General features: G+C 59.7%; 47 protein-coding genes, 3 tRNA genes and 1 pseudogene (2 of these 51 cut by a window edge). 19 read left to right on the top strand and 32 right to left on the bottom strand.

The features are described 5' to 3' along the window. From ACM6IK_RS10405 to ACM6IK_RS10430, 6 genes are all read left to right on the top strand, one after another. A protein-coding gene (locus tag ACM6IK_RS10405; protein ID WP_414874226.1) for an OprD family porin crosses the window boundary here: on the top strand, positions 1-1,262 show its 3' portion. The gene continues 172 nt to the left of window position 1, outside the view; 1,262 of the gene's 1,434 nt are visible here — the last part of the coding sequence; the start codon falls outside the window, past its left edge; its stop codon occupies positions 1,260-1,262. A gap of 78 nt (positions 1,263-1,340) precedes the next feature. Then, positions 1,341-2,936 (top strand): ABC transporter substrate-binding protein, encoded by a 1,596-nt coding sequence (locus tag ACM6IK_RS10410; protein WP_414874227.1) that lies wholly within the window; start codon positions 1,341-1,343, stop codon positions 2,934-2,936. A 72-nt stretch (positions 2,937-3,008) separates the two neighbouring features. Further along, the gene (locus ACM6IK_RS10415; protein WP_414874228.1) at positions 3,009-4,019 is read left to right on the top strand and encodes an ABC transporter permease subunit; all 1,011 of its coding nucleotides are present in this window, start codon (positions 3,009-3,011) and stop codon (positions 4,017-4,019) included. A 16-nt stretch (positions 4,020-4,035) separates the two neighbouring features. Then, positions 4,036-4,947 carry an ABC transporter permease subunit gene (locus tag ACM6IK_RS10420; protein WP_108218173.1) on the top strand — a complete coding sequence of 304 codons (912 nt, stop codon included), beginning with the start codon at positions 4,036-4,038 and terminating at the stop codon, positions 4,945-4,947. A 10-nt stretch (positions 4,948-4,957) separates the two neighbouring features. Further along, positions 4,958-5,926, top strand: a complete 969-nt coding sequence (locus ACM6IK_RS10425; RefSeq protein WP_414874229.1) for an ABC transporter ATP-binding protein — start codon at positions 4,958-4,960, stop codon at positions 5,924-5,926. Next, complete coding sequence (locus ACM6IK_RS10430) at positions 5,926-6,906, top strand: peptide ABC transporter ATP-binding protein (protein WP_414874230.1); 981 nt, start codon at positions 5,926-5,928, stop codon at positions 6,904-6,906. The genes ACM6IK_RS10425 and ACM6IK_RS10430 overlap by 1 nt, the downstream gene beginning before the upstream one ends. 198 nt (positions 6,907-7,104) lie before the next feature. On the opposite strand, the gene ACM6IK_RS10435 is transcribed toward ACM6IK_RS10430, so the two are convergent. After that, positions 7,105-7,359 (bottom strand): hypothetical protein, encoded by a 255-nt coding sequence (locus ACM6IK_RS10435; RefSeq protein WP_108218170.1) that lies wholly within the window; start codon positions 7,357-7,359, stop codon positions 7,105-7,107. 267 nt (positions 7,360-7,626) lie between these two features. On the opposite strand from ACM6IK_RS10435, the gene ACM6IK_RS10440 reads away from it, so the two are divergent. Both ACM6IK_RS10440 and ACM6IK_RS10445 read left to right on the top strand, forming a co-directional pair. Further along, the gene (locus ACM6IK_RS10440; protein WP_414874231.1) at positions 7,627-8,280 is read left to right on the top strand and encodes an HD domain-containing protein; all 654 of its coding nucleotides are present in this window, start codon (positions 7,627-7,629) and stop codon (positions 8,278-8,280) included. Between the two features lie 47 nt (positions 8,281-8,327). Then, positions 8,328-8,696 (top strand): DUF4440 domain-containing protein, encoded by a 369-nt coding sequence (locus ACM6IK_RS10445; RefSeq protein ID WP_414874232.1) that lies wholly within the window; start codon positions 8,328-8,330, stop codon positions 8,694-8,696. Between the two features lie 236 nt (positions 8,697-8,932). Here the strand turns inward: ACM6IK_RS10445 and ACM6IK_RS10450 are convergent, their stop codons facing one another. Next, positions 8,933-10,516, bottom strand: a complete 1,584-nt coding sequence (locus ACM6IK_RS10450) for a peptide chain release factor 3 (protein ID WP_095942377.1) — start codon at positions 10,514-10,516, stop codon at positions 8,933-8,935. A gap of 439 nt (positions 10,517-10,955) precedes the next feature. Here ACM6IK_RS10450 and ACM6IK_RS10455 point away from each other — a divergent pair, with 439 nt between their 5' ends. The 5 genes from ACM6IK_RS10455 to ACM6IK_RS10475 all read left to right on the top strand — a co-directional run bounded on the left by ACM6IK_RS10455 (position 10,956) and on the right by ACM6IK_RS10475 (position 16,231). Then, a complete protein-coding gene (locus tag ACM6IK_RS10455) occupies positions 10,956-11,672 on the top strand; it encodes an ABC transporter permease (protein ID WP_414874233.1) in 717 nt (238 codons plus the stop codon). 20 nt (positions 11,673-11,692) lie between these two features. Next, positions 11,693-12,586, top strand: a complete 894-nt coding sequence (locus tag ACM6IK_RS10460; protein WP_414874234.1) for a glycine betaine ABC transporter substrate-binding protein — start codon at positions 11,693-11,695, stop codon at positions 12,584-12,586. A gap of 12 nt (positions 12,587-12,598) precedes the next feature. Beyond that, entirely contained in the window at positions 12,599-13,252 is a 654-nt protein-coding gene (locus ACM6IK_RS10465; protein WP_414874235.1) for an ABC transporter permease, read from the top strand. Next, positions 13,249-14,406 carry a betaine/proline/choline family ABC transporter ATP-binding protein gene (locus ACM6IK_RS10470; protein ID WP_414874236.1) on the top strand — a complete coding sequence of 386 codons (1,158 nt, stop codon included), beginning with the start codon at positions 13,249-13,251 and terminating at the stop codon, positions 14,404-14,406. Before ACM6IK_RS10465 ends, ACM6IK_RS10470 begins: the two co-directional genes overlap by 4 nt. Positions 14,407-15,067: 661 nt before the next feature. Further along, positions 15,068-16,231 carry a type III PLP-dependent enzyme gene (locus ACM6IK_RS10475; RefSeq protein WP_108218162.1) on the top strand — a complete coding sequence of 388 codons (1,164 nt, stop codon included), beginning with the start codon at positions 15,068-15,070 and terminating at the stop codon, positions 16,229-16,231. A gap of 105 nt (positions 16,232-16,336) precedes the next feature. Here the strand turns inward: ACM6IK_RS10475 and ACM6IK_RS10480 are convergent, their stop codons facing one another. Further along, positions 16,337-17,095 carry a tetratricopeptide repeat protein gene (locus tag ACM6IK_RS10480; RefSeq protein WP_414874237.1) on the bottom strand — a complete coding sequence of 253 codons (759 nt, stop codon included), beginning with the start codon at positions 17,093-17,095 and terminating at the stop codon, positions 16,337-16,339. Beyond that, positions 17,096-17,776, bottom strand: coding sequence for a Fe2+-dependent dioxygenase (locus ACM6IK_RS10485; protein ID WP_414874238.1), 681 nt, complete (start codon positions 17,774-17,776; stop codon positions 17,096-17,098). 207 nt (positions 17,777-17,983) lie between these two features. On the opposite strand from ACM6IK_RS10485, the gene ACM6IK_RS10490 reads away from it, so the two are divergent. Next, on the top strand, positions 17,984-20,308 hold the full coding sequence (locus ACM6IK_RS10490) for a TonB-dependent receptor (RefSeq protein ID WP_414874239.1): 2,325 nt from the start codon (positions 17,984-17,986) through the stop codon (positions 20,306-20,308). A 255-nt stretch (positions 20,309-20,563) separates the two neighbouring features. After that, complete coding sequence (locus ACM6IK_RS10495) at positions 20,564-23,092, top strand: PepSY domain-containing protein (RefSeq protein ID WP_414874240.1); 2,529 nt, start codon at positions 20,564-20,566, stop codon at positions 23,090-23,092. A 120-nt stretch (positions 23,093-23,212) separates the two neighbouring features. On the opposite strand, the gene ACM6IK_RS10500 is transcribed toward ACM6IK_RS10495, so the two are convergent. From ACM6IK_RS10500 to ptsP, 4 genes are all read right to left on the bottom strand, one after another. Then, positions 23,213-24,754, bottom strand: a complete 1,542-nt coding sequence (locus ACM6IK_RS10500) for an alkaline phosphatase D family protein (protein ID WP_414874241.1) — start codon at positions 24,752-24,754, stop codon at positions 23,213-23,215. 184 nt (positions 24,755-24,938) lie between these two features. Then, positions 24,939-26,678 carry a PTS fructose-like transporter subunit IIB gene (locus tag ACM6IK_RS10505; protein ID WP_414874242.1) on the bottom strand — a complete coding sequence of 580 codons (1,740 nt, stop codon included), beginning with the start codon at positions 26,676-26,678 and terminating at the stop codon, positions 24,939-24,941. 11 nt (positions 26,679-26,689) lie between these two features. Next, on the bottom strand, positions 26,690-27,631 hold the full coding sequence (pfkB, locus tag ACM6IK_RS10510; protein WP_414874243.1) for a 1-phosphofructokinase: 942 nt from the start codon (positions 27,629-27,631) through the stop codon (positions 26,690-26,692). After that, on the bottom strand, positions 27,631-30,492 hold the full coding sequence (gene ptsP / locus ACM6IK_RS10515; protein ID WP_414874244.1) for a phosphoenolpyruvate--protein phosphotransferase: 2,862 nt from the start codon (positions 30,490-30,492) through the stop codon (positions 27,631-27,633). The genes pfkB and ptsP overlap by 1 nt, the downstream gene beginning before the upstream one ends. A 290-nt stretch (positions 30,493-30,782) precedes the next feature. On the opposite strand from ptsP, the gene cra reads away from it, so the two are divergent. Then, positions 30,783-31,778, top strand: a complete 996-nt coding sequence (cra, locus tag ACM6IK_RS10520) for a catabolite repressor/activator (protein WP_414874245.1) — start codon at positions 30,783-30,785, stop codon at positions 31,776-31,778. Between the two features lie 3 nt (positions 31,779-31,781). Further along, positions 31,782-32,558: a TatD family hydrolase gene (locus ACM6IK_RS10525; RefSeq protein ID WP_414874246.1), complete on the top strand. Its 777-nt coding sequence runs from the start codon at positions 31,782-31,784 to the stop codon at positions 32,556-32,558. Here ACM6IK_RS10525 and ACM6IK_RS10530 read toward each other — a convergent pair whose 3' ends face one another. From ACM6IK_RS10530 to ampD, 4 genes are all read right to left on the bottom strand, one after another. Then, a complete protein-coding gene (locus ACM6IK_RS10530; protein WP_414874247.1) occupies positions 32,559-32,948 on the bottom strand; it encodes a hypothetical protein in 390 nt (129 codons plus the stop codon). Positions 32,949-33,238: 290 nt separating this feature from the next. After that, positions 33,239-35,269, bottom strand: a complete 2,031-nt coding sequence (locus tag ACM6IK_RS10535; RefSeq protein WP_414874248.1) for a methyl-accepting chemotaxis protein — start codon at positions 35,267-35,269, stop codon at positions 33,239-33,241. Positions 35,270-35,474: 205 nt separating this feature from the next. After that, positions 35,475-36,311: a regulatory signaling modulator protein AmpE gene (gene ampE / locus ACM6IK_RS10540; protein ID WP_414874249.1), complete on the bottom strand. Its 837-nt coding sequence runs from the start codon at positions 36,309-36,311 to the stop codon at positions 35,475-35,477. Further along, positions 36,308-36,868, bottom strand: a complete 561-nt coding sequence (ampD, locus tag ACM6IK_RS10545; RefSeq protein WP_414874250.1) for a 1,6-anhydro-N-acetylmuramyl-L-alanine amidase AmpD — start codon at positions 36,866-36,868, stop codon at positions 36,308-36,310. Before ampD ends, ampE begins: the two co-directional genes overlap by 4 nt. 252 nt (positions 36,869-37,120) lie before the next feature. Here ampD and nadC point away from each other — a divergent pair, with 252 nt between their 5' ends. Further along, the gene (gene nadC, locus ACM6IK_RS10550) at positions 37,121-37,969 is read left to right on the top strand and encodes a carboxylating nicotinate-nucleotide diphosphorylase (protein WP_414874251.1); all 849 of its coding nucleotides are present in this window, start codon (positions 37,121-37,123) and stop codon (positions 37,967-37,969) included. Positions 37,970-38,098: 129 nt separating this feature from the next. On the opposite strand, the gene ACM6IK_RS10555 is transcribed toward nadC, so the two are convergent. The 17 genes from ACM6IK_RS10555 to rlmE all read right to left on the bottom strand — a co-directional run bounded on the left by ACM6IK_RS10555 (position 38,099) and on the right by rlmE (position 54,108). Then, on the bottom strand, positions 38,099-38,404 hold the full coding sequence (locus ACM6IK_RS10555) for a DUF6388 family protein (protein ID WP_414874252.1): 306 nt from the start codon (positions 38,402-38,404) through the stop codon (positions 38,099-38,101). Positions 38,405-38,537: 133 nt separating this feature from the next. Beyond that, positions 38,538-38,613, bottom strand: a tRNA-Thr gene (locus ACM6IK_RS10560). 138 nt (positions 38,614-38,751) lie between these two features. Next, positions 38,752-40,857: a polyribonucleotide nucleotidyltransferase gene (gene pnp / locus ACM6IK_RS10565; RefSeq protein WP_007915263.1), complete on the bottom strand. Its 2,106-nt coding sequence runs from the start codon at positions 40,855-40,857 to the stop codon at positions 38,752-38,754. A 216-nt stretch (positions 40,858-41,073) separates the two neighbouring features. Continuing rightward, positions 41,074-41,343, bottom strand: a complete 270-nt coding sequence (gene rpsO, locus ACM6IK_RS10570) for a 30S ribosomal protein S15 (RefSeq protein WP_015093441.1) — start codon at positions 41,341-41,343, stop codon at positions 41,074-41,076. Between the two features lie 143 nt (positions 41,344-41,486). Further along, positions 41,487-42,404: a tRNA pseudouridine(55) synthase TruB gene (gene truB / locus ACM6IK_RS10575; protein WP_108218143.1), complete on the bottom strand. Its 918-nt coding sequence runs from the start codon at positions 42,402-42,404 to the stop codon at positions 41,487-41,489. A gap of 3 nt (positions 42,405-42,407) precedes the next feature. Continuing rightward, on the bottom strand, positions 42,408-42,809 hold the full coding sequence (rbfA, locus tag ACM6IK_RS10580) for a 30S ribosome-binding factor RbfA (RefSeq protein WP_007973108.1): 402 nt from the start codon (positions 42,807-42,809) through the stop codon (positions 42,408-42,410). 159 nt (positions 42,810-42,968) lie between these two features. Then, a complete protein-coding gene (gene infB, locus ACM6IK_RS10585) occupies positions 42,969-45,494 on the bottom strand; it encodes a translation initiation factor IF-2 (RefSeq protein ID WP_218429217.1) in 2,526 nt (841 codons plus the stop codon). Between the two features lie 27 nt (positions 45,495-45,521). Continuing rightward, the gene (gene nusA / locus ACM6IK_RS10590) at positions 45,522-47,003 is read right to left on the bottom strand and encodes a transcription termination factor NusA (RefSeq protein ID WP_008057419.1); all 1,482 of its coding nucleotides are present in this window, start codon (positions 47,001-47,003) and stop codon (positions 45,522-45,524) included. Positions 47,004-47,062: 59 nt separating this feature from the next. Next, positions 47,063-47,521, bottom strand: a complete 459-nt coding sequence (gene rimP, locus ACM6IK_RS10595) for a ribosome maturation factor RimP (protein ID WP_007973115.1) — start codon at positions 47,519-47,521, stop codon at positions 47,063-47,065. Between the two features lie 138 nt (positions 47,522-47,659). Then, positions 47,660-47,736: transfer RNA gene (locus ACM6IK_RS10600), tRNA-Met, on the bottom strand. A gap of 97 nt (positions 47,737-47,833) precedes the next feature. Beyond that, positions 47,834-47,919: transfer RNA gene (locus ACM6IK_RS10605), tRNA-Leu, on the bottom strand. 22 nt (positions 47,920-47,941) lie between these two features. Then, positions 47,942-48,325, bottom strand: coding sequence for a preprotein translocase subunit SecG (secG, locus tag ACM6IK_RS10610; RefSeq protein ID WP_017336473.1), 384 nt, complete (start codon positions 48,323-48,325; stop codon positions 47,942-47,944). Between the two features lie 4 nt (positions 48,326-48,329). Beyond that, a complete protein-coding gene (tpiA, locus tag ACM6IK_RS10615; protein WP_414874253.1) occupies positions 48,330-49,085 on the bottom strand; it encodes a triose-phosphate isomerase in 756 nt (251 codons plus the stop codon). Between the two features lie 66 nt (positions 49,086-49,151). Next, positions 49,152-50,489 (bottom strand): phosphoglucosamine mutase, encoded by a 1,338-nt coding sequence (gene glmM, locus ACM6IK_RS10620; RefSeq protein ID WP_414874254.1) that lies wholly within the window; start codon positions 50,487-50,489, stop codon positions 49,152-49,154. Positions 50,490-50,505: 16 nt separating this feature from the next. Then, on the bottom strand, positions 50,506-51,357 hold the full coding sequence (gene folP / locus ACM6IK_RS10625; RefSeq protein ID WP_414874255.1) for a dihydropteroate synthase: 852 nt from the start codon (positions 51,355-51,357) through the stop codon (positions 50,506-50,508). Positions 51,358-51,365: 8 nt separating this feature from the next. Next, positions 51,366-53,276, bottom strand: a complete 1,911-nt coding sequence (ftsH, locus tag ACM6IK_RS10630; protein ID WP_108218138.1) for an ATP-dependent zinc metalloprotease FtsH — start codon at positions 53,274-53,276, stop codon at positions 51,366-51,368. Positions 53,277-53,475: 199 nt separating this feature from the next. Continuing rightward, positions 53,476-54,108: a 23S rRNA (uridine(2552)-2'-O)-methyltransferase RlmE gene (rlmE, locus tag ACM6IK_RS10635; RefSeq protein WP_108218137.1), complete on the bottom strand. Its 633-nt coding sequence runs from the start codon at positions 54,106-54,108 to the stop codon at positions 53,476-53,478. 105 nt (positions 54,109-54,213) lie between these two features. On the opposite strand from rlmE, the gene ACM6IK_RS10640 reads away from it, so the two are divergent. After that, positions 54,214-54,522, top strand: a complete 309-nt coding sequence (locus ACM6IK_RS10640; RefSeq protein WP_007942889.1) for a YhbY family RNA-binding protein — start codon at positions 54,214-54,216, stop codon at positions 54,520-54,522. A gap of 42 nt (positions 54,523-54,564) precedes the next feature. On the opposite strand, the pseudogene ACM6IK_RS10645 reads toward ACM6IK_RS10640, so the two are convergent. From ACM6IK_RS10645 to carB, 3 genes and pseudogenes are all read right to left on the bottom strand, one after another. Continuing rightward, positions 54,565-54,792: pseudogene (locus tag ACM6IK_RS10645) on the bottom strand (MFS transporter); the annotation flags it as partial. Between the two features lie 28 nt (positions 54,793-54,820). Next, positions 54,821-55,297, bottom strand: a complete 477-nt coding sequence (greA, locus tag ACM6IK_RS10650; RefSeq protein ID WP_034148383.1) for a transcription elongation factor GreA — start codon at positions 55,295-55,297, stop codon at positions 54,821-54,823. A 2-nt stretch (positions 55,298-55,299) separates the two neighbouring features. After that, on the bottom strand, positions 55,300-57,671 hold the 3' portion of the coding sequence (carB, locus tag ACM6IK_RS10655) for a carbamoyl-phosphate synthase large subunit (protein WP_414874256.1). It continues 850 nt past the right edge of the window; 2,372 of the gene's 3,222 nt are visible here — the last part of the coding sequence; its start codon lies off the right edge, out of view; it ends in the stop codon at positions 55,300-55,302.

Genomic DNA, 57,671 nt, shown 5'->3' on the forward strand with positions numbered 1-57,671 from the left:
ACTGGTACGCCAATGAGCAACTGCATCGCGGTGGCAAGTTCTCCTACAAGAAGAATGGCGTTTCGACCCCGACCGATCGCCGGATCAACTGGGTCCAGGGCACCATCCTCAAGTACAACTCGGGCTTCACCGACGGCACCGTAGGCTTCAGCACTGAAGTCGCCGCCTACAACGCCGTTGCCCTGGACCGGGACCGCAAAGACCTGGCGTCCAACAACGGTGGCGCACCGGGCTCTCGTCCAGGCGCGGGCAACAACCGCACCCTGACCAAGGAAGGCGGCGATGCTCAAGGCCAGTGGAGCAAGCTGGGCCTGGCCAACGTCAAGGCTCGAGTCTCCAACAGCACCCTGACCGCCGGCCGCATGAACTTCAGCAGCCCGATGGTCGACGTGATCGGTAACCGTGCACTGCCTTCGAGCTTCCAGGGCGTGGCCCTGCACAGCGAAGAGCTGAACAACCTGGCCTTCGACCTGGCCACCTTCGACCGCAACTCACCGCGTACCGAAGAAAGCCTGCGCAAATTCCGCACCGAATACGCCAACGGCATCGTCGAAACCGACCACGTCCACACCGCCGGCATCACCTACACCCCACTGGCCAGCCTGACCACCAGCCTCTGGGCGACCCAGGCTGAAGACATCTGGAACCAGTACTACTTCGGCGCCTCTCACGTTCTGGGCGACAGCCAGGTACTGAGCCTGACCACCGGCCTGAACTACTACAAAACCAAAGAGACCGGTAAAGCCCTGATCGGCGCTATCGACAACGACACCTACTCGCTCTCGTTCGGCCTGACCCACCAGGCCCATACCCTGACCCTCTCGTACCAGGAGGTGAACGGTAACGAGTACTTCGACTACCTGCACGAAACCAACGGCATCTACCTGGCCAACTCCCTGCTGTCGGACTTCAACGGCCCGAACGAAAAATCGTTCCAGGTTGCCTACGGTCTGAACATGGCTGAATACGGCGTGCCAGGCCTGAAGTTCAACATCTACCAGGCTCGCGGCTGGGGTATCGACGGTACTCACTACACCGGCAACGGCGGCGTGCCCGGCAAGGGTTACGACGGCATCCAGTCCCAGGATGGCGAGCACCACTATGAATACGGCATCGGCGCAACCTACGCCGTGCAGAGCGGCCCGCTCAAGGCCACCACGATCCGCGGCACCTACACCGCTCACCGTGCCAGCGAAAACCAGGCTGACGGCAGCATCAACGAGTTCCGTCTCGTGACCACCGTTCCGTTCAACATCCTGTAATACCGCTGCCGAACGGCTGATTCATTGACGAATTGGCCGTTCGGCTTTTGTCCTTTAACCGATTGCAGAGGGTTCTTGATGAAAATGCTTCCCCTACGTGCGGCCATCGCGGCTGCGTTGCTCAGTGTCGCTGTCGGTGTCTCGGCCAAACCCCTGGTGGTTTGTACCGAGAACAGCCCCGAAGGCTTCGACATGGTCCAGTACACGACTGCAGTCACAGCCGATGCGGTGGCCGAAACCATCTTCAATCGCCTGGCAGACTTCAAGCCCGGCACCACCGACGTGATTCCGGCACTGGCTGAGTCCTGGGACATCAGCGAAGACGGCCTGAGCTACACGTTCCATCTGCGCAAAGGCGTCAAGTTCCACACCACCGAATACTTCAAGCCGACCCGCGACATGAATGCCGACGACGTGGTCTGGAGCTTCCAGCGCCAGCTGGACCCGAATCATCCGTGGCACAAACTGTCGAGCGTGGGCTTCCCGTACTTTGAAAGCATGGGCTTCAAGGAGCTGCTCAAGAGCGTCGAGAAAGTCGACGACAACACGGTCAAGTTCACTCTGACCCGTCCTGAAGCACCGTTCCTGGCCGACCTCGCCATGGCGTTCTCCTCGATCTATTCCGCCGAGTATGCCGACCAGTTGCTCAAGGCGAACAAGACCGGTGAACTGAACAACAAGCCGGTCGGCACCGGCCCGTTCGTCTTCCAGCGTTACAACAAGGACGCCCAGGTTCGCTTCAAGGCCAACCCGGACTACTTCCGCGGCAAGCCTCCGGCTGATGCGCTGATCCTGGCCATCGCCACCGATAACAACGTGCGCCTGCAGAAGCTCAAGGCAAACGAGTGCCAGGTCGCGCTGTATCCGAAACCGGATGACATTCCGAGCATCAAGAAAGACGACAAGCTGAAAGTCGATGAGCTGAATGCGATGACCGTCGCCTACATCGCCATCAACACCACGCACAAGTACCTGAGCGATGTACGGGTGCGTAAAGCCATCGACATCGCCTTCGACAAGGAAGCGGCTGTCAACGCGCTGTTCGGCAAGGGCAATGCAACAGCCGCCGTCAACCCGTTCCCGGACACCCTGCTGGGCTACAACCACACACTGAAGAACCCGGCCCGCGATCTGGAGAAGGCCCGTGCCCTGCTCAAGGAAGCCGGCGTACCGCAAGGCACCACCTTCACCCTGTTCACCCGCAACGGAGGCGGTGCAACCAACCCGAACCCGATGCTCGGTGCGCAGATGATGCAGGCCGACCTGGCCAAGGTCGGGATCAATATCGATATTCGCGTGATGGAATGGGGCGAAATGCTCAAGCGCGCGAAAAACGGCGAGCACGACATGGTTTCCGCCGGATGGGCGGGCGATAACGGCGATCCGGATAACTTCCTGACGCCTATGCTCAGTTGTGAGGCGGCCAAGAACGGCGAAAACTACGCACGCTGGTGCAATGACAAGTTCCAGGCCCTGATCGATCAGGCCCGGGAAAAAACCGACCCGGCCGAGCGTGCAGCCCTGTACGAGCAGGCCCAGGTTATTTTCAACCAGGACCAGCCATGGATCAGTTTGGCGCACACTAGAATGTTTACCGCAATGCGCAACAACGTAGAGGGCTATCACATTAGCCCCCTCACCACGAATAACTTCGCCACCACCCAGGTGAAGTAATAAGAAAACTCCCGGCATGCCTGACCCAGGCATGCCGGGCACGCCTAACCGGCTGATGAGGTACAACACACGATGTTTAGTTTTATTGCCCGCCGACTGGGGTTACTGATCCCCACGTTCTTCGGTATCACCTTGCTGACTTTCGCGTTGATTCGCATGATCCCGGGCGACCCCGTGGAAGTCATGATGGGAGAACGTAGGGTCGATCCCGAAATGCACGCTCAGGCAATGGAACGCCTAGGTCTGAACAAACCCCTGTATGCCCAATACCTGGATTACATCGGCAAACTGGCCCACGGCGATCTCGGTGAATCCCTGCGTACCCGTGAAAGCGTCTGGAGCGAATTCACCTCTCTGTTCCCCGCGACCCTGGAACTGTCCTCGGCCGCGCTGTTGTTCGCCGGTGTCCTGGGCCTCTTGGCCGGAGTGATCGCGGCACTCAAGCGAGGATCCCTGTTCGACCATGGGGTGATGGGCATATCCCTGGCGGGATATTCGATGCCGATCTTCTGGTGGGGCCTGATCCTGATCATGTTCTTCTCGGTGTCGCTGGGCTGGACCCCGGTGTCCGGGCGGATCGACCTGCTCTACGACATCGAGCCACGCACCGGCTTCATGCTGATCGATACGCTGCTGGCCGATGAGCCGGAGGCCTTCTTCGACGCCCTGCACCACCTGATCCTGCCGGCCATCGTGCTCGGCACCATTCCGCTGGCGGTGATCGCGCGGATGACCCGCTCCTCGATGCTCGAAGTACTGCGTGAAGACTACATTCGCACCGCCAAGGCCAAAGGCCTGTCGCCGTCGCGCGTGGTGTTCGTGCACGGTCTGCGTAACGCGCTGATTCCGGTACTGACGGTGGTCGGCCTGCAAGTCGGCACCCTGCTGGCCGGTGCGGTCCTGACCGAAACCATCTTCTCGTGGCCCGGCATCGGCAAATGGCTGATCGAAGCCATTGGCGCCCGGGACTACCCCGTCGTACAAAACGGCATCCTGTTAATCGCCTGCCTGGTGATTCTGGTCAACTTCGTAGTGGACATCCTCTACGGCTTTGTCAACCCACGCATCCGTCATCAGCGCTGAGATCATGACCATGACCATGACCACTCCAATTCCATCGGTAGCAGTCGATCAAAGCCTGCTGTACCCGTCTCCGTACAAAGAATTCTGGCAAGCGTTCTCCAAGAACAAAGGTGCCGTCGCCGGCCTGATGTTCATGCTGCTGGTGATTTTCTGCGCGATCTTCGCCCCGTGGGTTGCCCCCCATGACCCGAGCGAGCAATTCCGCGACTTCCTGCTGACCCCGCCGGCCTGGCTGGAAGGTGGACAGTTGCAGTTCCTGCTCGGCACCGATGAGCTGGGCCGCGACCTGCTGTCGCGTCTGATCACTGGCTCGCGCCTGTCCTTGATGATCGGCTTGTCCTCGGTGGTGATGTCGCTGATTCCGGGGATCCTGCTGGGTCTGTTCGCCGGGTTCTTCCCGCGCGTGGTCGGCCCGACCATCATGCGCCTGATGGACATCATGCTGGCCCTGCCGTCCCTGCTGCTGGCCGTGGCGATCGTCGCCATCCTCGGCCCTGGCCTGATCAACACCGTGATCGCCATCGCCGTGGTGTCCCTGCCGTCCTACGTTCGTCTGACCCGCGCTGCGGTGATGGGCGAGCTGAACCGCGACTACGTGACCGCCGCGCGCCTGGCCGGTGCCGGCCTGCCACGCCTGATGTTCGTCACCGTGCTGCCTAACTGCATGGCGCCGCTGATCGTTCAGGCCACCCTGAGCTTCTCTTCGGCGATCCTCGATGCCGCCGCACTGGGCTTCCTCGGCCTTGGCGTACAACCGCCAACCCCTGAGTGGGGCACGATGCTGGCTTCGGCTCGCGACTACATCGAACGCGCCTGGTGGGTGGTGAGTCTGCCTGGTTTGACCATTTTGCTCAGCGTGCTGGCAATCAACCTGATGGGCGACGGCCTGCGCGATGCGCTGGACCCGAAACTCAAGAACGCCGCCTGAGGAGATTCCCATGTCACTGTTAGAAATCAAGAATCTCAACGTTCGCTTCGGCGACAAAAACGCCACGCCAGTGGTCGATGGCCTCGACCTGCAAGTGGACAAGGGCGAAGTGCTGGCCATCGTTGGCGAATCGGGTTCCGGCAAGTCCGTGACCATGATGGCGCTGATGGGCCTGATCGAGCATCCGGGGATCGTCACCGCCGACGCCCTGAATTTCGACGGCAAGAACATGCTCAAGCTCAACAACCGCCAGCGTCGGCAGATCGTCGGTAAAGACCTGTCCATGGTCTTTCAGGATCCGATGACCGCGCTGAACCCGAGCTACACCGTGGGTTTCCAGATCGAAGAAGTGCTGCGCCTGCACCTGAAAATGTCCGGCAAAGCCGCGCGCAAACGCGCCATCGAACTGCTGGAAAAAGTTGAAATCCCGGGTGCCGCCAGCCGTATGGACGCCTACCCGCATCAACTCTCCGGTGGCATGAGCCAGCGTGTCGCGATTGCCATGGCGATTGCCGGCGAACCGAAACTGCTGATCGCCGACGAACCGACCACGGCGCTGGACGTGACCATTCAGGCGCAGATCATGGACCTGCTGCTGGCGTTGCAGAAAGAGCGGAACATGGGCCTGGTGTTGATCACCCACGACCTCGCCGTCGTGGCCGAAACCGCCCAGCGCGTGTGCGTGATGTACGCCGGACAAGCGGTCGAAGTCGGCCAGGTGCCGCAACTGTTCGACATTCCGGCACACCCGTACAGCGAAGCGCTGCTCAAGGCAATTCCGGAACACAGCCTGGGCGCCGCGCGCCTGTCGACCCTGCCAGGCATCGTTCCCGGTCGCTACGACCGTCCGCAGGGTTGCCTGCTGTCGCCGCGCTGCCCGTACGTGAAAGACAACTGCCGTCAACAACGTCCGGCACTAGACCAGAAAAGCAACAGCCTCGCTCGCTGCTTCTATCCGCTGAACCAGGAGGTGGCGTAATGGCCGTCGTTCTTACCGCCCGCGACCTGACCCGTCACTACGAGGTCTCCCGAGGCCTGTTCAAGGGTCACGCCACTGTACGCGCCCTCAACGGCGTGTCATTCGAACTGGAAGCCGGCAAGACCCTTGCCGTCGTCGGCGAGTCGGGTTGCGGCAAGTCCACCCTGGCCCGTGCCCTGACCCTGATCGAAGAGCCGTCCTCCGGTTCCCTGAAAATCGCCGGGCAGGAAGTCGCCGGGGCCGACAAGGCCCAGCGCAAACAACTGCGCAAAGACGTGCAGATGGTGTTCCAGAGCCCGTACGCCTCGTTGAACCCACGGCAAAAAGTCGGTGATCAACTGGGTGAGCCGCTGCTGATCAACACCAACCTGAGCGCCGCGGAACGTCGCGAGAAAGTCCAGGCGATGATGAAGCAGGTGGGCTTGCGTCCCGAGCACTACCAGCGTTATCCGCACATGTTCTCCGGCGGTCAGCGCCAGCGGATCGCCCTGGCCCGCGCGATGATGCTGCAACCGAAAGTGCTGGTAGCGGACGAACCGACCTCGGCGCTGGACGTGTCGATTCAGGCGCAGGTGCTCAACCTGTTCATGGATTTGCAGCAGGAGTTCAACACCGCCTACGTGTTCATCTCCCACAACCTGGCGGTGGTACGCCACGTTGCCGACCACGTGATGGTGATGTACCTCGGTCGTCCGGTGGAAATGGGCCCGAAAGAGGACATTTACGCCCGTCCTCTGCACCCCTACACCCAGGCACTGTTGTCGGCGACCCCGGCCATCCACCCGGATCCGAACAAGCCGAAAATCAAGATCGTCGGCGAGCTGCCCAACCCGTTGAACCCGCCGTCCGGCTGCGCCTTCCACAAGCGCTGCCCGTACGCCACCGAGCGTTGCAGCACTGAAGAGCCGGCCCTGCGCTTGCTCGACACTCGCCAGGTGGCTTGCCACTACGCCGAGCAATTCCTCGACGGCGCGGCATAAAAAACTGTAGGAGCCAGCCTGCTGGCGATTGCGGCAGACCAGTCAACATTTCTGTTTACTGGCACACCGCAATCGTTAGCAGGCTAGCTCCCACAGGGATTGAGTTGCTCAAATTCTTGATGCGTTGACCAAACCCCTTCCGCCTCGATTGCGCATCAGTCAGGCAGAGGGGGTTTTCTTTTACCTGCCATCGAACGACTACGTCTGGCTGTCACCTTCTTCTTCATCGGAATCCGGCTCGTCGGTGGTCGAGTCATCGTCGTTGTCAGCGCCACCCTGCCCCTGATCTCCCGGTTCCGATTCGGACTTGGCAAGCATCAACCCCGCATAACCCGCCTGCCCGCTCGAGGCCTGCTCTCCATGATCAATACACTCGGCCCACGCCATCGAAGTTCCGAGCGAGAGCATCACCAACACCTTCAACAGCAGTAAAGCGCGTAACAATCTGTTCATAGCCGATTCCTTCCTTTCGTGGAGTGCCTGTCTGGCGCTGAGTCAAATCTAGTTCCGATCAGTCCGGTTCTCCAGATTGGACGTTGTCGAACCCGCGGAAATGCCCTTGGATTGGAGACTGGTTTGGAATAAAGGTTATGCCGAAAAGATCAATGCGTGTTCCGCCTTCCAGAACGCTTGTACACCCGCAGAATTCCTCTCAGGATTCGCGGGACATACGCAGGACAGAACTTCCCGCGATCGGCACGTTTAATCAAAGGACACAGCATGATCAGCAGCGCCTTCGCACCGATGCAATCACTCGCCACCACCCTGCTGCCCCACGCCCTGGAACCCTCGGAGGACGGCGCTCACGACCTTTCGCACCTGCAACGGGTCTGGCACAACGCCCACTTGATTCAGGCACAGGAAGGTGGCGATCTTGAGGTGCTGCTGGCGGCGGTGCTGTTGCATGATTGTGTAGCAGTGGAAAAGAACTCGCCGTTGCGCTCGCAGGCATCGCAATTGGCAGCGCGCAAAGCGTCAGGGGTATTGGCTAAGATGGATTGGCGCGAGACAAAAATCGCCGCCGTCGCCCACGCCATCGAAGCCCATAGCTTTTCCGCCAACATCTCGCCTACCTCGCTGGAAGCGAAAATCGTGCAGGACGCCGACCGCCTCGACTCCCTGGGTATGCTCGGCGTCGCCCGCACCTTTTACGTTGCCGGGCGCATGGGCAGCGCCCTCTACGACCCACAGGACCCACAGGCCAATGACCGCGACTATGACGACACTCGCTTCTGTATCGACCATTTCCAGACCAAGCTGCTGCACTTGGCAGACGGTTTCCAGACTGCGACGGGGCAACGTCTGGCACAGGTTCGTCATAAGCGTTTGAAGGGGTTTCTGGAGCAGTTCAAGGAAGAGATCGGGATTGGCTGATACGCCAGGAGCACTGAACCTGCACAACTCAGGAAAGGACAAGCGCCATGGATCTGTCGCAAACACTGCTGCAACTTGAACGACGCCTCCTGTCACACACGACTCGGCGAAATGCTGAAGAAGTCTCACGCCTGCTCGCGGATGACTTTATCGAGTTCAGCGCCAGTGGCGGCATCTGGAGCAAGGCCGAAGTGGTCGAGCAGTTGCCCCATGAGTCGTTTACCCAACGGAGCATCAGCCATTTTGCCATCAAGCCATTGTCAGAAGAGACCGCCTTGGTGACTTATCATTGTTACGTCGACAGCCACGGCCATGCCGGCGCAGTCCACAGTCTGCGCAGTTCCATCTGGCGTAATCGGGGCGAGCAGTGGCAAATGGTTTTCCACCAGGGGACATTGATTCCCAGTGAACAATGACGCAGGCATTCATGGCGAATCCGGATCCCTCGCGAGTCAGAGAGTGTTGTGAACGCCCCGGATTACTGTAGGAGCGAGCCTGCTCGCGATGGACGTCAACGATGACATGCGCAGCCTGAATAAACGCGGCGGGTCTGAGTTCTTCGCGAGCAGGCTCGCTCCTACAGGGGATTGCGTCAGGTAACAAAAAACCCCGCAGCTTTCGCGACGGGGTTTCTGGCCTTTCAGCTCAGTGCTTAATGGTGTTCACGGGTCGCACGGAATTTCACGTCCGGCCAGCGCTCTTCCATCAGGGCCAGGTTGACCCGCGTAGGCGCGAGGTAGGTCAGGTGACCGCCGCCGTCCAGTGCCAGGTTTTCCACAGCCTTGTTGGAGAATTCCTCGAGCTTCTTCTTGTCGCTGCATTCGATCCAGCGCGCGGAATAAACAGTGATCGGCTCGTAGGAGCATTCGACCTTGTATTCCTCTTTCAAACGGCTGGCGACCACATCGAACTGCAGCACACCGACGGCGCCGAGGATGATGTCGTTGCTGCGCTCCGGGAAGAACACCTGGGTCGCGCCTTCTTCGGCCAACTGCTGCAGGCCCTGGCGCAGTTGCTTGGATTTCAGCGGATCCTTCAGGCGTACACGGCGGAACAGTTCCGGGGCGAAGTGCGGGATGCCGGTGAAACCCAGGACTTCGCCTTCGCTGAAGGTGTCGCCGATCTGGATGGTGCCGTGGTTGTGCAGGCCGATGATGTCGCCGGCGAACGCTTCTTCCAGTTGCTCACGCTCGGAAGAGAAGAAGGTCAGCGCGTCGCCGATCCGCACGTCCTTGCCGGTGCGCACGTGGCGCATCTTCATGCCTTTTTCGTACTTGCCCGAGCAGATCCGCATGAAGGCGATGCGGTCGCGGTGTTTCGGGTCCATGTTCGCCTGGATCTTGAAGATGAAGCCCGAGAACTTCTCTTCCACCGGCTCTACGGTGCGCTCGTTGGCCACGCGTGCCAGTGGGCGCGGCGCCCAATCAACGACGGCGTCGAGTACGTGGTCGACACCGAAATTGCCCAGTGCCGTACCGAAAAACACCGGGGTCAGCTGACCGTCGAGGAACTCCTGCTGGTTGAATTCGTGGCAGGCGCCCTGCACCAGCTCCAGCTGTTCGATGAACCGCTCGTACTCGTCACCCAGATGGGCGCGGGCTTCATCGGAGTCGAGCTTCTCGATGATTTTCACATCGGTGCGCTCATGACCGTGACCCGCGGTGTACACGATGATGTAGTCATCGGCGAGGTGATACACGCCTTTGAAGTCACGGTAGCAACCAATCGGCCAGGTGATCGGAGCCGCTTTGATCTTGAGGACGGCTTCGATTTCGTCGAGCAGTTCGATCGGGTCGCGGATGTCACGGTCGAGTTTGTTGATGAAGCTGACGATCGGCGTGTCACGCAGACGGCAGACATCCATCAGGGCGATGGTCCGTGGCTCTACACCTTTACCGCCGTCGAGGACCATCAAGGCCGAGTCCACCGCGGTCAGGGTGCGGTAGGTATCTTCGGAGAAGTCTTCGTGGCCCGGGGTGTCGAGCAGGTTGATCATGTGTTCGCGATACGGGAACTGCATGACCGACGTGGTAATGGAAATACCACGCTGCTTTTCCATTTCCATCCAGTCGGAGGTGGCATGGCGATCGGATTTACGCGATTTCACCGTACCGGCTACCGCAATCGCCTTGCCCATCAGCAAGAGCTTCTCGGTGATGGTGGTCTTACCGGCATCGGGGTGGGAAATAATGGCGAAAGTGCGGCGTTTCGCGACTTCGGCGGCCTGTTTGGTCATGGGAAATCGCCTGGCAGGTGATTCAAAAAAGGGCGCAGATTATAGCCCAAGTTGATCGAAGAACCGAACCGTTGAGCACATTAGGGGTGGCCAAATGCTGCTTCAGATGGGAACCTTTTAAGGCACGGAGACGTCCACTCCCCCGTAACGACCACTCGTCGGGGGCCTGAAACACCTGCAATTCAGCCTGACGAGGCTGTGCTCATGGCTCTATAGCCGTGCGCCTACCTTCTGTAGGAGCGAGCTTGCTCGCGAAAAACGTCCAGACAACGCGTACATACAGGTACCCAGCGTTATCGTTGACGTCCATCGCGAGCAAGCTCGCTCCTACAGCGGAACGCGCTTGGCATGAGCTGCTTCTCGCGAACGTCTTTTCCGGCAGCCAGGCATGGCATGCCACACGGGACTGCGTTCGCCGACTGAAAAAAGGAGTCCGCCTGTGGCTATCCACTATGGCAAAGGGCTGATAGGAGGCGCGCTGGTAATCGCCCTTCTGGCCCTGCTGATCCAATGGATCGGCATCAACACGATCGAACTTTACCGCGACGATTTGTTGTTTTACCTGCAAGCCCATCTGGTTCTCGTCCTCGCTTCCATGCTGGCCGCCCTTGTCGTGGGCATTCCTGCCGGTATCCTCCTCAGCCGCCCGTCCATGGTCGGCCGTGCCGAACGCTTCATGCAGCTCTTCAACATCGGTAACACCGTTCCACCCCTGGCCGTCCTGGCCATTGCCCTCGGTATCCTCGGCATCGGCAGCGGCCCCGCCATTTTCGCCCTGTTCCTCGCCTCCTTGCTGCCCATCGTGCGCAACACCTACGAAGGCCTGAAAAACGTTCAGGGTTCGCTCAAGGAAGCCGCCGTCGGCATCGGCATGACCCCGTTCCAGGTGCTGTGGAAAGTCGAATTGCCCAACGCCGTGCCGATCATCATCGGCGGTGTGCGCGTGGCCCTGGCGATCAATGTCGGGACGGCGCCGCTGGCGTTCCTGATCGGTGCCAACAGTCTTGGCAGCCTGATCTTCCCCGGCATTGCCCTGAACAATCAGCCGCAGTTGCTGCTCGGTGCCGCGTGCACCGCGTTACTGGCCCTGCTGCTGGACGGCGTGGTCACTCTCGGCAGTCGCCTCTGGCTCGAACGCGGCTTGCGCCTGTCTTAAGCCCCGGCAAAGGAATCGTCATGAAAACATCAAGCTTATTACTAGGCTGCGTCCTGCTGTGCGCAGGATTTGCTCAAGCAGCTGACAAACCCTCGATCCGCATCGGCGCCCGGGTGTTCACCGAACAGACCCTGCTGGCGGAGATCACCTCACAGTACCTGCGTACCAAGGGTTACGAGGTGCAAGTGACCGGCGGCCTGGGCAGCAATCTGGCCCGCAGCGCCCACGAAAGTGGCCAGCTGGACATGCTCTGGGAATACACCGGCGTTTCGTTGGTGGCCTACAACCATGTCACTGAAAAACTCGACAGCGAACAGTCCTATACCCGGGTAAAAGAACTCGACGCAAAAAAAGGCCTGGTCTGGCTCACCCCGTCGAAATTCAGCAATACCTACGCCCTCGCCCTGCCGAAGAACGTCGCCGACCAATACCCGCAGATCAACACCATCAGTGAGCTGAACACAGTGCTGCGCAAGGAATCCGGGACCAACAATCTGGTGGCACTGGATACCGAGTTCGCCAACCGTTCGGACGGCCTTGATGGCATGGTCCAGCTCTACGACATGAACCTGAACCGCAAGAACATCCGGCAGATGGACGCCGGCCTGGTCTACACCGCGCTACGCAACGGCCAGGTGTTTGCCGGTCTGGTCTACACCACCGACGGTCGCCTCAACGCCTTCAAGCTGAAGCTGCTGGAAGACGACAAGCATTACTTCCCGGACTACACCGCCGCACCGGTGGTACGTCAGGCCTACCTCGATGCGCACCCGCAATTGGCCGCACAGCTCAAGCCGCTGGCGGAACTGTTCGACGACAACACCATGCGCGAACTCAACGCGCGGGTCGACGTCGAGCATCAGAGCCCTTCAGCCGTTGCCGCCGATTTCCTGCGCCAACACCCGATCAATTAAGGAGGAAAAGTCATGGAATTCCTGAACGCCTTTTCCCATCTCGACTGGCAGCAGGTGATCCACCTGACCTGGCAGCACATCACGCTGGTCGGTATCGCCGTCACCCTGGCGATTCTGGTCGGCGTGCCGCTGGGCATTCTGATGACACGTTTCCCGAGCCTCGCCGGGCCTTTGCAAGCCAGCGCCACGGTGCTGCTGACCGTGCCGTCGATTGCCCTGTTCGGCCTGCTGCTGCCGTTCTACTCAAAGTTCGGCCAGGGCCTGGGACCGATGCCGGCGATTACCGCGGTCTTCCTGTACTCGCTGCTGCCGATCATGCGTAACACCTACCTGGCGCTGACCAATATCGAGCCGGGCATCCGCGAAGCAGCGCGCGGCATCGGCATGACGTTCGGCCAGCGCCTGCGCATGGTCGAACTGCCCATCGCCGTACCGGTGATCCTCGCCGGTGTGCGCACCGCCGTGGTCATGAACATCGGTGTCATGACCATCGCCGCCACCATCGGCGCCGGCGGCCTGGGCGTACTCATCCTCGCTTCCATCAGCCGCAGCGACATGTCGATGCTGATCGTCGGTGCCGTACTGGTCAGTGTGCTGGCGATCATCGCCGACCTGATCCTGCAAGTGCTGCAACGCTCGCTGACTCCAAAAGGACTGCTCAAATGATCGAACTTCAAAACCTCAGCAAGACCTTCCAAAGCAACGGCAAAGATGTGAAAGCCGTGGACTCGGTAAGCCTGACCGTCAATGAAGGCGAAATATGCGTTTTCCTCGGGCCATCGGGTTGCGGCAAAAGCACCACGCTGAAAATGATCAACCGCCTGATCACTCCGACCTCGGGCAAGATCCTGATCAACGGCGAAGACACCACCGGCCTCGACGAAGTAACACTGCGCCGCAACATCGGCTACGTGATCCAGCAGATCGGTCTGTTCCCGAACATGACCATCGAAGAGAACATCGTGGTCGTGCCGAAACTGCTCGGCTGGGACAAACAGAAATGCCACGACCGCGCCCGTGAGTTGATGAGCATGATCAAGCTTGAACCCAAGCAATATTTGCATCGTTATCCACGAGAATTGTCCGGTGGCCAACAACAGCGGATCGGCGTGATTCGTGCGTTGGCGGCGGATGCGCCATTACTGTTGATGGACGAACCGTTTGGCGCGGTCGACCCGATCAACCGCGAGATGATCCAGAACGAGTTCTTCGAAATGCAGCGGGCGCTGAACAAGACCGTGATCATGGTCAGCCATGACATCGACGAGGCGATCAAGCTCGGCGACAAGATCGCAATCTTCCGCGCCGGCAAGCTGTTGCAGATCGATCACCCGGACACGTTGCTCGCGCACCCGGCGGACGAGTTTGTCAGCAACTTCGTCGGCCAGGACAGCACACTCAAGCGCCTGCTGCTGGTGAAAGCCGAAGACGCAGCCGACAACGCGCCATCCGTCAGCCCGCATACCCCGGTGGCTGAAGCGCTGGAGTTGATGGACGAGCATGACCGACGCTATGTGGTGGTCACTTGTGCCGAGAATAAAGCCCTGGGTTACGTGCGCCGTCGCGACCTGCACCGTCAGACCGGCACTTGCGCGCAGTACCAACGCGAGTTCAACGCCACGGCGGCGTACGACGAACATTTGCGCATCCTGCTGTCGCGCATGTACGAGTTCAATCGGGCCTGGTTGCCGGTGATGGATGCCGAGCGGGTGTTTTTGGGTGAGGTGACACAGGAGTCGATTGCGGCGTATCTGAGTTCAGGACGTTCGCGGGGGATGAAGACCAATATCGTCTCGCCAGCTGAGGCGGTGATCGCCTGATCACTCATATCGCCCGGTAAAAAACGCAAAACCTGTAGGAGTGAGCCTGCTCGCGATGGCGTTATTTCAGGCAACTACGATGCCGGCAGTGAAAATGTCATCGCGAGCAAGCTCGCTCCCACAGGTTCTGTGCGATTTTCCAGTGATTTGCAGGCCGGAAAAAAATATCAACAGTCACGTCTGTAAAAGCTATCCGGAAACACGCTCTGAAATAGTCAAATCCCCTCTCAGCCTAGCTTTTCGCAGCCAACGTCGGCGATGTTGACGCCATCGTAGTTACTAGCGACTTGGCGCACAAAAGCGTCGAACGTGCAGGTATTTTTAACACCTCACCATTCTGCGGGAACATCCGACTGTCATCTGTGTCGGTTACAAAGAGTAATGCTCGCAACGCACGTCAGAAGAGTGCAAAAACGCGACATTTTTTGTTGATCTCAAGCCCCTCACGCCCTAAAGTTCGCGCCGAACGTCCATGCTGGAAACGATCCATCCGGCTCAAGTACTGACGACGAGACAGCAAGGCCAAGGGAAAGCTGCACTTCCCATGGCCTTTTTGCTTTCGGCGACATGCCTTGGGAAGTAGGCGAACCAAAGTGGGGATACGGAGGACGTTCATTTGCACCCATTGATTAACAACGTTTGCCTTTAGGAGCTCCCCAGCATGCCGATCCAGGTCGAAGATTATTTCGCGCGCGCCACTTTTGACAAAATGAAGGCGTTCGCCGACAAGCAGGAAACCCCGTTCGTGGTGATCGACACCGCGATGATCAGCCAGGCCTATGACGACCTGCGCGCCGGTTTCGAATTCGCCAAGGTCTACTACGCGGTCAAGGCCAACCCGGCCGTCGAGATCATCGACCTGCTCAAGGAGAAAGGCTCGAGCTTCGACATCGCCTCGATCTATGAACTGGACAAAGTGATGGATCGCGGCGTCAGCGCCGACCGTATCAGCTACGGCAACACCATCAAGAAATCCAAGGACATCCGCTACTTCTACGAGAAGGGCGTGCGCCTGTTTTCCACCGACTCCGAAGCCGACCTGCGCAACATCGCCAAGGCCGCACCGGGTTCGAAAGTCTACGTGCGCATCCTGACCGAAGGCTCGACCACCGCCGACTGGCCACTGTCGCGCAAATTCGGCTGCCAGACCGACATGGCCATGGACCTGCTGATCCTCGCCCGCGACCTGGGCCTGGTGCCTTACGGCATCTCGTTCCACGTCGGTTCGCAGCAGCGCGACATCAGCGTCTGGGACGCGGCGATCGCCAAGGTCAAAGTGATCTTTGAACGCCTGAAGGAAGAAGACGGCATTCACCTGAAGCTGATCAATATGGGCGGCGGCTTCCCGGCCAACTACATCACCCGCACCAACAGCCTGGAAACCTACGCCGAGGAAATCATCCGCTTCCTCAAGGAAGACTTCGGTGACGACCTGCCGGAAATCATTCTGGAACCGGGCCGTTCGCTGATCGCCAACGCCGGTATCCTGGTCAGTGAAGTGGTGCTGGTCGCGCGTAAATCCCGTACCGCAGTAGAGCGCTGGGTGTACACGGATGTGGGCAAGTTCTCCGGCCTGATCGAAACCATGGACGAAGCCATCAAGTTCCCGATCTGGACCGAGAAAAAGGGCGAGATGGAAGAAGTGGTCATCGCCGGTCCTACCTGCGACAGCGCCGACATCATGTACGAAAACTACAAGTACGGCCTGCCGCTGAACCTGGCCATCGGTGATCGCCTGTACTGGCTGTCGACCGGTGCGTACACCACCAGCTACAGCGCCGTCGAGTTCAATGGCTTCCCGCCGCTGAAGTCGTTCTACGTGTAACACCCCCCTCTGTAGGAGCGAGCTTGCTCGCGATGGTCGTTAACGATGACGCGTTCATACAGGATGAGCGCGTTATCCTCAGGTTCATCGCGAGCAAGCTCGCTCCTACAAGGTTTCCAACTGGTCGGAACGACGTTTGTAATCCGCAGCCATCGCCTGAATCTGCGGATGACCGGCGGCTGACAATGCCTTGTATGCCACCCGCAGAAACTTCAGATTGCCATTGGCCAGCGCCTTGCGCAGCCAGCCCAGCGCTTCATCGACACGACCGTCATCGGTCAGCACCGCCGCATAACTGAACTGCCCTCGAAAATCCCCACCCTCCGCCGAACGCCGATACCAGTCGCGAGCCGCTGCCGGATCCGCCGGACAGACCCGCCCCTCCTCCATATACCGACCCAACAGATTCATCGATTTCGCGTGGCCCATCTCAGCAGCACGGCGATAAAGACTCAACGCCTGCAACTGATCCTCAACCACCCCGCGACCGGTCGCCAGCAGATTGGCGTAGTTGTACATCGCCCAATCCAGCCCTGCCGCAGCGGCAAGTCGGTAATGCCTGGCCGCCAGCGATGCATCGGCAGCACAACCCCAACCATGCTCATGACAACGGCCGAGCATGTTGCGCGCCATCACATGCCCCCGTCGCGCGGCAATGTCGAACCAACGCAACGCCAGCGGCCGATCCTGAGCGATGCCCTGCCCGTCCAGTAGAATCTGCCCGAGCAACGCTTGCGCATCGAGGACATCTTCGCGGGCCGCGATCAGGATGGCCTGGGCCGCCCGGGCCGGGCTCTCGTCGAGCATGGCGCGCAGGCGTTCACCGTCGAGCGTTTCCTCGCGGCGTAAACGAAAATCTGCCACTTACACCTCCACCCAGCGACGCAGCAGATTGTGATAAGTGCCGGTGAGGCGGATCAGCGACGGATGATCGGGCACGTCGCGGGTCAGTTGCTGGATGGCCCCATCCATCTCGAACAACAGGGCGCGCTGGCTGTCTTCACGCACCAGGCTTTGCGTCCAGAAAAACGAGGCGAGTCGCATTCCGCGCGTCACCGCATTGACCTTGTGCAGGCTGGTGCCGGGGTACAGCACCATGTCACCGGCAGGCAGCTTCACCCGTTGGGTGCCAAAGGTGTCCTGGATTTCCAGCTCGCCGCCGTCGTAATCCTCGGGCTCACTGAAGAACAGCGTGGCGGACAAGTCCGTGCGTACCCGTTCGATACTGCCTTTGGGCTGGCGCACCGCATTGTCGATATGGAAGTCGAAACTGCCACCGGCGGTGTAACAGTTCACTAACGGAGGAAAGACTTTGTGCGGCAGTGCAGCCGACATGAACAGCGGGTTTTTCCACAGCCGCTCCAGCATCGCCGCGCCGATTTCCTTGGTCAGCGGATGCCCTTCAGGCAGCTGCAAATTGTGCTTGGCCTTGGCCGACTGGTAGCCGGCGGTGATCTTGCCATCAGCCCAATCGGCGTGTTCCAGAGCCTCGCGAATGCGCTGCACCTCGTCTTTTTCGAACAGGCCGGGAATGTGCAGCAGCATGACAAAGGCACCTGAAACCAAAGGGATGTCAATGGTATTGATTCTTATTGCCTGTGTAAAACACATCTGACGAGTCAGTCAGCAAAAACCGTAAGGGTAAATTGTAAAGAATGTAAATTAAGTGCGAATAGTAATATTTCGCAATTGTTACAAATACGTATTTACCCTATATTCCGCCGCCTCAAATCCTTGGGGAGGGGAATTCAAATGTCGCGTCAACAACCACAAGTACCGGTCAGTTCACCACGTCTGCTCGCATCGGCCATCGGCATGGCGATTACTGCCGGCTCTGCGGGCCATATGGTTTTCGCGGCGGAAAAAACCGACGAAAAAGCACCGGACAAAGTGATTTCGCTGGGCGCCACCGCCATCACCGGCGAAGCCCAGGACGAGACAACCTACAACGTCGAGAAAGCCTCCTCGCCCAAGTACACTGCACCGCTGATCGACACGCCACGCTCGGTGACCGTTGTTCCGCAACAAGTCCTGAAAGACACCGGCTCGCTCAACTTGCAGGACGCGTTGCGCACCGTTCCGGGCATCACCTTCGGTGCCGGTGAAGGCGGTAACCCGCAGGGCGACCGCCCGTTCATCCGCGGCTTCGACGCCCAGGGCGACACCTATCTGGACGGCGTGCGCGATACCGGTTCCCAGAGCCGCGAGATCTTCGCCGTTGAATCGATCGAAGTCAGCAAAGGCCCGAACTCCGCGTTCGGCGGCCGTGGCGCAGCCGGCGGCAGCATCAACCTGGTCAGCAAAAAGGCTCACCTGGGCGACTCCCTCGACGGTGGTTTCACCTGGGGCTCCGACCAGACCCAGCGTTACACCTTCGACGGCAACTACCAGTTCACCGACACTGCCGCTGGCCGTCTGAACCTGCTGAGCCACGAGAGCAACGTCGCCGGACGTGACAGCGTCGACTACGACCGCTGGGGTGTTGCACCGTCTCTGGCCTTCGGCCTGGGCACTGATACTCGCGTCAACCTCGACTACTACCACCTCGAAAGTAACGACACGCCGGATTCGGGCATTCCGTACTCCATCCCGGCCGCAGGTTCGGCTGCCCGTACCAAGGCCAACCCGGACAAGCCGAATGACGGCGGCGACAGCAGCAATTTCTATGGCCTGACCGACCGCGACTTCCGCAAGACCCGCACCGACACCGCGACCTTCGCCATCGAGCACGACCTGAGCGACGCACTGACCATCAAGAACACCCTGCGTCACGGCTCCAGCATGCAGGATTACATCCTGACCCAGCCGGACGACAGTAAAGGCAACGTCAACAACGGCAGTGTCTGGCGCCGCGCGAACACCCGCGTGAGCAACACCGAGACCACCACCAACCAGACCGACCTGTTTGGCGATGTCTACATCGCCGGGTTCAAGAACAGCTTCTCCACCGGCGTTGAATACACGCACGAGGAAGCTGAAAAGTCCTCGTACAACGTCAACACGGACACTACTCCGGGAACGGCAGCGGTGACTACCAACTGCTCGCCGGCACTGATCGGCGCGCCAAGCGGCTTCAACTGCACCTCGCTGTCCAACCCCACCCCGAATGATCCATGGAACGGCGCCATCTCGCGCAACTATGCCGGCACCGACACCAAGGCCAATACCTATGCGCTGTATGTGTTCGACACCCTGACGTTGTCCGAGCAGTGGCTGGTGAACATGGGCCTGCGCTACGACCATTTCGACACCGAATACAAGACCTTCAACGGTTCCAGCGTGACCACGTCCAAGGGCGATGACACCAGCGAATTCGTCACCGGTCAGTTCGGTGTGGTGTACAAACCAGCGGAAAACGGCAGCATCTATGCCTCCTACGCGACGTCTGCCACTCCGCCGGGCAACACCCTTGGCGAAGGTTCGGAAGGCAACCCGTTGGGTGGCACGCCGGATCGCAACGGCAACCTGCTCAAAAGCGACATGGAGCCGGAAACCACCAAGAACTACGAAATCGGCACCAAGTGGGATCTGTTGAACAATCGCCTGTCCCTGACCGCCGATATCTTCCGCACCGAGAAAGACAACGCTCGTGTGCAGACCAACACCACCACTTTCGAAAACGTCGGCAAAACCCGCGTTCAAGGTATCGAACTGTCGGCCAGCGGCAAGCTCACCGACAAATGGCAAGTCTTCGCCGGCTATGCCTACATGGACAGCGAGCAAATCGATGGCGGTGACCTGCCGGCCAACAAAGCCAACAACGGCAACGAACTGCCTAACACGCCGAAAAACAGCGCCAGCCTGTGGACGACCTATCAGGTCACGCCAAGGCTGACCATCGGTGGCGGTGCGTTCTATGTCGACGACGTGTTCGGCAACGTAGCCAACACCACCATGGTTGATTCCTACGTTCGTTACGACGCGATGGCCGCCTACAAGCTGAGCAAAAACGTCGACCTGCAACTGAACGTGCAGAACCTGACCGACGAAACCTACTACGACAAGGCGTTCTCGACTCACTTCGCCAACCAGGCGGCCGGTCGTACCGCTTTGCTGAGCACCAACTTCCACTTCTGATTGCCACTCACACTGCAATCCCTGTGGGAGCGAGCTTGCTCGCGATGACGTCGCCACATTCAACATTTATGTTGGCAGACACACCGCTATCGCGAGCAAGCTCGCTCCCACAGAAGAGGGTGAAGGCTGAAATCGGACCTGGCCCCGTTCATCCATATGAACGGGGCCTTTGTGCGTAAAAAAGAATGCTTCTCGACAACCCCACGGCATAATACGCGCCGTGATGAATCAATTTGAACGAACAAGGCGAGCGACGTGTTGAAGAAAACCCTGTTCCAGTTGCACTGGTTTTTCGGCATCAGCGCCGGGCTGGTCCTGGCCCTGATGGGCATCACCGGGGCAACGGTGTCGTTTCAGGATGAAATCCTGAGCACACTCAACCCTTCCGTGTTGCAGGTCGAAAAACAGGTCGCCGGTGTCCTGCCGCCCGCCGAACTGGTGGAGCACATCGAAACCGCGTCGGGCAAAAAAGTCTCGATGCTCACGGTGGAAACCGACAGCGGCAACGCCGCCAAAGTGTGGTTCACCCCACCACCGGGTGAACGCCGTGGCGAGATGCGCTACTTCGATCCGTACACCGCCGAGTTCCTGGGCGACGCTACCGGCCAGGGCTTCTTCGGCCTGATGCTGCAACTGCACCGCTTCCTCGCCATGGGCGACACGGGTCGGCAAATCACCGGTGCGTGCACGCTGATCCTGGTGTTCTTCTGCCTGTCCGGTCTGTACCTGCGCTGGCCTCGCCAGTGGAAAAGCTGGCGTGCCTGGCTGACCCTGGACTGGAAGAAAAAGGGTCGCAGTTTCAATTGGGACCTGCACTCGGTGGCTGGCACCTGGTGCCTGGTGTTTTACCTCCTGGCGGCGTTGACCGGGTTGTCCTGGTCCTACGAGTGGTACAACAAGGGCCTGACCCGGTTGCTCTCCGACTCACCGCAGAACGAGCGCGTTCGCGGCGGACGTGGCCCGGCGCCGGAAGGTCCTGCACCGACTGCCGATTACGCGTCGATGTGGAGCAGCATCTACAGCGCGGCCGGTCCGCAGCTCAGTTCCTATAACTTGCGCATGCCACCGGTGGCGGGACAACCGGCGACCGTGAACTACCTACTGAAGACTTCACCGCACGATCGCGCGCTGAACCAGATCACCCTCGACCCGGCCACCGGCGTGGTCAAGCGGGTTGACCGCTACAGCGACAAGCGCCTCAAGGCGCAACTGCTGACCAGCATTTATGCGCTGCACGTCGGCAGTTACTTCGGCATCGTCGGGCGGATCATCCTGACCCTCACCGCGCTGAGCATGCCGCTGTTCTTCGTCACCGGCTGGTTGCTGTACCTGGATCGTCGCCGCAAAAAACGCCAGATCAAAGATGCACGCCAAGGCCTTGTACAACCGGGCAGCGATGCACCGGCATGGCTGATCGGTTTCGCTAGCCAGAGCGGGTTCGCCGAGCAACTGGCCTGGCAGACCGCCGGGCAATTGCAGGCCGCAGGGTTACCGGTGAAGGTGCAGCCGCTGGCGGACGTCAGCGAGCAGGACTTGCAGGATTCGAACAACGCACTGTTCGTCGTCAGTACCTTCGGTGACGGCGAAGCGCCGGACAGCGCCAGGGGTTTCGAACGCAAGGTACTGGGCCGCACGCCAAGTCTGGAGCACCTGAACTACGCGGTCCTCGGCCTCGGCGACCGGCAATATCAACACTTCTGCGGATTCGCCAAACGCCTGCACGCCTGGCTCGGCGAGCACGGCAGCAAGACCTTGTTCGCCCCGGTGGAAGTCGACAGCGGCGATCCTTACGCGTTGCGCCACTGGCAACAGCAACTGGGCCAACTGACCGGTCACGCGCCCGTCGACACCTGGCAAGCGCCCGGCTACGACAACTGGACCCTGGCCCGTCGTGAACGGCTGAACCCGGACAGCAGCGGATCCCCGGTGTACTTGCTGGGCCTCAGCGCACCAACCACCAGCAGTTGGCTGGCAGGCGACCTGGTGGAAGTGTTGCCGCGCAATTGCCCGTGGGCCATCGAGCATTTCCTCGACGGCCTGGGAATTCACGGTGAGACCAAGGTGCACCTCAACGGCCTGGAGGAAACTCTCGAACAGGCCCTGGCCAGCCGCCAATTGCCGGAGAACCGCACCCATCTGGTTGGTCTGCACGCGCAGGCGCTGGCAGAGGCCCTCGTGCCGTTGGCCATGCGCGAGTATTCCATTGCGTCGATCCCGGCCGATGGCCTGCTCGAGCTGATCGTGCGCCAGCAAGTGCATGCCGACGGCAACCTCGGCGTCGGTTCCGGCTGGTTGACCGAACACGCGCCTGTAGGCAGCTCCATCAGCCTGCGCGTGCGGCGCAACAGTGGTTTCCATCTGCCGACGCAGCCGGTGCCGATGATCCTGCTGGGCAATGGCACGGGGCTGGCCGGATTGCGCAGCCTGCTCAAGGCGCGGATTGCCGACGGTCAGCAACGTCACTGGCTGCTGTTTGGCGAGCGCCATCGCGAGCACGACTACCTGTGCCGAAAGGAGCTGGAGGAGTGGCTGATCAATGGTGATCTGGCGCGCCTCGACCTGGCGTTTTCCCGCGATCAGGCCGAAAAGATTTACGTACAGGATCGCCTGCGTGAATCGGCAGCCGAGCTCAAGAAGTGGCTGGTGGACGGTGCGGTGATCTACATCTGCGGCAGCCTTCAAGGCATGGCTTCGGGCGTGGACCAGGTGCTCGACGAAGTGCTGGGCGCCGCCGAAGTGGAGCGCCTGATCGAACAGGGCCGCTACCGCCGCGACGTGTACTGATTCACTGAGCTACCTGTGGGAGCGAGCTTGCTCGCGATGGCGGTCTGACAGCCAACAGATTTGTTGAATGTAAAACAGTCATCGCGAGCAAGCTCGCTCCCACAGTGGCTCGGGTGTGAATCAAACCGGCTGCAGCTTCTGCTCGAATACAGACACCCCATCCAGGTCCCGCAACACCACGCTCAACTCCCCCGTTTGCCCATCGATATTCACCTCGCCAAAAAACTGAAACCCGGCAAAGGGCGAGACGTTCTGCGCCGGCGGCGCCTTCTCGAACACCGCTTCAGGACCAAAGGTTTTATCCAGCGGGTTCGGCCCGAAGCTACCCGCATTCAAAGGCCCGGCAACGAACTCCCAGAACGGTTCGAAATCCTGAAACGCCGCCCGGTCGGGGTGGTAATGATGGGCCGCGCAGTAATGCACATCCGCGGTCAGAAACAGGAAATTGCGCACCTGCTGCGCCCGCAAAAAACCGAGTAGTTCGGCGATTTCCAGTTCACGCCCCTGGGCCGGGCCGGGGTCACCGTTGGCCACCGCTTCCCATCGCGTGACACCGGGGCTGACCTCGCCGTCGGGCACGCCGAGGCCAATGGGCATGTCGGCGGCGATGACTTTCCATTGCGCGTTCGAAGCCTGCAGTTCGCGCTTGAGCCAGTCCAGTTGCTCACGACCGAGAAACGGTTTTTCAGCGCCCAGATTGTCATCGTTGGCCCCGCGATAGCTGCGCATGTCCAGCACGAACACATCGAGCAGCGGACCGTAACCGAGCTTGCGATAGATCCGCCCGTCGCCATCGGCGCCCTGCAAACGCATCGGCGCGTATTCGAGCCAGGCCTGGCGTGCGCGGCCCACCAGGTTGTGGATATCCTTGTCCTGGTAACGCGCATCCAGCTGCTTGCCCGGCGACCAGTTGTTCACCACTTCGTGGTCGTCCCACTGCCAGATCTGCGGGACCTCGGCGTTGAAGCGACGGATGTTTTCGTCCATCAGGTTGTAGCGATAGTTGCCGCGATACTCATCGAGGGTCTCGGCGACTTTGCTCTTGGCTTCGGTGGTGATGTTGCGCCACACCCGGCCACCTTCCGTGGTGAGCTGCGGCGGGATCGGGCCGTCGGCGTAAATGGTGTCGCCGCTGTGGATAAAAAAGTCCGGCAGACGCAGGCGCATTGCTTCGTAGATGCGCATGCCGCCAATGTCCGGGTTGATGCCGAAACCCTGGCCGACGGTGTCGCCACTCCAGACAAAACGGAGGTCGCGCCGGGTCTGTGGCACGCTGCGCAAGTGACCGAACCAGGGCTCGCTGGCCACGCCACTCTGGGCGTCCTCGAACTGCACGCGATAGAAAATCGCCTGGCCGGCAGGCAGCCCAGTGAGTTCGACCCTGGCAGTGAAATCGGTGCGCGCATCGGCCAGGGGCGAGACGAAGCGTCGAGGGTTGGGAAACAGGCTACGGGTGTCCCACTCCACCACCATGCGTGCAGGGCGGTCGCAGCGGCTCCAGATGATCGCCCGTTCGCCCAGCAGGTCGCCGGACTGCACGCCGTCGGTGAGTTGCGGCCGATCCTTGACCGAAGCGATCACCGCCGGCGCCAGCCCGGGCAACAACAGCCCGGCGCCGACCGCTTGCATCACACGACGACGCCCGAGGTTGAAATCGCTCATGGTGTTCTCCCTGGAAAAGGAAAAACTAAAGCATGGCCCTATGACCCTGGCATGACACAGGTCTTCCCAGCGCTGCAGATCCCTGTGGGAGCGAGCTTGCTCGCGATAGCGGTCGTTCAGCCAACAGATTTGTTGAGTGTGAATCCGTCATCGCGAGCAAGCTCGCTCCCACAGGGGACAGGTGTCAGGCGGTGACGGGCTCGACTGCCAACTCCACCACCTCCGGCCGCTTGACCAGCGCATACACCACCGCCGTCAACAGGCTCCCCGCCACAATCGCCAACAAATAAAGCAGCGCATGGTTGATCGCATTGGGGATCGCCAGCACGAACAACCCACCGTGGGGCGCCATCAGTTTGCAGCCGAAATACATCGACAGCGCACCGGTCAACGCACCGCCGGCGATGCTCGCCGGAATCACCCGCAGCGGGTCTTTCGCCGCAAACGGAATCGCCCCTTCGGAGATGAAGCACAGCCCCAGCACCAGTGCTGCCTTGCCGGCTTCGCGCTCAGTCTGCGCAAACTTGCGCCGCGCAATGAACGTGGCGATGCCCAGGCCAATCGGCGGCACCATGCCCGCGGCCATGGTCGCCGCCATCGGCGCGTAACTCTGCGACGCCAGCAACCCGACCGAGAACGCATAGGCCGCCTTGTTGATTGGCCCACCGAGGTCGACGCACATCATGCCGCCCAGCAATACACCCAGCAGAATCGCGTTGGTGGTGCCCATGCTGTCGAGGAAATGCGTGAGCCCGGCGAGCATGCCGGCGACCGGTTTGCCGACCACATAGATCATCACCAGACCGGTGAACAGACTCGCCAGCAGCGGGATGATCAGGATCGGCTTGAGCGCCTCAAGACTTTGCGGCAAACGCGCATAGCGGTTGATCGCCTTGGCCGCATAACCGGCCAGAAAACCGGCAATGATCCCGCCGATGAAGCCTGCGCCCAGGGTGCTCGCCAGCAGACCACCGATCATCCCCGGCGCGAGGCCCGGACGGTCAGCGATGGAATAGGCGATATAGCCTGCCAGCAGCGGCACCATCAGCTTGAACGCGGTGTCGCCACCGATCTGCATCAACGCCGCCGCCAGCGTGCCCTGCTCCTTGAATGCGGTGATGCCAAATACGAACGACAGGGCGATCATCAAGCCGCCGGCCACCACCATCGGCAACATGAATGACACACCGGTCAGCAGGTGTTTATAGGCGCCGGTTTTCTCTGATTTGGCTGGGCCCTTGGCGCTGCTCGAAGCGCTTTCCTGCTGGCCTTCGGCCAAGGCCTTTTTCAAGGTCGCTTCAGCTTGCTTGAGAGCGATACCGGTGCCACAGCGATAGATTTTCTTGCCGGCGAAACGCTCGGTGGCGACTTCGATATCAGCCGCCAGCAGCACCACATCGGCCTCGGCGATCGCTTGCTCGCTCAATGGATTGCGCGCGCCGACCGAGCCCTGGGTTTCCACTTGCAGGTCATAGCCCAGGCGTTTGGCCGCTTGCTGCAAGGCCTCGGCAGCCATGAACGTGTGAGCGACACCCGTCGGGCACGCGGTAACGGCCACCAGTCGCGGCGTGTTCTGGACAACCGCCACCGGCTCGACGACGGCCTCTTCGGCGACGTAAACCTGAGCGTCCTGCGCACCGCGCCGCAACACGGCTTCCACGTCTTGCAGGGCCTGGGCCGGGGTGCTCTGAAACAGCCGCTTGCCGACAAACCGCGACATGTCCACCGGCGCGCTGGTTACCAGCAGCACCCACTCGGCCGCGTCGAGGGTGGCCGCCGACAGTTGTTTTTCGGGATGGGCGGCATCGGTGATTTCGACACTGGTGCTCCAGCCCTGACGCTGAGCCGCGGCATCGAGCAGCCGGGCACACAGCACACTGGTGACCATGCCGTTCGGGCAGGCCGTAATGATGGCTAACTTCATGACAAACCCTCTTATTGTTCTGTCAGGGGACGCACGCGCACACCCTGTTCGAGCTGCGCCAGTTGCGCTGCATCGCCAATGCCGAAACCGATCTGGGTCACTGCCATCGCGGCAATCGCCGTGGCGGCGCGCAAGGTCAGCTCCGGTGTATCGGCACTGAGCAAACCGTGGAGCATCCCCGCCAGCAATGAATCGCCCGCGCCCACCGTACTGGCGACGCTGACCTTGGGCGGAGTGGCATGCAATGCCGAGCCGACGCTGAACCAGTTCACGCCCTCGGCACCATGGGAAATCACCACATGCTCGATGCCCTGGGCGTGCAAGCGCTCCGCCGCTATGGCCTGGGAACCGACCGACACGACCTCGCAGTCCAGCACCTCGGCCAGTTCTTCAGTGTTGGGCTTGATCAGCCAGGGTCCCGCTTTCAGCGCGGCACGCAACGCATCGCCGCTGGTGTCGAGGGCAACGCGCAGCCCCAGGCTTTTCAAACGCAGGATCAACGCCTGCAACCACTGCGCGCTAACGCCCAGGGGCAAACTGCCAGCAACCACCACCGCATCGTGACCCGGCGCAATCTGCTCCAGTCGCTCCATCAACGCCTGCTGCGCCGCCTCGCTGACCTGCGGCCCCGGCCCGTTGATATCGGTGACGCGCCCGTCGCTTTCCGCCAGTTTGATGTTGCTGCGGGTCTCGCCTGGAACGCGGATGAAGGCGTCGACAAAACCGCGCCTGGCGAACAGCGTTTCGAACGCTTGCAGGTTGTCTTCGCCGAGAAAGCCACTGACGGTCAATTGATGCCCGAGATCGGCCAGCACTTGCGCCACGTTCACGCCTTTGCCGGCGGCGTGGGTGTGCATCACTTCGCTACGGTTGACCTGGCCGGCTTCAAGGCGCGGCAACTGGACGGTCAGGTCCAGCGCCGGGTTGAGGGTCAGGGTGAGAATCCGGGCCATTACAGGGCCTCCACTAATGCGCGCACTTCATTGGCGCTGCCCACGGCCAGGGCCTGTCGGGCAAGGGTTTGAGTCTGAGTGAAGCCCAGTTCGCGTATTCGCGCCTTGACTTCGGCAATGCTGCGAGCGCCGACGCTAAGCTCGTCCACGCCGAGGCCGACCAGCACCGGCACCGCCAGCGGGTCAGCCGCCAGCTCGCCGCACACACCGACCCATTTGCCGTGGGCATGGGCTGCGCGCACGGTGATGTCGATCAGTTGCAGCACCGCCGGGTGCAAGCCATCGGCCTGGGCGGAAAGCGTCGGATGGCCACGGTCGATGGCCAGGGTGTATTGCGTCAGGTCGTTGGTACCGACGCTGAAAAAGTCGACCTCTTTGGCCAGCACCGGCGCCAGCAACGCCGCCGACGGCACTTCGATCATAATCCCCAGTTGCAGGTCGGCGACCGGGATTTCCTGACGCAGGCGTTCGGTCATGTCACGGGCCTGGCGCCACTCGTCCACGCTGCCCACCATCGGGAACATGATCCGCAGCGGCCGGTTGTCGGCCGCCCGCAGCAAGGCGCGCAATTGCGCCTCCATGATCTGCGGGCGCTGCAAGGTCAGGCGTATGCCACGCACGCCAAGGAAGGGGTTTTCTTCCTTCGCAATCGGCCAGTACGGCAGCGGTTTGTCGCCACCGACGTCGAGGGTGCGCACCACCAACGGTCGCCCGTCCAGGCCGTCGAGGACACGGCGGTACTCGGCTTCCTGGGTCGCTTCGTCGGGCGCTTGCGGGTGGGCCATGAAAATCAGTTCGGTGCGCAACAGGCCAATGCCTTCGGCACCCTGCTCCACCGCGCCGGTCACGCCAGCGCTTTCACCAATGTTGGCGAACACTTCTACGGCGTGGCCATCGCTGGTCAGCGCGGGTTCATGACGCCGTTCAGCAGCCGCCTTCAAGCGTTGCTCGCGGGTATCGCGTTCGGCGGTGGCGCGCTGCAAGGTCGCCGCGTCGGCGTCCACATGCAGGCGACCACGCTGGCCATCGAGCAGCAATGGCGTACCCGGCGCCAGCAGCAACACGCCGGGGCCGGCGCCGACCAGTGCCGGAATGCCCAAGGCCCGGGCAACAATCGCACTGTGCGCCGTAGCGCCACCACGGGCGGTGAGAATCCCGGCCACGCGAGCAGGGTCGAGACGCGCGACGTCGGACGGGCCAACCTCGTCCATCACCAGAATGTACGGCTGATCCGGTTCGCTCGGGGTTTCGATGCCACTGAGCTGCATCAGCACCCGACGCCCGATGTCACGCAAGTCGGCTGCGCGCTCGGCGAGCAAGGCATCCTGCAAGGCTTCCTGTTGCCGGGCCGCCGCTTCAATCACAGCCATCCACGCCGCCTCGGCGCTTTCGCCCTGCTTGAGGCGCGCATCGACCTCATCGGTCAGTTCCGGGTCGTCGAGCATCTCTTGGTGAGTGATGAAGATTTCGCGAATGGCCTTGCTTTTACTGCGCTCGATCAAGCCCTGAATGTCACGGCGTACCTGCGCCAGGGCTTGCTGGAGACGCTCACGCTCGATGCCGGCGGACTCGCCGCGCAACGGGTACTCGATGGTTTGCAGCACTTGAATATGCGCCGGGCCGATGGCGATCCCCGGGGCGGCGGCAATCGCCTGGACCACGCTGCCTGACACCGGGGCAAGGATCACTTCGACCATCTCGGCAACGACTTCGCGTGCCTGGCTTACTGGCGGCAGCGGTTCGACTTCCTCTCCGAGGCCCTCTTCGATGGCCGCCAACAAGACGGGCAATGCGTCAGCCGCGATGCCCGGTTCGGCAATGATTTCCAGAACCTGCCCCCGACGGGCGCCGAGGCTGAGCAACTTGCTCAAGCTCTTTACCGACACCGCGCTGTCGTGACCATCGACAATGCGCACGCGGATGTCACCTTCAAAACTCTTTGCCAGTTGCGCGAGGATTTTCGCCGGCCGCGCATGCAAACCGTGGGCGTTGGCCAATGCAATTCGCGCGCTGGGCCAGTCGGCGGGCACTTCACCACCGAGCACTTCGAGGACTTTGCGGCTGCTGGTGGCGCGCCCCAATTCATGGCCACGCCCTTCGATCAACAACGCGCACAGGCGTTCGAGCAGCGCTTGATGGGCCTCACCGAGGCTGGCCAGGCAGAACAGCCCATTGAGCGGCTGGCCGAGATAGCGCAGCGGTTTGTCCGGGGTGACGAAGGCCAGGCCCGGGCGCTTCACCGTCTGCTCGCTGTGCAGCCACCACAGGCCATCGCCCAGGGGCAGCGCTTCAACCTGCTGCAGCACGGCAGAAAAACCATTGCTCACGCAGTCGGCCTGCCGCAGCAAACGTGCGCCGCGCCAGACCAGCTCTTCGAAATCTTCGGCCGCCACACCCAGGCCGATCATCTGCGCGTCCAGCGCCAGTTCTTGCGGCGCGCCTTGCAACAACTTCAGCAAGGCTTCGGCGGAACTGGCGCGACGCAGGGCCTGGCCCAGGTCAGTTTCGCCGAGGGCGCGGGTGAGCAATTGCAACAGGCGCAGATGTTCATCGGATTTGGCGGCGATACCGATCGCCAGGTAAACGATATGGCCGTCGCCCCAGTCCACACCATCAGGGAACTGCATCAGGCGCACACCGGTGGTGAACACCAGCTCACGGGTTTCAGGCGTACCGTGGGGGATGGCAATACCTTGACCGAGAAAGGTCGAGCCCTGGGCTTCCCTCGCCTGCAAGCCAGCGAGGTAGCCCTCGGCAACCAGGCCGTCGGTGACCAGGTGCCCGGCCAGCAATTGCAGCGCTGCGGACTTATCCACGGCCGACTGGCCCATGGAAATCTGCTCTACAGTGAGCTCGAGCATGCTTTCTCCTTTTTGGCGCCTTGGGGCACCAGGTATTGTTTTGAATGAGTCAGCTTAGGCGCTTGGTCATCGCTTTTGGCGGTTTCACGGCAGAACCGGCCAAAGACGCCTATAACGTAGAAAATACGCCTGCTGAAACGTTTAATCTAGATTGGATGGCACGTTACTCGATATTGGCCCATCCTTGAAGCCCAACTTGTCGGATGCGTTGCGACAATGGTCGCCTGCCTTAATCGGTTAGGATTGACAAAAATGTCGAGGCAATCTCGAAAAAACAAGGAAACAGCGGGTTGAAACTCAGTGATATCGCCCAGTTGGCCGGTGTGTCCGTCACCACCGCCAGCTATGTCATCAATGGCAAGGCCGAACAACAGCGCATCAGCAGCGCCACCGTCGAACGCGTGCGCGCGGTCGTCGAACTGCATGGCTTCACGCCTAATCCACAGGCCGCCGGCTTGCGCAGCCGACACACGCGCACTTTGGGCTTCATTCTGCCGGATCTGGAAAACCCCAGTTACGCGCGAATCGCCAAATTGCTGGAGCAAGGTGCGCGAGCCCTGGGCTATCAATTGCTGATCGCCAGTTCCGACGATGCACCGGACAGTGAACGGCAATTGCTGCAACTGTTCCGCGCCAGGCGCTGCGACGCACTGATCGTTGCCAGTTGCCTGCCGACCGGCGACGACAGCTATCGCCAGTTGCAGGCCAAGGGCATACCGATCATCGCCATCGACCGGATCATGGATCCCGAGCATTTCTGTTCGGTGATCAGCGACGACCGCGAGGCCAGCCTGCAACTGACCCACAGCCTGCTGGAGCCGCTGCCCAGGCAGATCGCGCTGATCGGCGCCCGCCCGGAGCTGAGCATCAGCCAGGAACGTGCCGCCGGCTTCAAAGAGGCTCTCGCCGGGTTCAATGGCGAGGTGCTGATCGAAGAAGGTGAATCCTTCAGCCGCGAGTGCGGTCAACAATTGATGGAAGAGTTGCTGCAGCGCCTGGGCCACTTGCCCGATGCCCTGGTGACCACCTCCTACGTGCTGCTTCAGGGCGTGTTCGATGCGCTGCACGACTTCCCGCTGAGAAACCGTCCGCTGCGTCTCGGCACGTTCGGCGATACCCAGTTGCTGGACTTCCTGCCACTGCCAGTCAACGCCATGGCCCAGCAACATCAACTGATCGCCGACAAGGCCCTCGCGCTGGCCCTGGCAGCCATCGAGCAATCGGATTACCGGCCCGGCGTGCAAGCCATCCCGCGCACGTTCAAGCAGCGCATTGTTCAGGACTGAGCCGTGGAGCTGATCGACACCCACACCCATCTGGATTTTCCGGACTTCGATGCCGACCGCCAGGCGCTGCTGGCCCAAAGCCGCGCCCTCGGAGTGCGACGGATCGTGGTGCTGGGGGTTTATCAGGCCAATTGGCAGCGGGTCTGGGAGCTGGTGCAGAGTGATCCCGACCTGTACGCCGCGTTCGGATTGCACCCGGTGTATCTGGACGACCATCGACCGCAACACCTGAGCGAACTCGGTGACTGGCTGACTCGATTGGCCGGTCATCGGCAACTGTGTGCGGTGGGCGAGATCGGCCTGGACTACTTCATCGAAACCCTGGACCGCGACCGCCAGCAGGCGTTGTTCGAGGCGCAATTACAACTGGCGGTGGATTTCAATCTTCCTGCATTGATCCATGTGCGGCGCAGCCATGCGGCGGTGATTGCCACGCTCAAACGGTTTCGCCCGAAACGGGCCGGCATCATCCACGCCTTCGCCGGCAGCCAGGAAGAGGCCCGCGAATACATCAAGCTCGGTTTCAAGCTCGGCCTTGGTGGCGCCCCGACCTGGCCGCAGGCGCTGCGCATGCACCGCGTGCTGGCCGAGTTACCGCTGGATTCGGTGGTGCTGGAAACCGACTCGCCAGACATGCCCCCTGCCATGTTCCCCGGCCAGCGCAACAGTCCGGCACACTTGCCGGCGATCTGCACGGCACTGGCGCAATGGATGGCGATCAGCCCGCAACGACTGGCGGCTGCCAGCACCGCCAACAGCTGCGAAGTGTTCGGCTGGTAATCAGTCGACGTGAGCCTTGGCGGCCTCCAGGATCAGCGTCAGGTGCTGGCGTCGGCGGAAATAACGGACCACCGCGAAGTACACGAATATGACGATCAGCGAAGCATTCAGCTGTTCGATGACGCTGAGCATGCCCAACCACTCCATCACCAACGCCACCAGCAAGGCAGTGCAGACCATGATCCGCAGGCTGGCGCGTAACAGCGAAAAAGAATCGAGGGACTTGAAACGTCTGAACTGTTCCGGACAACATAACTGAACGCGTTTCTGACAGTGAGTACAGGTAAACGCTTCATTGATCGCGATGGCATTGAGTTGCCAGGGTTGAAGCCGCAATGTGCGCTGACAATGCGCACAGCGTCCCTGGATCCCTATTGTTGCAGCAGACATAACCGGGTTTCCTCCATGAAGTAAGCTGCGTAACTCTTCCTTGATTGACATCCAAAATCCAGTGCACGGAGAGAATCAGGAGAACTCCCACCCGCAAAGGGAAAAAGTATTACGAAACTTTCTTACAGTACACCAAAAACTGTGGGTGCGACTGTCTTCACCATGCCACTCGTCACCGCCATTCGGTGCCCGCGAAGACGGAGAGTCGGGCGACATCGATGCTGAATATGCCGGCCTTTTCGCGGGCAAGTCGGATCGCCGCCCGCTCCTACAGGGGCTCGTGGAGTTTTTCAGACCCTGAATGCACTGATCAACTGTTTCAACTCCACGACCTGGGCCGACAACGCCCGGCTGGCATTTTCGGTCTGATGTGCACCTTCAGCGGTACGCTCGCCGGCGCGATTGATCTCGACAATGTTCTGGTCGATGTCGTGGGCCACGGCGGTTTGTTGCTCCACGGCGGCGGCAATCTGCTGGTTCTGGTCGACGATCATGCCGACCGCGCCCAGGATGTTTTCCAGCGCCCGCTGGACCTTCTCCGACTGACCCACCGTGCCGCTGGCCATTTCATGGCTGGTGCCCATGGCCTTGACCGCCGCGCCGACACCGCCATGAAGCCTGGCGATCATCTGCTCGATTTCTTCGGTCGATTGCTGGGTTCGTTTGGCCAGGGTCCGGACTTCATCGGCGACCACGGCGAAACCACGGCCCTGCTCACCGGCCCGTGCGGCCTCGATGGCGGCATTGAGCGCCAGCAGATTGGTCTGCTCGGCGATGCTCTTGATCACTTCGAGCACGCGGCTGATGGACTGGCTGTCGTTGGCCAGTTGATTGATCACCAGCACCGATTGATCGATCTCGCTGGCCAGCGCGGCAATGCTGCCTTGCTGCGACTCCACCAGACCACGACCACTGATGGTCTCATCGTTGACACTGTGGGCACTGCTCACCGCCGCCGCGGCACTGCGCGCCACCTCCTGGGAAGTGGCCGACATCTGGTTCATGGCCGTGGCCACTTGTTCGATTTGCGTGCGCTGCCCGGCGACGGCCTGGTTGCTTTGCGCGGAAACGTTTTCCACTTGCCCGGCCTGTCGCTCGACTTCGCTGACGGTCTGCCCCACCCGCTCGATCAGGTCATGGATTTTCTTCACGGTACCGTTGAACACCTCGCCCAGCTCCCCCAGTTCATCGCGGCTATGGGCGCTGAAGGTCACGGTCATGTCGCCGGCCGCCACCTTGTCCATCACCGCCCCCAGGCGCTTGAGCGTGGTGCGGGTCGAGACATAGAAAGCGCCGTAGAGATAAAAGATCAGCACAAATACGACTGACAGCGCCACGGCCTGCAAGACCATGTGCGTGCGGTTCTGGTCCAGGCGTTGCTGTAACTGCGGGCCCATATACTTCAGGGTCGCCACGTTGAGTTGGTAAGTCTGGTCCATCAGGGTGCTGACCTGATCGTAAAAACCCTGCCACGGCGCATCGAGGGTGTCGGCCATGATCACTTGCTCTTCGAACAGCTCGCTGGCTTTCTTCAAGGATGCCCGGCTGCTGTCGGCCTGAGCGGCCAAGGTATCGCGTGCGGCTTTGCTGGAACCCAGGGCATCCTGCAGTTTCAGGCCATACTCGGCCTGGAGCTTTTCAATCTGCGCCAGCAATTCATCGAAACGGGTACTCGAAGCCGAGTTGATGAAACCCTGCCCCAACGAATAGGAACCCATTGCCCGACCTTCGCCCAGGAGCTGGGTGACCCGTGGCGTGACAAGTGTGATGAGCTCGCTCAACTGACGCATGTCGCTCTGGTTGTCGCGACTGAGGCCGGCCTGACTGGTGATGAGCTGGCTGAAAATCTGCGCGCTGCCGACCAGTTTGCCGATCAGGGCACTTTTGCTTTGCAGGGAGTTTTCCGTTTGCTGGGCCTTGAACGCGGCGATCATTTCATCGCGTTTGCCATCAAACACCACGACCTGCTCCGGGTCGCTGGTCATCGCCGTCAGCCCTTGCAGGTGAGTCAGAATATTCTGCTCAAGGGCGCTGATTTTCGATTCGACATTGCCAGCCTTGCCGGACTGGCCGAGGCTGACATTGATCTGCACCAGGTTGTTCAGGGTTTCCAGATCGCGCCGCAGCGTCAGGCTGCTGCCCAACAGGTCGAGACTTTGCAGTTCGATGCGCGTGCCCTGGAATTCGCGATAGGAGTCACGCACCAGATAGAAGTTGGTCACCAGCATCGGCACCAGGAACAGTACGCTGATCAGGCTGAACTTCATGCCGAAGCTCAGGCGGTTCATCAGTGCGACAGCGGGATAGAGCAAGCTCTTCACTGGATGTCTCCCTTCAATTTCTTATTTTTTTATTGGCGGGCGCAGACAGACGGCAGATAGCCACTATTCAGCGCTATCTCTGTATAACTTAAATCGGCAGGGGGTTTTGTAACTTAAGGTTAACGACAGAAGTCCGCGAACGATACGAAGTGAACTCAATGTGGCGAGGGGGCTTGCCCCCTCGCCACAATGGCTCAGTGCAGGACTAATGCAGGACCGTCCACAACGCAAACCCGGCATACCAGAGTGCTGCGGCACGCAGCAGCAGCTCCCAGATGCGGTCCAGGTTGTTGATACCTTCTGCGCCAGCCACCGGTGCTGGAATTTCACCGGCCACCAGCCCGACTTTCACAATCAATTGCGCGGCGCTGATGTTCCAGTTCAGCAGCTCATGCAGCATGACCCGGCTGACCGCGACAAAATTGCCGACCAATGCCAGGCTCGCCGCCAGCAGACGCACCGGCAACCAGTCGAAGGCGTGACGCAGTTGCCCGGCGCGTTCGACCAACGCCGGGTTTTTCCCGTGTTCTTCGGCCAGCGCCAGCAACCGATAGCTCAGCGCCGCGACCGGACCCAGCAGGAAGTACCAGAAAATCACCGCGAAAAAACTATGGTAGGCCTCCCACAGTAAATGCCCTTCGACCTGTTCCAGCAGTTGCTCGCCACTGTCGGCGCAAATATCCAGATCGCGCTTGGCGACATGGGCCGCCGCTTGCAAGTCCTCCCGACGCCAGGCATCGCGGAACGGCCCGAGATCGCCCAGCAGATCACCGCGCCCCAGGCTGTAAATCACCACCAGCAAATGAACCGGCAACGCCAGCAACCCGTAGGCCACCGGCTCAATGACGACCAGCAGCAAGCCCAGCAATGCCACCGGCAACAAGACCAATACCGCCAACACCATCCAGGGTCGGCCAGAAAGTCGCGGGCTGGCCTCAAGCTTGTTCAGCTCCTGTGTCCAGCCACTGTCACGCTGAACACGATGACGCAAGGCCGAGAACTTCTCGATCCACACCGCCAACAGCAATACCAGAAAACTCATCGTCCTTCCTCTTGTGCCAGGGCGGCACGATAGCGTGCCCAGTCGAACGCCGGCCCTGGATCGGTTTTGCGCCCCGGTGCAATGTCGCTGTGCCCGCAGATGCGCTCTGTAGTGATTGCCGTGAACGCCTGCTGCAACTGGCGGGTCAGGGCTGTCAACGCGCTGTATTGCGCGTCGGTGAACGGTAGATCATCCGTGCCTTCCAGTTCGATGCCCACGGAAAAATCGTTACAGGTTTCCCGTCCCTCGAAGCTCGAAACACCCGCATGCCACGCACGTTCGAGGCATGAAACGAACTGGGTGACGGTACCGTCACGCTCGATCAGAAAGTGCGCGGACACCCGCAAATCCGCAATCCCTTCAAAATAGGGATGTTCGGTGACATCCAGACGATTCTGGAAAAACGCCTGCACCTTGCCGGTGGCGAACTGCGCCGGTGGCAGGCTGATGTTGTGGATTACCAGCAGGGAAATTTCGCCTGTGGGGCGCGCATTGAAGTTGGGTGAGGGGCAGACATGCACACCTTGAAACCAACCGCTCGCGGGGTCCAACTGCATACCGACTCCTTTGACGTCGACTGTGTTGGCACAGTATGCCGTGATAATCCCTCCGGGCGCGATCACTTGCCGCGATTGAGGCGCTGGAGGTTGTCGCTCTCAAACCGGCGTTTGTTCGCAATCGATGACCAACGCCGCCAACGACAGGGATTCGACCAAATGCAGGTGCCAGCGCCAATGTAACGTGCTGATGCCTTGGGTTGGTCGCTGCCATGGCCCTATAATCGGTCCACTTTGTTTGTGGAGTCCGTTATGCCGAATCTACGTCTCGCCGATCTGACCGCCGAAATCGAAGCCAACGTGCGCCGTGCGTTGCGTGAAGACATCGGCAGCGGCGACATCACCGCGCAGTTGATCCCGGCCGAACGCCTGGCCAAAGCCACCATCATTACCCGCGACGCAGCCGTCATCAGCGGCACCGCCTGGGTGGATACCGTGTTCCGGCAACTGGACCCGCGGGTGGCGGTGCATTGGCAGGTTGCCGACGGTGAACGGGTGAAGCCCAATCAGGTGCTGTTCCACCTCGAAGGCCCAGCGCGCTCACTGCTGACCGGCGAACGCAGCGCCCTGAACTTCCTGCAATTGCTTTCCGGCGTGGCGACTCGCGCGCAATACCTGGCGGACTTCGTGGCCGAGACTCAGGTCAAACTGCTCGATACCCGTAAAACGCTACCGGGGCTGCGCCTGGCGCAAAAGTACGCCGTGACCTGCGGCGGTTGCCATAACCACCGTATCGGCCTTTATGACGCCTTCCTGATCAAGGAAAACCACATCGCCGCCAGCGGCGGCATTGCGCAGGCCATCGCCGCCGCGCACAAGATCGCCCCGGGAAAACCGGTCGAGATTGAAGTGGAAAGCCTGGATGAACTCAAAGAAGCGCTGGCGGCCGGTGCCGACATCATCATGCTCGACGAACTGAGCCTGGACGACATGCGCGAAGCCGTGCGCCTGAATGCCGGCAAGGCCAAACTGGAGGCCAGCGGCGGGATCAACGAAAGTACGTTGCTGCCGATTGCACAGACCGGGGTGGATTACATTTCGATCGGTGCGATGACCAAGGATGTGAAGGCGGTCGATCTGTCGATGCGACTGAGTCTCTGATCACACGTATGAATTGCCAAAACTGTAGGAGCGAGCTTGCTCGCGATGGTCGTTAACGATAACGCTTGTTTACTGGTTAAACATGGCGCTCTCGGGAACATCGCGAGCAAGCTCGCTCCTACAGGAGTGTCAAACCACCAGATTGTTCATCTCGCAGTACTCTTCCCATTCGACGCCCAACACCTCGGCCGCCTCCTTGTGCAGCGCCATGCGCGCCGCCTCGAACTCTGCCGGAGTCGTCGTGTACTTGAGGCTCAATTCCCACGGCTGCAAGCCCTGGGCTTCCGCCTCGTCCTCGAAAGCCCATTGAATCTGGTCTTTCTGATCATCGGCACTCAGGTCCTTGATCTCTTCCATCAGATCCGGCACATCCAGCACGTACTTCTTCAGCGCTTCTTCGTGTCTGGCTTCTTGGGTCAATTCTTTTATTGTCATGGCGTTCTCGTTGATCTGGGGAATGGAAGATGGATCTGGATCATCAAGGATCTCTCTGACGCAAAAAAACCGTATGAAGCGCGGTTTGTCTGGCCTTCAGAACCATTCGGGATCATCTGAAAACAAGTCTTGCTGGTGCCCGAGACAGGAATCGAACCTGCGACCTTCGCGTTACGAGTGCGCTGCTCTACCGGCTGAGCTACACGGGCGGTGGGCTAAACCTAGCACTGACTTCAGGGGCAGGCAACTTCCGGAACGTCTCAATTTCCTGCAGACAAAAAAATGCCCCACCGTTTTCACGGCGGGGCATTTTTTACAACGTTGAAGCGGTGAGGCGGGAGGCGCGATTAAACGCCCGAAGCCTTGGCGGCTGCCACGTCTTTGATGGACAGCTTGATACGGCCGCGGTTGTCCACGTCCAGTACCAGTACTTCCACTTCCTGGCCTTCTTTCAGGATGTCGGTCACTTTCTCGACGCGAGCATCGCTCAGCATGGAGATGTGAACCAGACCATCCTTGCCCGGCAGGATGTTGACGAATGCGCCGAAGTCGACGATGCGCTCAACCTTGCCGACGTAGATCTTGCCGATTTCGGCTTCAGCGGTGATGCCCAGAACGCGCTGACGAGCAGCTTCTGCCGCTTCCTTGGTTTCGCCGAAGATCTTGATCGAACCGTCGTCTTCGATGTCGATCGAAGCCTTGGTCTCTTCACAGATCGCACGAATGGTCGCGCCGCCTTTACCGATGACATCACGGATTTTGTCGGTGTCGATTTTCATCGCGATCATGGTCGGAGCGTTGGCCGACAGTTCGGTACGCGACTGGCCGATGATCTGGTTCATCTGGCCGAGGATGTTCAGGCGCGCTTCCAGGGCTTGGCCCAGAGCGATTTCCATGATTTCTTCGGTGATGCCCTTGATCTTGATGTCCATCTGCAGCGCGGTGACGCCTTTGGCGGTACCGGCTACCTTGAAGTCCATGTCGCCCAGGTGGTCTTCGTCACCCAGGATGTCGGTCAGGACGGCGAATTTCTCGCCTTCTTTAACCAGACCCATGGCGATACCGGCAACCGGCGCCTTCATCGGCACACCAGCGTCCATCAGGGCCAGGGAAGCGCCGCAAACGGAAGCCATCGAGCTCGAACCGTTGGATTCGGTGATTTCCGAAACCACGCGGATGGTGTACGGGAACACATCAGCGGCAGGCAGCATGGCCGAAACCGAACGACGGGCCAGACGGCCGTGACCGATTTCGCGACGACCAGCGCCACCCATGCGACCACACTCGCCTACCGAGAACGGAGGGAAGTTGTAGTGCAGCATGAACGGGTCTTTCTTCTCGCCTTCCAGGGTGTCCAGCAGTTGTGCGTCACGGGCGGTGCCCAGAGTTGCAACGACCAGGGCCTGGGTTTCGCCACGGGTGAACAGTGCCGAACCGTGGGTTTTTGGCAGAACACCGACTTCGATGTTCAACGGACGTACGGTCTTGGTGTCGCGACCGTCGATACGTGGCTTGCCGTTTACGATGTTTTCGCGAACGGTGCGGTATTCGATTTCGCCGAAAGCCGCTTTGACTTCGCTGGAAGAAGGCTGGCCTTCTTCACCGGACAGCTTGGCAACGACCTGATCCTTCAACTCGCCCAGGCGAGCGTAACGGTCGGCCTTGACGGTGATGGTGTAGGCCTGGGAGATCGCTTCGCCGAACTCGGCACGGATCGCGCCCAGCAGTTCGGTGGCTTCTGGCGCAGGAGCCCAGGTCCAGGTTGGCTTGGCAGCTTCAGCGGCCAGTTCTTTGACGGCGTTGATCACAACCTGGAACTCGTCGTGAGCAAACAGTACCGCGCCCAGCATCTGGTCTTCGGTCAGCTCTTTGGCTTCCGATTCAACCATCAGTACGGCGTCCGAAGTACCGGCAACGACCATGTCCAGGCTCGAAGCAGCCTGTTGCTCGTAGGTCGGGTTCAGCAGGTAGCCGGTGCTTTCGTGGAAGGCAACGCGGGCAGCGCCGATCGGGCCATCGAAAGGAATGCCGGAGATCGCCAGTGCAGCCGAGGTACCGATCATCGCAGCGATGTCCGGATCGGTCTTCTTGCTGGTGGAAACGACGGTGCAGACAACCTGCACTTCGTTCATGAAGCCTTCCGGGAACAGCGGACGGATCGGACGGTCGATCAGTCGGGAAGTCAGGGTTTCTTTCTCGGAAGGACGGCCTTCGCGCTTGAAGAAACCGCCAGGGATCTTACCGGCAGCGTAAGTCTTTTCCTGGTAGTGAACAGACAGAGGGAAGAAGCCCTTGCCTGGATCGGCTTGCTTGGCACCGACTACGGTCACCAATACGCTGACGTCGTCGTCAACGGTGACCAATACTGCGCCGGAGGCCTGACGGGCGATACGGCCAGTCTCGAGGGTAACGGTCGACTGACCGAACTGGAATTTTTTGATTACCGGGTTCACGGTGTCCTACCTTCTTTGTGGCTCTTGGGGAACTGGTTTCTTGCGAAATTCTTGGGCAACGCCGGGAATCGGCCCGACCGGTTGTCCGGGGTGTACTCACACAGGTAAAGCGGTAAAGCAGACATCCAGATAAAACTTGAGGCTGGAAGCCTGCCATGCGCTGGCGGGAAACCCGCTGACGCACGACAGACAACCAACCTCTAGCGCAATCGCTTATTAGCGACGCAGACCCAGGCGACCGATCAGAGTCTGATAGCGACCCAGATCCTTGCCTTTCAGGTAGTCCAGCAGCTTACGACGCTGGTTAACCATGCGGATCAGACCACGACGGGAGTGGTGGTCTTTACCGTTGGCCTTGAAGTGACCTTGCAGCTTGTTGATGTTGGCGGTCAGCAGTGCAACTTGCACTTCTGGCGAACCAGTGTCACCAACAGCTTGCTGGTAGTCAGCTACGATTTGAGCTTTTTCTTGAACGTCGAGAGCCATGAGGCAATCCTTTTATCAGGAAACTGTTTGTCGAAAAACAGTTTCAACAGGCCAGGGACAAATCCCTGTATCTAAAAATGAGTAGTGACCGTGCCTGTTGACAGCCACCCTCGCCAGCCTGCTGTTACGCAGACTGGTTTCGGTCACTCTGACCGAATCAAACGACGCGGCGCGATGCGCCCGTCTTCGCTCACTTCACCGATACCGATGAAGCGACCATTGTGATCCTGTACCCGCACCATGCCGAACTTCGGAGCATCCGGGGCACGTACCGGCTGGCCGTTGAGCCAGTAGAACGCGCTCGCTTCCGAGAACTGCAACAGTGGCCAATCCAGCAGGCCGCTGTCCGATGGCATCAGGAAGCGATCGACCGCTTCGTTGCCGCCTTCGGCATGTACCGCTTCCAGCTCTTCCAGGGTAACCGTCTGCGCCAGGGTGAATGGCCCGGCCTGGGTACGTCGCAGTTCTGCAACGTAAGCGCCACAACCGAGTTGCTCACCGATATCCTCCACCAGGGTGCGGATATAGGTGCCTTTAGTGCAATCCACCGCCAGCCGCGCAGTATCACCTTCGAAGGCCAGCAATTCCAAGCGCGTAATAGTAACAGAACGCGGTTCGCGCTCCACTACTTCGCCTGCACGCGCCAGCTTGTACAGCGGCTGGCCATCGCGCTTGAGTGCCGAGTACATCGGCGGTATCTGACTGATTTGCCCACGAAATTTCGGCAGTACAGCCTCGATGTCGGTGCGACCAACGGTCACCGGACGCTCCTGCAAAACCTCACCTTCGGCATCCGCCGTGGTGGTGGTCTTGCCCAGTTGCGCCAGGGTTTCATAACCCTTGTCGGAATCGAGCAGGTATTGCGAGAACTTGGTCGCTTCGCCGAAGCACAGCGGCAACACGCCGGTGGCCAGGGGATCGAGACTGCCGGTGTGTCCGGCCTTCTCGGCATTGAGCAACCAGCGAACCTTCTGCAAGGCCGCGTTGGAGGTGAACCCCAGCGGCTTGTCGAGCAGGATGATGCCACTGACGTTACGACGGATACGTTTGACCTGAGCCACCGATTACTCCTTGGTGTCTTCGGCTTCTGCCGCAACCGGATGCTGATTGTCTTCAGCCACTGCGCGCTCGATCAATGCCGACAGATGCGCACCACGCACGACGCTTTCGTCGTAGTGGAAGTGCAGCTGTGGAACGCTGCGCAGCTTCATCTCGCGAGCCAGCTGCATGCGCAGGAAACCGGCGGCGGAGTTGAGCACCTTGATGCTTTGTGCGATTTCTTCAGCGCTGTCCTGGCCCATCACGGTGATGAAGATCTTGGCGTGACCGACGTCACGGCTGACTTCCACAGCGGTAATGGTGACCAGGCCGACGCGCGGGTCTTTGACTTCACGACGGATCAGTTGTGCCAGCTCACGCTGCATCTGATCGCCGATGCGTTGGGTACGGCTATATTCTTTTGCCATGTCTTGTTACCTGTTACTGCCCCACGGTGAAACCCGTGAGGTCTGAAAGCGGCAAACGCCCGGCCTGACAAAAGCCAGACCGGGCGTTGCGTTTAGAGTCCTGGTGACGAGTTGCGCACTTGCATGCGGCTAGCCGTCACGGCTCCTGAAGTGCGCGAATTAGAGGCTGCGAGCAACCTGCACCTTCTCGAAGACTTCGATCTTGTCACCGACCTTGACGTCGTTGTAGCTCTTCACGCCGATACCGCATTCCATGCCGGCACGTACTTCGGAAGCGTCATCCTTGAAGCGGCGCAGGGATTCCAGCTCGCCTTCGAAGATAACGATGTCTTCACGCAGTACACGGATTGGACGGTTACGGTGCACAACACCTTCGGTAACCATGCAACCGGCGATCGCGCCAAACTTCGGCGAACGGAACACGTCACGCACTTCGGCGATACCCAGGATATTCTCGCGAACATCGCTGCCGAGCATACCGGTCAGGGCTTTCTTGACGTCTTCGATGATGTCGTAGATCACGTTGTAGTAACGCATATCCAGACCTTCCTGCTCGACGATCTTGCGCGCGCCGGCATCGGCACGCACGTTGAAGCCGAACAGTACAGCGTTGGAGGCCAGTGCCAGGTTGGCGTCGGATTCGGTGATACCACCGACACCGCCACCGACCACACGCACTTGCACTTCGTCGTTACCCAGGCCGTTCAAGGCACCGTTCAACGCTTCCAGCGATCCACGGACGTCAGATTTGAGGACGATGTTGAGCGTCTTCTTCTCTTCCTGGCCCATGTTTTCGAAGATGTTTTCCAGCTTGCCGGCGTGAGCACGAGCCAGTTTGACTTCGCGGAACTTGCCTTGACGGAACAGAGCCACTTCACGGGCTTTCTTCTCGTCGGCAACCACGCTCATCTCGTCGCCAGCATCCGGGGTACCGTCCAGGCCGAGGATCTCGACAGGGATGGCCGGACCGGCTTCCTTGATTGACTTGCCGTTCTCGTCGAGCATGGCGCGAACGCGACCATAGTTCGAACCGACCAGGACCATGTCGCCCTGACGCAGGGTACCGTCTTGAACCAGAACGGTAGCCACCGGACCACGGCCCTTGTCGAGACGGGATTCAACCACGACGCCACGGCCAGGAGCCGATGGAGTTGCAGTCAGTTCCAGAACTTCGGCTTGCAGCAGTACCGCTTCGAGCAACTCGTCGACGCCAGTACCCATCTTCGCCGAAACCGGTACGAACGGCGTGTCACCACCCCACTCTTCCGACGTCACGCCGTGAACCGACAGTTCGCTACGGATGCGATCGAGATCGGCGCCCGGCTTGTCGATTTTGTTCACTGCTACTACCAACGGTACGCCAGCTGCCTTGGCATGCTGAACGGCTTCGATGGTCTGTGGCATCACGCCGTCGTCCGCTGCAACCACCAGGATCACGATGTCGGTCGCCTTGGCACCACGGGCACGCATTGCGGTAAACGCAGCGTGACCAGGGGTGTCGAGGAACGTCACCATGCCACGGTCGGTTTCAACGTGGTACGCGCCGATGTGCTGGGTGATACCACCGGCTTCGCCAGCAGCAACCTTGGCACGACGGATGTAGTCGAGCAGGGAAGTCTTACCGTGGTCAACGTGGCCCATGACGGTCACGACTGGTGCACGGGAAACTGCCTCGCCTTCAAACTTCAGGGACTCGGCCAGGGAATCTTCCAGGGCGGTGTCGCTGACCAGGGTCACTTTGTGGCCCAGCTCTTCAGCAACCAGTTGGGCAGTTTCCTGATCCAGTACCTGGTTGATGGTCGCTGGAGTACCCAGTTTGAACATGAACTTGATGATTTCAGCAGCCTTCACCGACATCTGCTGGGCGAGATCGCCAACAGTGATGGTTTCGCCGATCTTCACTTCGCGCACGACAGGGCCGGTAGGGCTCTGGAAACCGTGGGCGTTGCGCTTCTTCAGCTTGGCCTTGCCGCGACCACCACGACGGAAGCCATCGCTTTCTTCGTCGGTAGTACGTGGGGCAACACGTGGAGCCGGCGCCTTTTCCTTGACCGAAGCACGATGCGGAGCGTTTTTGCGCTCGCCATCGCCGCTACCGCGACGACTGTTGTCGTCGGCACGTGGCTTGTCCGGACGGCGCTGTTCGTCACGCTTGCGGGCATCGACCGCAGGAGCTGGAGCGGCTGCCACAACCGGTGCGCTTTCGCGAACTGGCTCGGCCACCACAGCAGTCGCTGCAACAGGTACGGCTTGAGCGGTCGGCGCAGCAGCAGGCTGGCGACGCGCTTCTTCTTCGGCGCGACGCTTGGCTTCTTCTTCAGCCTTCTGACGAGCAGCATTTTCTACTGCGCGACGTTCATCCAGTTCACGCTTGCGCTCGGCTTCGATTTCTTCCGGGCTGCGCTGTACGAAGACTTTCTTCTTGCGTACTTCAACGCTGATGCTTTTGCTGCCAGCAACCCGCAGGGTGCTGGTGGTTTTACGCTGCAGCGTAATCTTGCGTGGTTCTTCCACTTTCGCCTTGTGGCTGCTTTTCAAGTGAGTCAGCAACGATTGCTTCTCACTGTCAGTCACACTTTCTTCGGCGGCGGTGTGCGGCAGACCTGCCTCACGCATCTGCTGCAACAGGCGCTCTACCGGTGTTTTGACCTCATCGGCCAGTTGTTTCACCGTGACTTGCGTCATGCACTTCTCTCCTCAGGCCGCGCCTAATTACTCGAACCAGTGGGCTCGGGCGGCCATGATCAACTTGCCGGCACGATCATCGTCAATGCCGTCGATGTCGAGCAGGTCGTCAATAGACTGCTCGGCCAGGTCTTCGCGGGTAATTACGCCGCGCACCGCCAGTTCCATCGCCAAATCCTTGTCCATACCCTCAAGCGAGAGCAGGTCTTCGGCCGGATGGGCGTCTGCCAGCTTTTCCTCAGTAGCGATGGCTTTAGTCAACAAGCGATCCTTGGCCCGAGCGCGAAGCTCGTTGACGGTGTCTTCGTCAAAGCCGTCGATGTTGAGCATTTCTTCCAACGGTACGTAGGCAATCTCTTCCAGGCTGGTAAAGCCTTCGTCCACCAGCACCTGTGCCAGATCTTCGTCGACTTCCAGCTCGTCGATGAAGTTGCGCAGGATGTCGCCGGTTTCCGCTTGCTGTTTAGCCTGGATGTCCGATTCGGTCATCACGTTCAGGGTCCAGCCAGTCAACTGGCTGGCCAGACGCACGTTCTGACCACCGCGACCGATGGCCTGAGCCAGATTGTCTGCGCCAACGGCGATGTCCATTGCGTGGGCATCTTCGTCAACGATAATTGCCGCAACCTCGGCCGGGGACATGGCGTTGATCACGAACTGAGCCGGGTTGTCGTCCCACAGAACGATGTCAACACGCTCACCGCCCAACTCACCCGACACTGCCTGGACGCGCGAACCGCGCATACCGATGCAAGCGCCCTGCGGGTCGATGCGTTTGTCCTTGGAGCGAACGGCGATCTTGGCACGCGAACCCGGATCACGGGACGCAGCCATCACTTCGATCAGGCCTTCGGCAATTTCCGGCACTTCGATGCGGAACAACTCGATCAGCATTTCCGGCGCGGTGCGCGACAGGATCAACTGCGGGCCGCGGTTCTCGGTGCGGATTTCCTTGAGCAGCGCACGCAGACGCACGCCAACCCGGAAAGTTTCGCGAGAAATGATGTCTTCACGAGCCAGCAACGCTTCAGCGTTGTTGCCCAGATCAACGATCACGTTGTCGCGGGTGACTTTTTTCACGGTGCCGGAGATGATTTCACCCAGGCGCTCGCGGTAAGCGTCAACCACCTGAGCGCGCTCGGCTTCGCGAACCTTCTGCACGATGACTTGCTTGGCAGTCTGTGCAGCGATGCGGCCGAATTCGATGGACTCGATTTTCTCTTCTACAACGTCACCGACCTTGGCGCCAGGGTGCGTTTCGGCAACCTTGCTCGGCCAGGTTTCGATGGCCGGATCGTCCAGGTCTGCTTCTTCGACGACCGTCCAGCGACGGAATGTCTCGTATGCACCCGTGTGGCGATTGATTTCCACACGCAGATCAACTTCGTCTTCGAAACGCTTTTTGGTAGCAGTGGCCAGAGCCAGCTCCAGCGCTTCAAAAATCACGTTTGCCGGTACGCCCTTTTCATTGGATACCGACTCAACAACCAGCAGTACTTCTTTGCTCATCGTACGCCTCGCCTTTCGCAAGCCATTGGATCCGCGGGATCCGCAGTATCTGGCACGCCTCAGTCAAAACTGGGAATAATGTTGGCCTTGTCGATCATATCGATCGGCAACAGGAACTCATGGTCTTCTACCTGTACCACGACATCCTGCTCTTCTACGCCGCGCAGAAGGCCCTGAAAGTTGCGTCGTCCTTCAAAAGGCGAGCGCAACTTGATCTTCACTTGTTCACCGGCAAATTTTGCAAACTGCTCAAGAGTGAACAGCGGGCGTTCCATGCCAGGCGAGGAAACTTCAAGGGTGTATTCAACGGAAATTGGATCTTCAACATCCAGCACACCGCTGATCTGACGGCTGACGATGGCGCAATCGTCCACCAACACGCCGCCTTCTTTATCGATATAAACGCGCAACATCGAGTGACGACCCTGAGCCGAAAACTCGATACCCCAGCATTCATAGCCTAGGGCCACGACCACCGGGGCCAGCAAGGCCTGCAACTCTTCTAGCTTGCTCGACACCTGAACCCCCTAGTGCATGTATGTGCATGCTATGCAAAATAAAAAAATGGGCGAAACGCCCATCCTTGAAACGCCGTCGAACAGCGGCGTTGAAAGTGTCCAGCTAACAAAAAGCCCCTTAAAAGGGGCTCCTTAAACTGGTTGCGGGGGCCGGATTTGAACCGACGACCTTCGGGTTATGAGCCCGACGAGCTACCAGACTGCTCCACCCCGCGACAAAGCTGGGGCGGAAGTATACGACCGATCCCCTACAGGGTCAATGTAACCTTCCACCTGCAAGAAAGCCCGCAACAGCGGGCTCTCCTGACTAATTGGTACCGAGAAGGGGACTCGAACCCCTACACCCTATGGGCACAACCACCTCAAGGTTGCGTGTCTACCAATTCCACCACCTCGGCAATACTACGTTTGAAACCCTTCTTACTTCTGCTCTTGAGCTGGAGGTACGTCAGTCGCTGGAGTAGCCGACTTTTGCTCTTGAAGCACCGGGACATCATCAGAAGCCGGTTGTTGCTTTGGAACTTCCAGTACCGCTGGATTTGGGAGACCTACTTGAGTCAGCTGGTGAGCCTTCTCTTTAGCAAAGTAACCTAACCCCAAGCTGGTTATGAAAAAACCTGCGGCAAGTATAGCAGTAAACTTACTAAGAAAGGTAGAGGAACCTTGGCTTCCGAACACAGTATTTGAAGCACCTGCTCCGAAAGACGCGCCAGCATCCGCACCTTTACCCTGCTGCAGCAAAACCAGAGCTACTACGCCCAATGCACCCAGCAGATGAAAAACGACTACGACTGTTTCCAGCATTTTTTCAGTTTCCCGCGGCGCGACAGATCGCACCGAACTCATCTGCATTCAGGGAAGCCCCACCAATCAGGCCCCCATCGATATCCGGCATGCCGAACAGTTCGACCGCATTGGCCGCCTTCACGCTGCCGCCGTATAGAAGCCGCACACCTTGCGCGACTTCAGAATTCTTTTCCGCCAACCTGGCGCGAATGGCTGCATGCACATCCTGCGCCTGTTGCGGCGAAGCAGTCAGCCCGGTGCCAATGGCCCAGACCGGCTCGTAAGCGATCACCGCCTTTGCAAACACACCGACACCCAGCTCGTCGATGATGCTGTCCAGCTGCGCCGAAACAACCTCGATCGTTTTCCCGGCTTCGCGCTGCTCAAGGGTTTCCCCTATGCACAACACCGGGATCAAGCCGGATGCCTGCGCCGCTGCGAACTTGCGGATCAGCACTGCGTCCTGCTCGCCAATTATCTGGCGGCGCTCGGAGTGCCCGACAAGCACCAGGGAACAACCTGCATCCACCAACTGACTCGGCGCAACCTCACCGGTCAACGCACCTTGTCCGGATTCCACCGCAGAGTCCTGCGCGCCGACCGAAATCGACTTTCCCTGCAAGCCATCAATCACTTGATTGATATGCAGGCAGGACGGGAATACCGCTACATCAACACCGCTCGGCAAGGCCAAGTCACGAAGGCCGTTGATCAGCTCAGCGACGCTGGCGCGGGTACCGTGCATCTTCCAGTTACCAGCTACCATAGGGCGACGCATGCTGTACCTCGTCGGTCAAAGTGGGCGCAGATGTTACCCAACACAATCATGGCTGGCAAGCCGAAATCAGGCAGAAACTTCAGTTACCAGTTTCGCCAGCTCTTCGGCATAGCCACGAACCTGCGTTTCGTCTTCGCCTTCGACCATCACACGCACCAGCGGTTCGGTTCCGGACTTGCGCAACAGCACACGCCCCCGACCTGCCATGGCCTTGGTCACACGCTCGCTGGCTTCCTTGACCGACGGATGATCGAGAGGGTTTGCGCCGCCACCGAAGCGAACGTTGATCAGCACCTGAGGGCATTTGCGCAGCGCCTGACGCGCTTCAGCCAAACCTTGCGCACGGGCTTTCAACGCCTTCAGCACCTGCAACGCGGCGATAATCGCATCACCCGTGGTGGTGTAATTGAAGCAAACGATATGACCCGAATTTTCGCCACCGACCAGCCAGTTGCGCTCCAGCAGATCAGCAATCACATAACGATCACCAACATTGGCGCGGACAAATGGAATCGCCAGGTCGGCCAAGGCCAACTCCAATCCCAGGTTGCTCATCAGCGTACCGACTACACCACCTTGCAGCTTGTCTCGCTCATGCAGGTCGCGAGCAATGATGAACAGCAACTCATCGCCATCGACGATGGCCCCCGTGTGATCCACCATCAACACCCGGTCGCCATCACCATCGAAGGCGATACCCAGATCGGCGTGTTCAGCCAGCACAGCGGCCTGCAGTTGCCCCATATGGGTCGAGCCGCAGTTGTCATTGATATTCAAACCATTGGGCTGCGCGGACAAGACCACGACCTCGGCACCCAACTCACGAAACACACTCGGCGCCACTTTATAGGTCGCACCATGGGCGCAGTCGATCACAATCTTGAGGCCGGTAAAGCTGGTACCGCTCGGCACACTGCTCTTGCAGAATTCGATATACCGACCCGATGCGTCATTGATTCGCGACACCTTGCCGATCTTGCTCGACTCAACCACAGTCATTGGGGTATCGAGCAGCTCTTCGATCATGTGCTCGACTTCATCCGGAAGCTTGGTGCCATTGCCGGAGAAGAACTTGATGCCATTGTCATCATGGGGATTGTGCGACGCACTGATCACGATGCCAGCTTCGGCATGAAAGGTACGCGTCAGGTAGGCAATCGCCGGGGTCGGCATCGGACCAAGGAGCATTACATCGGCCCCTGCGGAAGTAAGCCCTGCTTCAAGCGCAGACTCGAACATGTAGCCGGAGATCCGGGTGTCCTTGCCTACCAATACCTTGCAGGCGCCCATCTTGCGGAACGCCATACCTGCAGCCCAGCCGAGCTTGAGCATGAAATCAGGAGTGATCGGGTATTCACCGACACGCCCACGAATACCATCGGTGCCAAAATATTTTTTGCTCATAAGTGCTCCATCATTCTTATTCGGCTGATTCCACTGCGGCAATCATCCGCACCACATCCATTGTTTCGGCTACATCATGGACGCGCAATATACGCGCACCTTTCGTTGATGCCAGCGCCGCAAGCGCCAAACCACCATACAGTCGGTCCCCCACCGGACGATTCAACGCCTGACCAATCATGCTCTTTCGCGAAACCCCGACCAACAGGGGCCGCCCCAAGGCATGCAGGGCTTGCATATGTTTGAACAAGCTCAGGTTGTGCTGCAAGGTTTTAGCGAAGCCAAAGCCCGGATCAAGAATAATCCGTTCGGCTGGAATACCCACCAATGAACACTGATGCATGCGCTCGGCGAGAAACTCACCGACTTCCCTCGTAACGTCCTGATACTGCGGATTGTCCTGCATATCGCCTGGCTCTCCCAGCATATGCATCAGGCAAACCGGTAGCCCGGTGGCCGCTGCAGCATCCAGGGCACCATCGCGACGCAACGAACGCACGTCATTGATCAACCCGGCACCCAGGCCCGCAGCCTCACGCATGACCGCTGGCGTGGAGGTGTCGACCGAGATGATGACGTCCAGCTCGCGACTGATACGCTCGACAATGGGCGCTACGCGCTCCAGCTCCTCCAGCGGCGACACCGCCCTGGCACCAGGACGGGTGGATTCGCCGCCGACATCGATCAGCGTCGCACCGGCCGCCACCATGGCTTCGGCGTGGCGCATTGCCGCGTCGAGCTGGCTGTATTGGCCACCATCGGAGAAAGAATCAGGAGTGACATTGAGAATACCCATGACATGCGTCTGGGCCAAATCAAGAACCCGATTGCCGCAAGGCAACCGGGTCGAGGACTGAACAGAAGTCATTTCAAACCTTATACGTCAGCAGCAGGACCGCCGATCGGTGTTTCCGGACGCTCATCCTGCACCACCGGAGGGGTGCCGGAAGTACCCGTGCCACCCGACCAGTCGCGCGGCTCGCGAGGTGTACGACCCGCCATGATGTCGTCGATCTGCTCGGCATCAATCGTTTCGTACTTCATCAAGGCATCGGCCATCGCATCGAGCTTGTCACGGTTGTCCGTGAGAATCTGCTTCGCGGTGCCGTAGCACTGATCGATGATGCTGCGCACTTCGGAGTCGATCAGCTTGGCTGTATCACCAGAGAAGCTTGCATTCTGACCGCCACCGCCGCGACCAAGGAACACTTCACCCTCTTCTTCGGCATACATCAACGGGCCGAGTTTCTCCGAGAGCCCCCATTTGGTCACCATGTTCCGCGCAATCTGGCTGGCGCGCATGATGTCGTTGGAAGCACCGGTGGTCACGCCATCGAAGCCCAGGGTCATTTCTTCAGCGATACGACCGCCGTACAGCGAGCAGATCTGGCTGATCAACGCACGCTTGGACAGGCTGTAACGATCTTCTTCCGGCAGGAACATGGTCACACCCAGCGCACGACCGCGCGGAATGATCGACACCTTGTACACCGGATCATGCTCAGGCACGACACGCCCCACAATGGCGTGGCCGGCTTCGTGATAAGCCGTATTCTGTTTTTCCTTCTCGGACATGACCATGGACTTGCGCTCGGCGCCCATCATGATCTTGTCTTTGGCCAGCTCGAACTCTTTCATTTCGACGATGCGCTTGCCGGCACGAGCAGCGAACAAGGATGCCTCGTTCACCAGGTTCGCCAGGTCAGCACCGGAGAAGCCCGGAGTACCACGAGCGATCACGGCCGGAGCAACGTCGTCGCCCATCGGCACTTTGCGCATGTGAACCTTGAGAATCTGTTCACGACCGCGAATGTCCGGCAGACCGACCACAACCTGACGGTCGAAACGGCCCGGACGCAGCAACGCAGGGTCCAGTACATCAGGACGGTTGGTGGCGGCGATCACGATGATGCCGTCATTCATTTCAAAGCCATCCATCTCCACCAGCAACTGGTTGAGAGTCTGCTCGCGCTCGTCGTGACCACCACCCATGCCAGCACCACGATGGCGACCGACCGCATCGATTTCGTCGATGAAGATGATGCATGGAGCGTGTTTCTTGGCCTGTTCGAACATGTCTCGAACACGGCTGGCACCCACACCGACGAACATTTCGACGAAGTCGGAGCCGGAAATGGTGAAGAACGGTACTTTGGCTTCGCCGGCGATGGCCTTGGCCAGCAAGGTCTTACCGGTACCCGGAGGACCGACCATCAGCACACCGCGAGGAATGCGACCACCCAGGCGCTGGAACTTGCCCGGATCGCGCAGGAACTCGACCAGCTCACCGACTTCTTCCTTGGCTTCGTCGCAACCGGCAACGTCAGCCAGGGTAGTTTTCACCTGATCCTCGGAGAGCAGGCGCGCCTTGCTCTTGCCGAAGCTCATCGGCCCGCCCTTGCCGCCGGCACCGCCCTGCATCTGCCGCATGAAGAACATGAACACGGCGATGATCACGAGGATCGGGAAGCTGGCAACCAGAAGCTGAGTCCAGATGCTTTGCTGTTCAGGCTGCTTGCCTTCGACCACGACGTGATTATCCACCAGGTCGCCGATCAGGCCGTTGTCCTGGATCGCCGGGCGAATGGTCTTGAAGCTGTCGCCATCGTTGCGCTTGCCGGTAATCACGTAGCCATCAACCGCCACGCGTTCGACCTTGCCATCCTTGACCTGCTGGATGAAGTCGGAATAGTTGAGGGTCTGCGGCTCGTTAGGGCTGGAGAAGTTGTTCATCACCGTCACCAGGACAGCCGCGATGATCAACCACAGGATCAGATTCTTTGCCATATCGTTCAATTAACTACCCTCTGAAGCAAGCTCCGCTACTGGCGCGCGCTTCGCATGATATTCACCGGCCTAACTTACTACATTACCTACAACTTGGCAGGCGCCGTCTGTAACCCTTTGTGAAACACTTCCTACACAATATTCGCTAATTCTGACAAGGCGTAATACAAAAATCCTATCGCCCCGATCGAAAATTCACTCAACCCTCACTGCGTCCGCGGAAACCGCGGCCCAGCAGGTACTGCTCGCGAGAACGGTCTCGCGACGAGTTCGGCTTGCGCATCTGCACCTTCTCGAACTGCTGGCGAACGCTCTTGTGGAACTCGTCGAAGCCTTCGCCCTGGAAGATCTTGATCAAAAAATCACCACCGGGTTTGAGCACCCGCGTCGAAAGATCCAGTGCCAACTCGCACAGGAACATCGCTCGCGGCATGTCCACGGCCGGTAATCCACTCATATTGGGGGCCATGTCGGAAATCACAAGGTCTACTTCCTTATTTCCGACGGCATCGAGGATCTGAGCCAGCACGGCATCCTCGGTAAAGTCACCCTGAATGAAGGTCACGTCCGGAATGCTGTCCATTTCCAGAATGTCAGAAGCGATCAGTGTGCCCTGCCCACCAATCAGACGACTGGTCACCTGGGACCACCCACCGGGGGCCGCACCAAGGTCGATTACGCTCATGCCCGGACGGATCAGTCGATCCTTTTCCTGGATCTCCAGCAGTTTGTAGCTGGCGCGGGAACGGTACCCGTCTTTTTGTGCCATTTTGACGAATGGGTCGTTGAAATGCTCTTGCAGCCATTTAAGACTTGTCTTGGAACGGGCCACGGGCCACCTCGAAAATAAAACGGGTCGTGATTAACTGGGCGGTCCCGGACTCGCTCGGGTAAACTGGCCGCCGCTTTTTACAAGATCAGACGCAGGGGTCAGATTATGCCGCTCACTCAAGAGCAGAAGAAACAGTACAAATCCATTGGCCACCATCTGAAACCGGTTTTGATTGTGGCAGACAATGGTTTGACTGAAGGTGTGTTAGCCGAACTCGAACGCGCTTTGGCGGATCACGAGCTGATCAAGATCAAGCTCAACATCCTCGATCGCGAATCGCGCCTGGCGTCCATTGCAGAGCTCTGCAAGGTCGGCAAAGCGGATCTGGTTCAAGTCATCGGCAAGATGGCACTGATCTACCGCAAGAACTTCAGCGTCAACAAGCAGCTGTCGAACGTCCATCGCTTCAAGTGATGGCAAGGGTCAAGGGTGTGCTTCGCGCACCCTGCCGCTCCACCCGCGAAAATCCCGCCATAGACTGACAGGGCCCTCGGCCTTAATCAGCACCAAAGCCTGAAAAATCACGCACGCTGCGGCAAGTCCTGCCATCAGCGCCTTCAGCATGACTGCAATTTCGTCGATCAGCAGCGGTGCCAGGCCAATTCGACCCAGCACCGGCAACAGACCCATTTGCAACAGCCACAGGCCGCCGACCTACAATATCCGGGTCAGCTGCCAAAGCATGGCACCCGTACGAAACGGGCGCCGGCCTTCAGATGTGGCGAACTTCGACAATCTCGTACTCGATAACGCCGCCAGGCGTTTTCACGGCGACCACATCACCCTCTTCCTTGGCAATCAAGGCGCGAGCCAGTGGCGAGCCGACCGAAATTTTTCCGAGTTTGAAGTCAGCCTCATCCTCACCCACGATGTGGTAAGTGACGCGCTCATCCGTCTCGACGTTGGCGATTTCAACAGTGGTGCCGAAAATCACTTTGCCCGTATGAGGAATGGTCGTGACATCAATGATGACCTGGTTCTGAATCCGGCCCTCGATGTCACGAATGCGCGCCTCGACCATACCCTGCTGCTCACGGGCAGCGTGGTATTCGGCGTTTTCCTTCAAGTCACCCAACTCGCGGGCCGTACCGATGTCCTGGCTGAGCTTCGGACGAACGACCTTGGTCAGGTGAGTGTGCTCTTCTTCCAGGGCGCGAGCGCCCTGAACGGTCATTGGGTACTTCGTTATGCTCATGCCTTCAATCCTGCGTGTAGATCCTGCAAGCGGCGCACGGTCTTCTCGGGACCGAACTTCAGCGCTTCACAGATGGCTTCGCCAGCAGCAATGGTGGTGGTGCAGTAAATCTTGTGCTGCAGGGCATTACGACGAATGGAGTACGAATCTGCGATCGACTGGCGCCCTTCGGTAGTGTTGATGATCAGCGTGACTTCGTCATTCTTGATCATGTCGACCACGTGCGGACGACCTTCGGTCACCTTGTTCACACGGCGCACTTTCAGGCCTGCGGCTTCGATCAGTTTGGCAGTACCGGCAGTGGCGACCACTTCGAAGCCCAAGTTGATCAGATCACGGGCCACGCCCGCAACCAGCGGCTTGTCGTCGTCACGCACGCTGATGAACGCGGTACCGCCGGTCGGCAGCACTTCGCTGGCACCCATCTGGGCCTTGGCGAACGCCTCACCGAAGGTGTCGCCCACGCCCATCACTTCACCGGTGGACTTCATCTCTGGGCCGAGGATCGGGTCAACGCCAGGGAATTTGGCGAACGGGAACACCGCCTCTTTCACGCTGTAGAAGTTCGGGATGATTTCCTTGGTGAAGCCGATTTCCTTCAGGGTCTTACCGGCCATGACGCGAGCCGCGATCATTGCCAGGGAAACACCGATGCACTTGGACACGAACGGCACGGTACGGGAAGCGCGCGGGTTGACTTCGATGACGTAGATGTCGTCGCCTTGCAGCGCCAACTGTACGTTCATCAGGCCGATCACGCCGAGCTCCAGGGCCATTTTCTTGACCTGCTCGCGCATCTCGTCCTGGATGTGCGCCGGAAGCGAGTACGGCGGCAGCGAGCACGCGGAGTCACCGGAGTGAACACCCGCCTGCTCGATGTGCTGCATAATCGCGCCAATTACCACATCTTTACCGTCACAGACCGCGTCCACATCCATTTCAATGGCGCAGTTGAGGAAGTGGTCCAGCAGCACCGGGCTGTCGTTGGACACCTGGACCGCTTCACGCAGGTAGCGCTTGAGTTCTTCTTCTTCGTAGACGATTTCCATCGCACGACCGCCCAATACATAGGACGGACGCACCACCAGCGGGTAACCGATCTTGGTGGCGGCACGAATGGCTTCGTCTTCGCTGCGCACAGTGGCGTTTGGCGGCTGACGCAGGTTCAGGCGCTGGACCATCTGCTGGAAGCGTTCACGGTCTTCGGCACGGTCGATGGCGTCAGGGCTGGTGCCGATGATCGGCACGCCAGCAGCTTCCAGGGCACGCGCCAGCTTCAGCGGAGTCTGGCCGCCGTACTGGACGATCACGCCTTTTGGCTTCTCGACGCGGACGATTTCCAGCACGTCTTCCAGGGTCACTGGTTCGAAGTACAGGCGATCGGAAGTGTCGTAGTCGGTGGAAACGGTTTCCGGGTTGCAGTTGACCATGATGGTCTCGTAACCGTCATCGCGCAGGGCCAGTGCTGCGTGTACGCAGCAGTAGTCAAACTCGATGCCCTGGCCGATACGGTTAGGACCGCCACCCAGGATCATGATCTTGTCGCGACCCGATGGCGCCGCCTCGCACTCTTCCTCGTACGTCGAGTAGAGGTACGCGGTGTCGGTGGCGAACTCGGCAGCGCAGGTGTCGACGCGCTTGTAGACCGGGAAGATTTCCAGCTTGTGACGGTGAGCGCGCAGGCTCTTCTCGGTCACACCCAGCAATTTGGCCAGGCGCATATCGGAGAAGCCTTTGCGCTTGAGGCGGAACATCAGATCGCGGTCGATGCTGGTCAGACCCAGGGTCTTGACCTTCTCTTCTTCCTTGATCAGGTCTTCCATCTGCACCAGGAACCAAGGGTCGATCATGGTCATGCCGAAGATGTCTTCGACGGTCATGCCGGCGCGCATTGCGTCCGCCACGTACCAGATACGCTCGGCGCCCGGTACGGTCAGCTCGCGCTTGAGTACGCTCATGCTTTCCGGGTTGGCCAGATCAACCTTCTCGTCCAGACCGCAAACTCCGACTTCCAGGCCGCGCAGGGCTTTCTGCAGGGATTCCTGGAAGGTACGGCCGATGGCCATGACTTCACCGACCGACTTCATTTGAGTGGTCAGGCGGGCGTCGGCTTTCGGGAATTTCTCGAAGGCGAAACGCGGCAGCTTGGTCACGACGTAGTCGATGGACGGTTCGAAGGACGCCGGGGTCTTGCCGCCGGTGATGTCGTTCGACAGCTCGTCCAGGGTGTAGCCCACAGCCAGCTTGGCCGCAACCTTGGCGATCGGGAAGCCGGTGGCTTTCGAAGCCAGCGCCGAGGAACGCGATACTCGCGGGTTCATCTCGATCACGACCATGCGGCCGGTGTTCGGGCAGATACCGAACTGCA

The organism is Pseudomonas sp. IT-196MI5 (assembly GCF_949767415.1).
Taxonomy (GTDB): Bacteria; Pseudomonadota; Gammaproteobacteria; order Pseudomonadales; family Pseudomonadaceae; genus Aquipseudomonas.

Bases quoted from the DNA above. Each gene is read 5' to 3' on its own strand.
- ACM6IK_RS10430 (WP_414874230.1), top strand. From the start codon at position 5,926: ATGGCCGTCGTTCTTACCGCCCGCGACCTGACCCGTCACTACGAGGTC.
- rbfA (WP_007973108.1), bottom strand. From the start codon at position 42,809: ATGGCAAAAGAATATAGCCGTACCCAACGCATCGGCGATCAGATGCAG.
- ptsP (WP_414874244.1), bottom strand. From the start codon at position 30,492: ATGCTCGAGCTCACTGTAGAGCAGATTTCCATGGGCCAGTCGGCCGTG.
- ACM6IK_RS10470 (WP_414874236.1), top strand. From the start codon at position 13,249: ATGATCGAACTTCAAAACCTCAGCAAGACCTTCCAAAGCAACGGCAAA.
- ACM6IK_RS10415 (WP_414874228.1), top strand. From the start codon at position 3,009: ATGTTTAGTTTTATTGCCCGCCGACTGGGGTTACTGATCCCCACGTTC.
- ACM6IK_RS10440 (WP_414874231.1), top strand. From the start codon at position 7,627: ATGATCAGCAGCGCCTTCGCACCGATGCAATCACTCGCCACCACCCTG.
- ACM6IK_RS10450 (WP_095942377.1), bottom strand. From the start codon at position 10,516: ATGACCAAACAGGCCGCCGAAGTCGCGAAACGCCGCACTTTCGCCATT.
- ACM6IK_RS10465 (WP_414874235.1), top strand. From the start codon at position 12,599: ATGGAATTCCTGAACGCCTTTTCCCATCTCGACTGGCAGCAGGTGATC.
- ftsH (WP_108218138.1), bottom strand. From the start codon at position 53,276: ATGGCAAAGAATCTGATCCTGTGGTTGATCATCGCGGCTGTCCTGGTG.
- ACM6IK_RS10485 (WP_414874238.1), bottom strand. From the start codon at position 17,776: ATGCTGCTGCACATTCCCGGCCTGTTCGAAAAAGACGAGGTGCAGCGC.
- tpiA (WP_414874253.1), bottom strand. From the start codon at position 49,085: ATGCGTCGCCCTATGGTAGCTGGTAACTGGAAGATGCACGGTACCCGC.
- ACM6IK_RS10435 (WP_108218170.1), bottom strand. From the start codon at position 7,359: ATGAACAGATTGTTACGCGCTTTACTGCTGTTGAAGGTGTTGGTGATG.
- infB (WP_218429217.1), bottom strand. From the start codon at position 45,494: ATGACGCAAGTCACGGTGAAACAACTGGCCGATGAGGTCAAAACACCG.
- ACM6IK_RS10475 (WP_108218162.1), top strand. From the start codon at position 15,068: ATGCCGATCCAGGTCGAAGATTATTTCGCGCGCGCCACTTTTGACAAA.
- ACM6IK_RS10425 (WP_414874229.1), top strand. From the start codon at position 4,958: ATGTCACTGTTAGAAATCAAGAATCTCAACGTTCGCTTCGGCGACAAA.
- glmM (WP_414874254.1), bottom strand. From the start codon at position 50,489: ATGAGCAAAAAATATTTTGGCACCGATGGTATTCGTGGGCGTGTCGGT.
- ACM6IK_RS10500 (WP_414874241.1), bottom strand. From the start codon at position 24,754: ATGAGCGATTTCAACCTCGGGCGTCGTCGTGTGATGCAAGCGGTCGGC.
- ACM6IK_RS10505 (WP_414874242.1), bottom strand. From the start codon at position 26,678: ATGAAGTTAGCCATCATTACGGCCTGCCCGAACGGCATGGTCACCAGT.
- nadC (WP_414874251.1), top strand. From the start codon at position 37,121: ATGCCGAATCTACGTCTCGCCGATCTGACCGCCGAAATCGAAGCCAAC.
- ACM6IK_RS10640 (WP_007942889.1), top strand. From the start codon at position 54,214: ATGCCGCTCACTCAAGAGCAGAAGAAACAGTACAAATCCATTGGCCAC.
- ACM6IK_RS10555 (WP_414874252.1), bottom strand. From the start codon at position 38,404: ATGACAATAAAAGAATTGACCCAAGAAGCCAGACACGAAGAAGCGCTG.
- secG (WP_017336473.1), bottom strand. From the start codon at position 48,325: ATGCTGGAAACAGTCGTAGTCGTTTTTCATCTGCTGGGTGCATTGGGC.
- ACM6IK_RS10410 (WP_414874227.1), top strand. From the start codon at position 1,341: ATGAAAATGCTTCCCCTACGTGCGGCCATCGCGGCTGCGTTGCTCAGT.
- ampD (WP_414874250.1), bottom strand. From the start codon at position 36,868: ATGCAGTTGGACCCCGCGAGCGGTTGGTTTCAAGGTGTGCATGTCTGC.
- ACM6IK_RS10420 (WP_108218173.1), top strand. From the start codon at position 4,036: ATGACCACTCCAATTCCATCGGTAGCAGTCGATCAAAGCCTGCTGTAC.
- ACM6IK_RS10460 (WP_414874234.1), top strand. From the start codon at position 11,693: ATGAAAACATCAAGCTTATTACTAGGCTGCGTCCTGCTGTGCGCAGGA.
- ACM6IK_RS10490 (WP_414874239.1), top strand. From the start codon at position 17,984: ATGTCGCGTCAACAACCACAAGTACCGGTCAGTTCACCACGTCTGCTC.
- nusA (WP_008057419.1), bottom strand. From the start codon at position 47,003: ATGAGCAAAGAAGTACTGCTGGTTGTTGAGTCGGTATCCAATGAAAAG.
- ampE (WP_414874249.1), bottom strand. From the start codon at position 36,311: ATGAGTTTTCTGGTATTGCTGTTGGCGGTGTGGATCGAGAAGTTCTCG.
- rpsO (WP_015093441.1), bottom strand. From the start codon at position 41,343: ATGGCTCTCGACGTTCAAGAAAAAGCTCAAATCGTAGCTGACTACCAG.
- pfkB (WP_414874243.1), bottom strand. From the start codon at position 27,631: ATGGCCCGGATTCTCACCCTGACCCTCAACCCGGCGCTGGACCTGACC.
- ACM6IK_RS10530 (WP_414874247.1), bottom strand. From the start codon at position 32,948: ATGTCTGCTGCAACAATAGGGATCCAGGGACGCTGTGCGCATTGTCAG.
- ACM6IK_RS10445 (WP_414874232.1), top strand. From the start codon at position 8,328: ATGGATCTGTCGCAAACACTGCTGCAACTTGAACGACGCCTCCTGTCA.
- folP (WP_414874255.1), bottom strand. From the start codon at position 51,357: ATGACTTCTGTTCAGTCCTCGACCCGGTTGCCTTGCGGCAATCGGGTT.